Source organism: Bradyrhizobium sp. HKCCYLRH1034 (genome assembly GCF_051168375.1).
Classification (GTDB): Bacteria; Pseudomonadota; Alphaproteobacteria; order Rhizobiales; family Xanthobacteraceae; genus Bradyrhizobium.
On sequence record NZ_JBNPUW010000018.1, the window covers coordinates 111796 to 154961 of the forward strand.

At 65.5% G+C, this 43166-nt stretch carries 28 protein-coding genes (1 of these 28 running past the window's edge); 14 read left to right on the top strand and 14 right to left on the bottom strand.

Features of this window, described 5'->3' with window-relative positions:
• The 9 genes from ACQR0W_RS31015 to ACQR0W_RS31055 all read left to right on the top strand — a co-directional run.
• Positions 1–281, top strand: partial view of a 2Fe-2S iron-sulfur cluster-binding protein gene (locus tag ACQR0W_RS31015; RefSeq protein ID WP_315826581.1) — the 3' portion only. It extends 43 nt beyond the left edge of the window; 281 of the gene's 324 nt are visible here — the last part of the coding sequence; the start codon falls outside the window, past its left edge; its stop codon occupies positions 279–281.
• Positions 282–708: 427 nt separating this feature from the next.
• Complete coding sequence (locus tag ACQR0W_RS31020) at positions 709–2193, top strand: aromatic/alkene/methane monooxygenase hydroxylase/oxygenase subunit alpha (protein WP_315751472.1); 1485 nt, start codon at positions 709–711, stop codon at positions 2191–2193.
• A 90-nt stretch (positions 2194–2283) separates the two neighbouring features.
• Positions 2284–2529, top strand: a complete 246-nt coding sequence (locus ACQR0W_RS31025) for a toluene-4-monooxygenase system B family protein (protein ID WP_315716251.1) — start codon at positions 2284–2286, stop codon at positions 2527–2529.
• Positions 2522–2902: a Rieske 2Fe-2S domain-containing protein gene (locus ACQR0W_RS31030; RefSeq protein ID WP_315826578.1), complete on the top strand. Its 381-nt coding sequence runs from the start codon at positions 2522–2524 to the stop codon at positions 2900–2902. Before ACQR0W_RS31025 ends, ACQR0W_RS31030 begins: the two co-directional genes overlap by 8 nt.
• A 9-nt stretch (positions 2903–2911) precedes the next feature.
• Complete coding sequence (locus ACQR0W_RS31035) at positions 2912–3211, top strand: MmoB/DmpM family protein (RefSeq protein WP_315716254.1); 300 nt, start codon at positions 2912–2914, stop codon at positions 3209–3211.
• Between the two features lie 21 nt (positions 3212–3232).
• Entirely contained in the window at positions 3233–4258 is a 1026-nt protein-coding gene (locus ACQR0W_RS31040) for a toluene hydroxylase (RefSeq protein WP_316175726.1), read from the top strand.
• Positions 4259–4315: 57 nt separating this feature from the next.
• On the top strand, positions 4316–5305 hold the full coding sequence (locus ACQR0W_RS31045) for a 2Fe-2S iron-sulfur cluster binding domain-containing protein (RefSeq protein WP_316187184.1): 990 nt from the start codon (positions 4316–4318) through the stop codon (positions 5303–5305).
• Between the two features lie 7 nt (positions 5306–5312).
• Positions 5313–5843, top strand: coding sequence for a luciferase family protein (locus ACQR0W_RS31050; protein ID WP_316187185.1), 531 nt, complete (start codon positions 5313–5315; stop codon positions 5841–5843).
• Between the two features lie 21 nt (positions 5844–5864).
• Positions 5865–6362 carry a 2Fe-2S iron-sulfur cluster binding domain-containing protein gene (locus tag ACQR0W_RS31055; RefSeq protein ID WP_316187186.1) on the top strand — a complete coding sequence of 166 codons (498 nt, stop codon included), beginning with the start codon at positions 5865–5867 and terminating at the stop codon, positions 6360–6362.
• Positions 6363–6444: 82 nt separating this feature from the next.
• Here ACQR0W_RS31055 and ACQR0W_RS31060 read toward each other — a convergent pair whose 3' ends face one another.
• The 6 genes from ACQR0W_RS31060 to ACQR0W_RS31085 form a co-directional block, all read right to left on the bottom strand.
• Positions 6445–9549 carry a DEAD/DEAH box helicase gene (locus tag ACQR0W_RS31060; protein WP_316187199.1) on the bottom strand — a complete coding sequence of 1035 codons (3105 nt, stop codon included), beginning with the start codon at positions 9547–9549 and terminating at the stop codon, positions 6445–6447.
• 874 nt (positions 9550–10423) lie between these two features.
• The gene (locus tag ACQR0W_RS31065) at positions 10424–12307 is read right to left on the bottom strand and encodes a hypothetical protein (RefSeq protein WP_316187187.1); all 1884 of its coding nucleotides are present in this window, start codon (positions 12305–12307) and stop codon (positions 10424–10426) included.
• Entirely contained in the window at positions 12300–17969 is a 5670-nt protein-coding gene (locus ACQR0W_RS31070; protein WP_316187188.1) for a hypothetical protein, read from the bottom strand. Before ACQR0W_RS31070 ends, ACQR0W_RS31065 begins: the two co-directional genes overlap by 8 nt.
• Before the next feature lie 37 nt (positions 17970–18006).
• On the bottom strand, positions 18007–21303 hold the full coding sequence (locus ACQR0W_RS31075; protein WP_315826572.1) for a hypothetical protein: 3297 nt from the start codon (positions 21301–21303) through the stop codon (positions 18007–18009).
• Between the two features lie 51 nt (positions 21304–21354).
• Complete coding sequence (locus tag ACQR0W_RS31080) at positions 21355–24861, bottom strand: DUF6603 domain-containing protein (RefSeq protein WP_316170793.1); 3507 nt, start codon at positions 24859–24861, stop codon at positions 21355–21357.
• Positions 24854–27370, bottom strand: a complete 2517-nt coding sequence (locus ACQR0W_RS31085) for a M64 family metallopeptidase (RefSeq protein ID WP_316170792.1) — start codon at positions 27368–27370, stop codon at positions 24854–24856. The genes ACQR0W_RS31080 and ACQR0W_RS31085 overlap by 8 nt, the downstream gene beginning before the upstream one ends.
• A gap of 1636 nt (positions 27371–29006) precedes the next feature.
• Between ACQR0W_RS31085 and ACQR0W_RS31090 the strand changes: the two genes are divergently transcribed.
• Positions 29007–30422: a hypothetical protein gene (locus ACQR0W_RS31090; RefSeq protein WP_316170791.1), complete on the top strand. Its 1416-nt coding sequence runs from the start codon at positions 29007–29009 to the stop codon at positions 30420–30422.
• Positions 30423–30705: 283 nt separating this feature from the next.
• A complete protein-coding gene (locus ACQR0W_RS31095) occupies positions 30706–30948 on the top strand; it encodes a hypothetical protein (RefSeq protein WP_315736152.1) in 243 nt (80 codons plus the stop codon).
• Between the two features lie 195 nt (positions 30949–31143).
• Here ACQR0W_RS31095 and ACQR0W_RS31100 read toward each other — a convergent pair whose 3' ends face one another.
• The 4 genes from ACQR0W_RS31100 to ACQR0W_RS31115 form a co-directional block, all read right to left on the bottom strand.
• Complete coding sequence (locus tag ACQR0W_RS31100; RefSeq protein WP_315716269.1) at positions 31144–31365, bottom strand: hypothetical protein; 222 nt, start codon at positions 31363–31365, stop codon at positions 31144–31146.
• 126 nt (positions 31366–31491) lie between these two features.
• On the bottom strand, positions 31492–32724 hold the full coding sequence (locus tag ACQR0W_RS31105) for an MFS transporter (RefSeq protein ID WP_315716270.1): 1233 nt from the start codon (positions 32722–32724) through the stop codon (positions 31492–31494).
• Between the two features lie 100 nt (positions 32725–32824).
• Complete coding sequence (locus tag ACQR0W_RS31110) at positions 32825–33514, bottom strand: substrate-binding domain-containing protein (protein WP_316165525.1); 690 nt, start codon at positions 33512–33514, stop codon at positions 32825–32827.
• 94 nt (positions 33515–33608) lie between these two features.
• Complete coding sequence (locus tag ACQR0W_RS31115) at positions 33609–35648, bottom strand: NAD(+) synthase (protein ID WP_315716272.1); 2040 nt, start codon at positions 35646–35648, stop codon at positions 33609–33611.
• A gap of 189 nt (positions 35649–35837) precedes the next feature.
• Here ACQR0W_RS31115 and ACQR0W_RS31120 point away from each other — a divergent pair, with 189 nt between their 5' ends.
• Positions 35838–36689 carry an NAD-dependent epimerase/dehydratase family protein gene (locus ACQR0W_RS31120; RefSeq protein WP_315716273.1) on the top strand — a complete coding sequence of 284 codons (852 nt, stop codon included), beginning with the start codon at positions 35838–35840 and terminating at the stop codon, positions 36687–36689.
• 126 nt (positions 36690–36815) lie between these two features.
• Positions 36816–37295: a hypothetical protein gene (locus ACQR0W_RS31125; protein WP_316170817.1), complete on the top strand. Its 480-nt coding sequence runs from the start codon at positions 36816–36818 to the stop codon at positions 37293–37295.
• A 95-nt stretch (positions 37296–37390) separates the two neighbouring features.
• On the opposite strand, the gene ACQR0W_RS31130 is transcribed toward ACQR0W_RS31125, so the two are convergent.
• The 4 genes from ACQR0W_RS31130 to ACQR0W_RS31145 form a co-directional block, all read right to left on the bottom strand.
• On the bottom strand, positions 37391–38017 hold the full coding sequence (locus tag ACQR0W_RS31130) for a hypothetical protein (RefSeq protein ID WP_315716458.1): 627 nt from the start codon (positions 38015–38017) through the stop codon (positions 37391–37393).
• 182 nt (positions 38018–38199) lie between these two features.
• Positions 38200–38466: a hypothetical protein gene (locus tag ACQR0W_RS31135; protein ID WP_315716274.1), complete on the bottom strand. Its 267-nt coding sequence runs from the start codon at positions 38464–38466 to the stop codon at positions 38200–38202.
• 82 nt (positions 38467–38548) lie between these two features.
• On the bottom strand, positions 38549–39520 hold the full coding sequence (locus ACQR0W_RS31140; protein WP_315751444.1) for an NAD(P)H-dependent flavin oxidoreductase: 972 nt from the start codon (positions 39518–39520) through the stop codon (positions 38549–38551).
• 56 nt (positions 39521–39576) lie between these two features.
• Complete coding sequence (locus ACQR0W_RS31145) at positions 39577–40194, bottom strand: hypothetical protein (RefSeq protein WP_316170790.1); 618 nt, start codon at positions 40192–40194, stop codon at positions 39577–39579.
• Between the two features lie 154 nt (positions 40195–40348).
• Between ACQR0W_RS31145 and ACQR0W_RS31150 the strand changes: the two genes are divergently transcribed.
• On the top strand, positions 40349–41911 hold the full coding sequence (locus ACQR0W_RS31150) for an AMP-binding protein (RefSeq protein WP_316170789.1): 1563 nt from the start codon (positions 40349–40351) through the stop codon (positions 41909–41911).
• Positions 41912–43166: the final 1255 nt, after the last annotated feature.

A 43166-nucleotide genomic window follows, 5' to 3' on the forward strand; every position in this document is an offset into this window, starting at 1 on the left:
TTGTCGAGGCCGAGCCCGGCGAGAGCGCCATGCAGGCGGCGAAGCGCAATGGTGTCGATGGCATCATCGGCGAATGCGGCGGGTCCTGCATCTGCGCCACGTGCCATTGCCACGTCGACAAGGCATGGCTGGAGCGCGTCGGCCCCGCCGGCGACATCGAGGTCGACCTGCTCGAATTCGAGGCCGCCGACGTGCGCCCGGAGAGCCGCCTCGCGTGCCAGATCTCGATCACCGACGCGCTCGACGGTCTGGTGCTGCAGGTCGTCGGCCTCAGCCGCTGAACGGCCGGAGGGTTGCACCGGTCTTTGATCACGCCGCACGCATCATCGGCGGTGGGACGATGACGGGCATCGAGCTGCTCGCTTGAACAGATCGACCCGCTTGGTCGATACGGCCGCGCCGATCCTCGCCGCCGCTTTCCCTTCGCATCGCATCATCTCGTCGCTTGCGCAGCAGCAGGAATGCGGTCGACTACGCTCACAATCGCGCCCGAATACGCCCGATGTTCATGCGCACCCGCGGCCTAAAGAAAAACCAAAGAATGCGGCCTACACTGGATCCTACAACATCGCGCGACGATCTATCAGGTCTAACCGCCTGACTCGTACGCCATCGCCACGAGCCGCACAACGTTCGCCCGTTCAAGGGCGGCAGCGGACCGCAACGAAGAGCAACGAACGCGATCACAGAGCTCGGGAGGAGCAACGCATGCCGAAGCTGCAGCGGCGGGACTATTACGACACGGCCCGCGACATGAACTGGGCCTTCTCCTACGTCAGCGAGGAGGAGGTCTTTCCCGAGGAGCTGTCCAAGAGCTTCGGCATCCATGGCGAGCAGTGGTGGGGCTGGGACGAGCCGTACAAGCTGACCTATCGCGAGTACGTCCATAACCAGGCCGGCAAGGACGACGGCATCTACTCGATCCGCTCGACGATTGCGCGCTCCAATTTGTATGACAATCTCGATGCCGGCTGGAAGTCGGCGATCAAGGCGCATTACGGCGCCATTCCGGTTCCGGAATATTTCGCCTCGATCGGCGAGGCGCGCATGGCCCGGTTCGGCCGCGCTGCTGCCTGGCGCAACATGGCCACCTTCGGCACCCTCGACGAATGCCGCCACGGCCAGGCGCAGATCTACTTCCCCTATTGCCTGCTCGGAAAGGACCCGCAATTCGACTGGGCCCACAAGGCGATGCACACCAACGAGTGGGGCGTGATCGCGGCGCGCAGCCTGTTCGACGACATGTTCACCGCCAATGATGCGGTGTCGACGGCGATCCAGCTGACCTTCACCTTCGAGACCGGCTTCACCAACCTGCAGTTCCTCGGCATGGCCTCGGATGCGCTGCATGTCGGCGACATCGAGTTCGGTGCGCTGATTTCCTCGATCCAGACCGACGAGGCGCGGCATTCGCAGCAGGGCGAGCCGACCTTGAAGATCATGATCAACAACGGCAAGAAGGCCGAGGCACAGAACATGGTCGACCAGATGTTCTGGCGGTCGTGGAAGCTGTTCGCGCTGCTGACCGGCATCTCCATGGACTACTACACGCCACTGGAAAGCCGGACGATGTCGTTCAAGGAGTTCATGCAGGACTGGATCTGCCGGCAGTTCATGGACCAGTTCAAGGACCTCGGCATGAACGTGCCATGGTACTGGGAAAAGCACTTCCTGCCCGAGCTCGACTGGGTCCATCACGCCTATCACATGGGCGTCTGGTTCTGGCGGCCGACGGTGTGGTGGAATCCCGACGCGGGCGTGTCCGCGGCCGAGCGCGACTGGCTCGAGCAGAAATATCCCGGCTGGAACGATCGCTTCGGCAAGCTGTGGGACGTGATCGGCGACAATGTCCGCACCGGCCAGATCGAGAAGACCTATCCGGCGACGCTGCCCGTCGTCTGCAACTGCTGCCACATTCCGATCTGCAGCCCGAGCATCGGCAAGGCGCCGCGGATCACCACGCACAATGGTCGCAAGCTGAACTTCTGCTGCGAAGTCTGCGAATGGGTGTGGAAGAGCCAGCCCGAGCGCTACGACACCCATCTCTCGATCGTCGACCGATTCCTGGCCGGACACATCCAGCCGCCGACCCTCGAAGGCGCGCTGCAATATATGGGCATCACGCCCGATGTCGCCGGCAATGACGCGCAGAGCTACGCCTGGAATGGCGCGTCTCGCCTCGCGGCCGAATGATCCGCCCAGCATGAATTGACAGGCGCCGCTTACGAGCGACGCCCCCACCCGACACGATCACAGATATAACAACAAATCTGGGAGGTAAGCGTGGCCCTGTTCCCGCTCCAAGCCAACTTCCGCGGCGACTTCGTCGTCCTGCTGATCCCCGTCGACGACGGCGATAGCATGAGCATCGTGGCCGACAAGGTCGCCCAGCACGCGGTCGGACTGCGCGTCGCCGAGAAGAACGCGTCGAAATGCGTCTACTACAACGGCCGCGAGCTGCCGTCCGCGATGACGGTGGCGCAGTCCGGAATCCAGCCGATGGATTGGATCGAGGTGGCCTATGTCTGACGATGCCGACGTGACGTGGAGGCAGGTCGCGACCTTGGACGACCTTTGGGAAGGTGATTTCATCGGCGTCGAGGTCGACGGCGAGGAAGTGATCGTGATGCACCTTCCTGGCGGCGAGTTGCGTTGCTTCCAGGGCATGTGCCCGCACCAGGAGATCCTGCTGGCGGACGGCAAGGTCGATTTCGAAGCCGGCACCATCACCTGCTCGGCCCATGAGTGGGAGTTCAGCATGGATGACGGCCGCGGCCTCAACCCGCGCGACTGCCGCCTCTTCCGCTACGCGGTGAAGAAGGACGGCGAAGCGATTCTGGTCGGCGTGCCCAACGACGGACGGCTGCGCCGCCTCCGCCACAAGACCGAGCAGGACGCATAGGACAAGCCCATGACCACGACAGCAGCACCGAAACTGGTCGGCCCCGTCATCAGGGGCGTCGACGAGGACATCATCGACGCCGTGATCGCGGCGAGCGAGCAGGACAATCCGGACGTCGAGATCGTAATCGAGGACCGCGGCGGCTATGTCCGCGTCCAGGCCGACCGGAATTTCCGCCTGACGCAGAAGAGCATGCAGGCGGCGCTGGGGCGGCCATTCCGGCTCGCCGAGATCGAGCCGAGCCTGGTGTCGTTCGGCGGACGGCTCGAGTCGATGGACGACGAATGGGTCTGGACCATCCACACATAACAAATTCCGGGAGGATACGTCATGACCGCGATGACCGCGAAGTCGGCTGCGCGCAAGCAGAAGAAGACCTGGAGCCTGTGGACCGAGCGCCGGCTGCCGTCGGAATACGAGGCCGTCACCTACAAGTTCCACAGCCACTTCCGCCGCGCGCCGGCACCGTTCGAGCTGTCCGAGAACTGGTCGATCAACCAGTTCTATCTCAGGAATCGCGAAGGCTCGAGGCTCACGCTGGACGATTGGGAGGGCTATCGCGATCCCCTCACCTACACCTATCGCCGCTATGTCACTGACCAGAAGGATCGCGAGGTCTATTGCGACAACCTGATCGACGAGTTCGAGCGCCAGGACAGCTATCGCAAGCTGTCTGCGCCGTGGCTCGACTTCCTCGGCCAGGCCTATCTGCCGGTGCGTTTCCCGGGACACGCGATGCAGATGAGCGCGGCCTATGTCGCGCAGATGGCGCCGTCGGCGTTCGTGACCAACACCCTCTACTTCCAGATGGGCAACGAGATGCGGCGGGTGCAGCGCCAGGCCTATCTGGCCAAGGCGCTCGCGCTCGACACCGGCCGCCCGGAGCTCGCCGACAGCAACATTGCCCGTACCGTCTGGACGCAGGCGCCGCAATGGCAGGGCCTGCGCGAGCTGATCGAGAAGCAGCTGATCGCCTACGATTGGGGCGAAGCGTTCGTCTCCCGCAATCTGGTGCTGCGGCCGATCTTCGATCACGCCTTCAACCGCGAGATCGCCGATCTGGCGCGCACGAACGACGACGACCTGCTGGCGCTGCTGCACGACGACTTCCGCAACTACGACGAAGCCTATGCGGTCGAGACCACCAAGACCCTGGTGCGCTACGCCACCGGCAAGGTCCCGGAGCACGCGGTTCTGCTGCGGGAGTGGGTCGCGAAGTGGATGCCGCTCGGCGAACGCGCCGCGCGCGGCCTCAGCGAGGCACTTTCGACCGCGCCCGGCGCCGACGATGCACGGGCGATCCTGGAGCGGACCATGACGGCCCAGGCGAGGCTGATCGCGGATTGCGGCTTGTAGTCTGGCAGACGCGGTCGGCGTGCTGCGCCGACCGCCCAAGCCGAAAGGATGGCGTGGATGACCCGGCAACTCCGCATCGAGCCCGACGGTGTCGCGATCGACGCGGCCGGCCATGACACCATCCTTCAGGCAGCGCGACGCGGGGGCATCGCGCTGCCTTACGAATGCGGCTGGGGCAGTTGCGGTGCCTGCAAGGTGACGCTCATCGATGGGCAGGTCGATCTGATCTTTCCCGGCGCGCCGGCGGTCAATCCGCGCGACGCACGACGCAACCGCATCCTGGCCTGTCAGTCCCGCGCGATCTCGGACGTCACGATCGCCCGCGGTCCCGGCGACTGGTCCGCGCCGACGCCGCGATGCGTCGAGCAACAGGCGATCCTGCGCGGCATCGACGATCTCGCGCCGGAGATCCGCCAATTCAGCTTCGAGACGGCCGAGCCGATCGACTTCCGGCCGGGGCAGTATGCGATACTGCATCTCGGCAACGGGCTGCGGCGCTGCTACTCGATGTGCAACCTGCCGGGCAGCACCATCCTGCAGTTCATTGCGAAGCGCTACGATGGCGGCACAGGCAGCAACGCGCTCGCGGCGTTGGCTCCGGGGACGCGCATCACCATCGAGGCGCCGTTCGGCGTCTGCACGCTGCGTCGACAGCCGGGCCGCAAGGTGTTCGTGGCAGGGGGCACCGGCATCGCGCCGATCCTGGCGATGCTGCGCGAGGCCGCGGATGCGCGCCTCGATTTCGGATCGCCCGCGGACGTCATCTACGGCGCCCGTACATCGGCGGATCTCGCCGCTGATGACATGCTCGAGACGACGATCGCGCGCATTCCCCAGGGGCGCTACCTGCCCGTGGTCGAGCACGCGCCGTCCGGCTGGCCGCATGCGACCGGCTTCGTCACCGATGTCCTCCAGGGCGCAGTCCTGGATCCCGCGGCGGCCGAGTTCTACGTCGCCGGCCCGCCGGTCATGGTGAACGCGGTCAGATCGCTGCTGCGCGCCGCCGATGTTCCGATCACGCAGGTTCATTATGACAGCTTCGGCTAGAGCAGGCGTGCGCGGTGCTGCACCCATCTGGACGATGGCGCCGGGGCTGCGCCGTCTCGCCACACGTCCCGGCGGTGCGCCGCGGCTCGCACCGACATGGCCTTGCCACCAGCTCGGCGACACCTCGCCCGCCGGATACGCCGCACAGCTCGTGTCCTGCGCCTGCGCGCTGGCTGGCGTCGAAGAGGTGCCGGCGCCGATGAACGCCGCAGGCCGCGCCTTCGCGCTCGATGACATCCATGCCATGGGCCAGCCGGAGGCCTTCGTGTTCGCGCCGGTGTGGCTCATCGTTCGCCCCGACGGGTCGCTGCACCTGACCTTGCGGCCGGAATGGGCGCAGAAGGTGGCGGCCAAGGGCTGGGGCACGGTGCATCCGTTCGCACGCTACATGGCCGGCGCCGTGCCGCCGCAGAGCCTCGTGGTCTACGCGCCGCGCGATCAAAGCGAGCTGGCGGTTGCTGCGCGGATCATCGCGGCCGCGCACTGCTACGCGAGCGGCCGCATCGGCGACGTCGCATTGCCCGACAGCCGGTGGTGAGCGATGACGGAGCTCTCGGCCATGACCAATGAAGGCGACATCAGGCGGTTTCGCATACGGCTGGAACGTCCGGAGGGGACGTTCACATTCGACGCCATATCTGACGAATATCTGCTGTACAGCATGATCGACGCCGGCATCGAGACGCCCTACATCTGCGAGCAGGGCTGGTGCCTCGCATGCGCCGCGCGCTTGGTGTCGGGCAACGTCGACCGCTCCGATGCGCTGACGGTTTACCCTCAGGACGCTGAAGCCGGCTTTCTGCTGCTGTGTTCGACCAAGCCCTGCTCGGATCTGGTCCTGATGCTCGACGAGCGCCAGACCCGACGGGACATGATGCAACACCGGATCGAGCACAATCAGTTGGCGCGAGCCTATCCGCCCGGCGCACGGCTCCGGTTTCGCCGCGGACGCGCTAAGGCGCGAGTCGACGCGTGCACCCGTTCAGCAACAGGGACTCGAACAGATGAGCCGGCGACATCCGCTCAGATGGGGCTGATTGGATCAAAACCCAAATAGCCTCGTTTCAAGCGCCTCGCTTTCATTTCGGGGCCCGAGGAGGTCACACAAGACCGCTTCAAGTTGAGTGGCGCATCCCTCGTCATTCGTCCAGCAGATCCAAGAACTGTTCGACCCGTCGTAAAGCAGGTTCATCGCTGCGCCCGGGATAGACGACGCGATCGCCCTCGCGCTGCAGTGACCGCGAGCGTAATTTACCGATCCTCCCTGCGAGCATCGTTGCAGCAATCGCATCCGGGCCGACATCGAGACGCATGATCCCCCGTTGCCTGCAACTTATCCTGAGCTTGGCGACAGCAAAGAAATTGCTGGCCTCGGATGGCAGCTTGCCGAATCGGCGGTGCGTTTCATCCTCGAGCTCCTCCAGCTCGTCATCACTCCGGCACCGAGCGGCTCGAGCGTAGATCTCCAGCCTGACCGCCTCCGATTGCACATGGCTCGAGGGAAGCAGCTCAGGAATGGGAAGATTCAACTCGGGGATCCAGAGGGCGGACATTCCATCGCGGTCTCCCTCCAGGGCAAGCGTAAGAAGGTGGCCGTAGAGCGTCGGTCCGAACACCTGCATGTGGCCGGATTGTCGATCGGAGCGCAGGTCGCCGCCGCCGCGGAGATCGAGGTCGCGAGCGCTGATCGCGAAGCCAGCGCCCGGACGGCTCAATTCCTCGAGAACGGAAAGCCGCTTTTCCGAGCGTTCGGAGCCACCTTCCGTCAGGAAATGTGCAAACGCCCGGATGCCGCCCCGTCCTACTCGCCCCCTGAGCTGATGCAATTGTGCCAGGCCGAATTTTTCGGGCCAGCACACAACGATGGTGTTCGCACGTGGGATATCGAGGCCACTTTCCACGATGTTGGTCGCAAGTAGTACATCGGCACGGCCTTCGACGAACCCCATCAACCTCTCGTCAATCTCGTCCGTTGGCATCTTGCCGTGAATGGCAATGATACGTAGTTCCGGCGCCAGCGCATGGATCCTGGCGAGCATGGGATCGAGATCCTGGATCCGCGGACAAACGACAAAACTCTGACCGTTACGTCTGTGCTCACGAACCAGCGCAGCGGCGATAGCGATGTCCGAAAGCGGTGCCACCTTGGTGGCAACCGGAACACGATGGACCGGCGGGGTTGCGATCACGCTGAGATCCCTCAAGCCCGTCAAGCCGGCCGCAAGTGTGCGGGGGATCGGCGTCGCACTCATCCAGAGCCGGTGGCCGTTCTTATTGAGGCCCGACAGCATGGCTTTCTCGGCAGCGCCGAAATGCTGCTCCTCGTCAATGATGATCAGGCCAAGTTCGGCAAATCTCACTTCCTTGGATGCGAGCGCGAGGGTCCCGACGACGACCCTGAGTTCTCCGCTCTTGAGGCGCTCCCTTACCTCCCGCGCTTCGGCGGTCGAGGCAACCCGCGACAGGTTTCCAACATCGATGCCAAGAGGCGCAAAGCGCTTGCGGAAGGTTTCGACATGCTGTCGTGCCAGCACTGTCGTCGGCACGACGATAGCGACCTGCTTTCCGGCCAGCACGGCGGCTGCCGCTGCGCGCAGCGCCACCTCGGTTTTGCCAAAGCCGACGTCTCCACAGACGATCCGGTCCATCGGGTGCCCCGATGCAAGATCATCCAGAACGTCGCGGATGGCCTTCGCCTGATCGGAGGTGGTGAAATAGGGAAACCGCGCGACGAACTTCTCATAGACAGCAGGGCGCGGCACGAGCTTCGGAGCCGGGCGCCGCCGGCGCTGACTCATCTGCTTGGCCAGCTCCTTTGCGACCACGTGAATCTCCGTCTCGGCAGCGGCTCGCCGCGGCCGCCACGAGCTGCCGTCGGCCTTGTCCAGCGAGGTGTCTCCGAGCTCAGCGGCGTACGGCCAGATCAGCGCCAATTCTGCGAGAGGAACGAGAACGGCGTCGTTTCCGGCAAATACCAACCTGACCATCTCGCGCGCCGAAAGATCTCCCGTGCCCATGGATCTCAGGCCGCCAAGGCGTGCGAGTCCACGTTGCAGATGAACGACCACGGATCCGAGTTCGGGGAGATCTCCCGAATCGAAGCCGGGCGTCCATGCCCAGTTCATCGGTTGCGGTTGGTGTGCCCTGCTGCCGAGCACGTCGGCAGCAGTGATGACCACGAGCGGCTTCTTTCCAGGAACGACAAAGCCCGCATCGAAGCCTGCCAACAATGCGGCCTGCTGCCTGCCCCTTGCGGTCGCGTGCGTCCAATCGGGCACGCATTCGGCCTTGATAGCGCTCATCCGGGCCATCACACGCAAATCAGCTTCGACCGCAGCGACGAAAAGCACACGTGCGCTTCCGCGCTGGGCTTCCTCGATAAATGCACGGAGCGCCTTCCGCGGAGAGGCTGCCTTGTAGAACTCTGGCGTCGCACGATACGGAGTGGTTGGCGGCAACACAGTGATCTTCCTGGCCGCCAGCTCCCATTCGCGTCGGCTGAGATAGGCACGGTCACGCTCACTGCGGGCGGCCGCATCCTCGATCGTGCTCAACCAGGTGTCGGCGTGCCTGGGCACGGTGCTGTCGGCGATCCATTTGGCGCGCGCACAATAGTCCAATAGGCTGGACCTTCTTCGAGCCCGGCCCGTGAACGCCAGCCGCTCGGACATCGGGTCAATCAGGAGTTCCTTCGTTTCGGAAATCACCTCCTGGTCTATCGGATTGATCGCTGCAATACGCCGGATTCTCCCTCCGGAATGCTCTATCCTAAAAGGTCCGAACGCGCCGGCCGGGAAGATCTCGAAGGTGTTGCCGTGAAACAAAACTCCACCGGGATAATCCGGACTGTCGTCCAGGTCGTACCCGAGAGCTTTCAGACGGGCCTCGAGGTCTTCCTCGGAAAAGACGGTCCCGGTCCGAAGGAGAAATCCGATACGAGACCAGTTCGCAGGCAACGGCAGGAGCTCCATTATGGCCTCCGCCGTCGCGATCAGCAGGATCGGCTTCTTTGCCCTGGCAAGGCGTCTCAAGACGGAGCTCCGCCGGCCCGCGATATCACGTGAAGGCTCAAGCTGATCGAACGGAAGCGTGTTCAAACGGGGATAGACGAGCACATCACAGGCCGGCTCGATAACTGGGATGATCGAACCCAACAGCTCGGCTCGGCTCTCATTTTCGGCGAGAAACACAAGTCCGCCCCGGCCCGAAGCGCGCCATTGCGCCGTAAGATACAGCGCCAACATGCCCAGCGGCGACGAGGAGGAAATGCCAGTCCGGATCGGAGCCTTCGTTGTTGCCGCAACAGATGTCTTCTTCCGCGGGGCGGCCTTTGGTGACGCGGAGCGCTTTGCTGATGTGTTCTTGCGCGGCGTTGAGCCACGGGGCGTACGAAGAGCAGTGGTCACTGAATTCTCGTGCTGAATTGACGAATGCGAGGCAAGCCTGCGAATCTTTGTCGAGCTTTAGCGGATTCGACGGATTCAAGGGATCCAAACTTCGGAGTGTCGATCACCGTTCTCCCCTTAAGTGCGACGGTGTCACCAACCAGCACCATCGTCGCGCTCCACGTGGCAGACTGGGGTGCCATGACAACCATGACGCAGAGATTCGTTCTTGAATGACCATGGTACGAGCGCCGTGATAAGCGTGATTACCGCCTTGGTGACTGGGCTGCACAGAATTCACGAGCCCGGCTGAGACGGCCTGCGGTGGGACTACCCATCACCAGGTTTGAGCAGAGCCTGCGGTTGCCCATGCTATAAGCGATCCCGCGTGATCTCTGCCCTTATGGCTAAGGGCTTCTGCCGAAGCTGCTGAAGCCGCAACGTACAATAACGCAGTAACCCTCGATTCGGCACAATCAAGGCGAACTTCTCCGCGCTCAATCTTGAACGCCGTTCCTCGTGCTCGCTCTCCGTTGCGCCTATGTCATGAAGGAAGCGCTGAGGTTGAGAACGGGTCTTCGGATATTCACACTTGCTGGCCGCTACGTAATCTTGGGGTGCCGGGCGTCTGCCGTCGCGTGAGAAATTGCCGACTTGGGAATGACGCGCGCCCGTTCACCCCTCCACCGCCGGCGGCCGCGCCACGCCATATCGACGGTGACGTTTCATGCGTTCATGCCTTCCGCTTCGGAAGGATCGCGTCGAAAGCAAGCTTGCTCGACCGCTCGCCGCGATCGGTCTCCTTGCGGATGCCGAGCCAGACGAAAGTGCGGCCGTTGTACCAGCGCGTGCGCTGGAAGCTCTGGGTGACACGAATGCCCGCGCGCGGCACCTCCTCCTCATGGAGATTGTAGCCCTGCTGCTGCGGGAGGTCGAGACCGTGGCGCAGCAGATCGGTGCGAGGTTCGACGCGCACCGGCGGATCCGGGTCACGGTCGATGACCCGCAGCATTGCGGCGCGACGCAGCTGGATCTCGCGGCTGTCGTTGTCGATGTGCACCGGGATGAATGGGATCCAGTTCTCCGGCATCTCGCTCATCAGCCGATAGCGGATCGCGGCGTCGTTCTCGATCGGCGGCGCAGGTGGTGGGTCCGGCGGCAGGCTCTCCTCCACCAGGCGACGGAAATAGCGGCGGGTGTCGAGCGCAGCGCTGCGCCCGCTCTTGCTGTCGCCCGAAGCCAACATCACCCGCGACTCGACACCCCACACCATGTTGGCCATCTCGTCGCGGAACAGTTCCACCGACTCCAGCGGCTCGCTCTCCTGGATCTTCGGCACGCTGGGCACGATGAACAGGCTGAGATCGGCGGGAATGTCGTCGCTCCCCTTCGTCGCCAGTGTAAACATCGACCAGCGTTGCCAATCGGCGTCCGTGCCCTTGCCCGCGGCTTCAACCCAGATCCGCTCGCCGAAGACGTTGGTCACGCTCATGCCGGCGACCCGGGTGATCGCCCCGGCCGGCACGGTGAACGGCATCAGGAACCAATCGTTGGCGTAGACGAGGCCGAATTCGATCAGCAGCAGCTTGTTGACGTCCGTCGTCTCCGGATCGATGTCGCCGAAATTCGTTCGTCCCTCCTCAAAGGTCCACCAGCGTGTGTTCGGCATCCCGTCGAACTGGATCGGCGCCGGGATGAACGACGCCGTAAAGGTCGTCTCGACGGCGGCCGGCGGCGGCGCGTCCGCGAGGTCACCGAGTCCTGCGCCGGAGGCGTCGACGTCGAAGTTGTACCAGTCGAGATGCCCCTGGAAGTATTCGTCGGCGACCACGAGCTTCTCGCCGCCCGCCTTGGGCGCCGACGCTGCAAAGGCGTATTCGAGGCGATCGGGCAGCCAGGCATCGGCGGCACCCGCGGCGGGCTGGTAGAACGCCTCCCGGTACCAGCCAAGGAATTCCGCCTCCGCCGTCTCGATCGCAGCGGCGCTGGCCGGATTGCCGAGCACGACGAGGTCGTGCGCGTGATTGCCGGGCGCGGCCGTCAGATGCTCGACGAGGTCGTAGCCGTCCATCGACCGTCCGGCCAGCGCCGCCATCGTCTGCCAGGCTTCGCGATGGGCGGCGACCGGCGCATCGGCCTTGAGCGCCGGATCTGGCATGGCGACCGGCAGCGCCGCGATGAATTGCTGGGCAAGCCCCGGCTCGATGCCGGCGACGAGCTTCAGCCAGCGCCGGCCCAGGGCGATGCGGAGATCGAACGCGATCTTCTGGCCGGCGAGACGGAACGGGATCGGCCGCCGCTCGACCTTGGCTTCGAGCGGCACGTCGTCGGCGAACGCTTCCGGCGGATTGCCGGCCGCGCGGTATTTCGTCAGTTCGGTGGTCTCGATGTGCACCTTGGCGACGACGGGCGAGCCGGCGTCGTCGCCCTGAAACTCGCCCATCTGCCACTGCTTCGTCAGCAGCCACAGCGGATCACGGACCTCGGCCTTGAGCGCGCGGTCGAAATCGTGCGTGCGTGGACGGCCCTCGAGCCTGTTCCACAACGTGATGGTGGGCAGCTTCACCTTGCCGGAGAACACGGCGGAGATGTTCTGAACCGCGACATAGTCAGCCATTGCCCGTCTCCGTCTCGGCGAGCACCGCGGCGAGGTTGTTGTTGAAAGCGAAGTTGAGCGAGGCCGTGATCGGATGGAAGGCCACGGCGGACACCAGCGCCGGCAGGAAGCGGGCATAGGCGGTCGTGTCGACGTGGTCGGGCTCGATCGCGCGCTTCTTGGCGAGGTCCATCGTCTCGCGTACCGTGTCGACGAGATCCTGCCACTGCCACGAGCCGACAAATTTCGGCGGCAGCGCCAGCAGCAGAGTCTGCGGCGGTTCGGCGTTTGGCCGGTCGAAGTGGAACGCCAGACCGGTATCCTCGGTCGGGCGCGGGATCACTTCGGTCCACTCGTCGAGCAACAGCCCGAGTTGCCGCCGCGCCGGATCGAAGCTTTCGGCGAAATGCGCGGTATAGAGCAGCTTGTCTTCGTCGATCACGAACGGCTTTCCGTCGGCATCGGTCTCCGGGAATTCGAGTCCGAGCCACGGCAACTCGGGGCGATGCGGAAATTGCAGCGCCTGCAGCGCGACGCCCGCCCCCGTGAACGCGTCGGCGAGATGCTGCGAAGCTTCCAGATCGTGCAGCTTCGACCGCACCCGCGCGACACCCGTGAACCAGTCGTCGAGCGGAAAGCGGCGTCCGATCGTCGTCTTGAGGAACCCGAGAATGGTCTCGTCCGCCTGCGCGCCCGGGCCCCAGGCGTTGCTCCATTCACCGGCCTGCGCCGCTGGCAGACCGAAATCCGGAACGATCTTGAAATCGTCGCCGAACAGCAGCTTCGCCGCCGCGGTCAACGCCTCGATCTTGTTCTTCGCCTCCGCCGCGGCATCGTATTGATCGAGCCGGGCCTGGATCGCCGGCAGACGCGTCGTCAGTTCGAGCGCGAGCGCGGCGGTGCGCTTCGCCATGTCCTCTGCGAGTGCGACGATCGCCGTGCGCTGTGCCGCGATGTCGATCGCCGCCGCGTCGAACGCGGCGTTCGCAGCCTTCGACGCCTCGATGCCGTCATGCAAGGCGGCGAGATCGGACGCATTGTCGTAGAGCGTGATCAGAACGGCGCGCTGTCCAACGAAGGCGGCGCGCTTGCCGCTCATGAGATCGTCGCGGAAATCGTCCGGCTGCGCCGGCAGAGGGTCGGTCGCCGTGGTCGCGATCAGCTTTTCGGCCACCCGCAGCGCCAGGAACTTCGCCGCGTCCGGCGCGCCGGAATCAGCGTCGTAGGCGAGTATGCGTGCGTCGAACTCGGCGAGTTGCCTGGTCCATCGAGCGATGTAGCCGGCGAGTACGGCGTGCAACTGGGAGAAGATCCACCGCCGGTCGGCGTAGACGGCACCGGTACCGGTCTGCAACGCCGCGAATGGACCGAGACCCTGCATCACCGATACGAAGCCGGTGATCGTCTGCTCGATCTCCGTGGCGATCTGGGCCTCCTGCTTGGCGTCGAGGCGGGCCTGCAGCGCCGTACGGAAGGCGTCGAGATCCGCAAGCCGCGCGGCGAGCAGATCGCGCGGCAGCGTTGCCCGCTCGCGCGCGAGCGCCGCGTCGAGATCGACCGCCTCGTTCGCCTCGCCGGCCATCGCCATGTCGCTCGCCTTGAGCGGACGTGAACGCAGTAGCAGGCTTCTGAGATGCCGCACCAACGCCGACAGTTCGAACAGCGGCACATGCCCGGCGATCGCCGCAATCCTCTCGCGGTAGGCGATCGTCAGCATTGCGTCCGGGCGCGGTGCATGGACGGCGATCACATGCGCTTCGATCAGATCGTCGAGCGCCTTGGCGGCTGGATCGTTGTCCGGATCGAGCAGATACAGCAGGTCGATCGGCAGCAGGCCGAGATCGGCCTGCGTCACGTTGTAGGTGACGGAGGAGAGATCGAGCGGGTCGGTGACCGTCACCGAGCAGGCGACCGCTGCCGGCGGCGGCAGAATGCCCGCGAGCCAGGCGTTGAGCGCGGGCTCCGCCTTCGCCCGCGGCGATGTCAGCGCGCCGTCGTTCGGGTCGAGCCCGGCCTTGAGATGCAGCGTCACCCGATGGGTCAGCGTCACCCCCGACCGCGGCGTGCGCACCACGTCGGGGGTCGCCGGGAATTTTCCCTTGGAGTAGGTGTCGAGCACGGCGCCGGCGCGGTCGTAATTGCCCTGCACCACCTGATGCACGCTCTCTGCCATCGCGAGGTCGGCGACCGCGTCGGCGATGTCGGCAATCCGCGCGGCCTCGGCGGTGATCGCCGCGGCCTGCTGCGGGCTCGCCGCCGGCAGGTCGGCATCGTGGCCGAACGGGTAGCTGCTCACGCCGCTGGTCTTGATGTGCTCGACCAAAGCAAGGCCGTCGATGACGTTGCGCGCCTCCACCCGGTTGATCCGCAGTCGCCGACCGAACGCGTCGAGCCGGCCGGTACGCGTCGGAGTCAGCCGGTCGCCGACCAGCGGGAACACCTTGCGGAGGTCGTAGATGAACCCGTCCACTTCGACGTCGTGGCGGTCGTGCAGGCCGCGCTCGAACTGGTAGCCGAGCAGCGCGCCGAGGCTCTGCTCGCCCTTCATTCCCTCGATGATCGACAGCGCGATGCGGACTCGTTCCGAGCTGAGATTGACGGCGAGGCTGCCGGGATTGTCGGGCGTGGCGTTGGACAGATAGCCGTTGCGCAGCACCGCGGCGGTCACCGCTTGGTTCAGCGACGGCGCGTGGATGTAGCCCTGGTTGCTGCGGTCGCGCATCAGCGGCGGCGCATCCGGATCGGCGAAGATCGCCGCGAGGTTTGCCGGCAGTTCGACCGCCGTCAGCTTCTTGAACTCCGGCTTGACGTTCTCGAGCCAGCCATAGGCGCCGAGATAGATCCCGGTCTTCGCCTCGCCGGCCGGTGCGCCCGGCTGGGCGGTCCCCCGGCCGGCACCGTGCGGATAGCGCATCCGTTCCAATTGGCGGCTCATGATGCCGCCGTACCAGGCGTCGAACCGGTAGGTGCAGAGGTCGAGATGCTCGGCGAACACCCGTTCCAGAACCGCTGTCGGGGACCTCTTCAGCCGTTCGAGCGCATCGAGCTGGCGCTTGAGATACGCGGTGGCGACCATCGAGGTCAGCACCGTCGGGATGAACTCGCCGACCGTCCTCAGTCCCGTTCCGGTGACCGCGGCGTCGCTGCGGTGGAGGTAGCGCCAGCGGCTGCCGCCGGCCGCAGCCGGCACGGCGAGGCTCGCCTCCTCGACCTGAAAGAACTTCGGCTCGCGCCGCGCCGCCTTCAACTCGGTCTCGCCGATCAGCCCGGCATTGAAGAACAGGCGGATGCTGGTCTCGACGAAGCTCAGGTCGAGCGCGTGATGCAGCATGAGATACAGCAGCGCGTTCGGGCGCTGGGTGAAGCCCTGCTGCAGCCGCAGCGCATCGTGGGAGGTCGCCGCAGCCTTGATCAGCCAGCCGATGTAGTTGTCGCCGCCGGCGGTGTAGGCGCGGATCTGCTCGGTCTCCGACAACGGACGGTCGTCGATCAGCGGGCCCTTGAGCTGGTTGGGCGCATTGAGAAAGAGTTTCTCGAGGATGTCCGGCACCTCGATCCCCTCGGGCGGCGTGTAGCCGAGCTGCTTCAGCAGATCGAGCCCGCTTCCGACATAGCCCGCGGCGAGCAGGAGCGCGACCAAGGCGCCGCCCGCCCCCTGCATCGCGAGGCGGTTGTACAGTTCCTTGAAGCTTTCGGCGAAGCGTTGCTGGAATTCCACCGATCCGGCGTGCAGGCCGAGGACATCGAGCAGTATCTGATGACGGTCGCCGCCCGGCTTGCCGATGTAGGACACCCGCGACATCAGCGGCTCGAGATCGGCCTCGACCTTGCGCAGCAACTGATACAACCGCGTCAGGAACCGCAATTCCGGATCGTCCGGCGCGTGCGCGGCCCCGACTGCGACGTTCGACCCCGCGAAGATCCACTGGATGCGCGAGCGCGGCGTCGCCGGCAGGATGCCGTAGGGCTGACGACCGACGCGGATCGTGGGCATCGGCCCGCGTGCCGACACGTGCCGGACGAAGAAGTCGCGGGTCCGCTCCACCGTCGAATCGTCGAAGACCGGATGGAGCATGCTCTCCATGAAGTAACCGAGCGTGGCCGGCCACAGTGCCGTGTTCATGGCGCGGGCGTCGTTGACGTCGTGGCGATGGTAGAAGGGGATCGCCGCCAGCGCGGCCGGATCGAGACCGAGCGTCGCGGCGAGGCAGCGTCCGTCTGTCCGCTCGAACCATCCGTCGGGGTCCAGGGGCGGAGTGCCGAAGTAGTGATCGAAGCTGACGTCGGACTCCTCGCGCCAGCTGTAGGCGGCGCCCTCGCCCTCGACGTTGTTGGTCGGCTGGCCCTGCGGCAGGATCGAGAACCCCGCCTTCGACTGATGATGATGGGCGAACAACTGCTCCAGCGCGACCCGGCCGGCGTCTGCATCGGCCCCGAGCCGCACACCGAGCACCATCAACTGATCGAAGCCACGGCGGAAGGCGGGCGGCGTTAGCGGCACCCGGAATCCCATGCCGATCTCGACGGCGCGGTCGAAGTTGCGCACCCATTCGAGCTCCGGACCGAACGTGATGTCGTCGCCGTCGTGCGCGACCGACGCGTCGTCCGTTCCGGTCGGCGACGGCGTGACCGGTAGCGGCGACGGAATCGGTTTTCCGAGTTGCTCGAGTTCGAGCGTTCCGCCGTTGTAACCGAGCAGGACGAGGCGATCAGGCACGATCCGGGCGGTCGCCGGCTGCGACCAGCCGGTCTCCCGCATCGGCGTGGCGTCCGCGGCGGGAAACTCCAGATACGCGGCGATGACCGTGGTGGTCGCGCGGTCCGCGCCCTCGGGCGGCGCGTCGGCGAGATTCCGCGGCCGGTACGCCTCACGGACCGCCGCGGCGCGCTCGGCGCCGAGCGCGTTGTCGAGCGCGGCGATCGCGTCCGTCTGCGCGGCCACGTCCGTGCCGGCGAGCCACAGCGCGATCCAGAATGCGCTGACCGCACCTCGCTCGGAATCGGCCAGCGGCGCGCTGGTCACCACCGTCAGGATCACGGTCGGCACGCCTTCCACCCTGGCCGGTCGCGCCGCCTCGTTGAGCGGACGATGAGTCTGGGTCACGTAGTAGGACCGCCCCGAGCCCTGTCCGCTCACGAGCGTTCGCCAGGCGGCCCGCTCCCCGGCGGGGTCGTGGTTCGCCCGCCAGACGTCGGCCCAATAGGCCTGGGCGCGCTTCACCTCGTCTTCCGACAACGCCTCCTCGAAGCTGTCGACGGCGATGTCGTCCGGATAAACCCGGACCCACAGCTCGTCGCGGTCGCCGCCGAATTCCGCCGCCTGCTTGAAGCGCGTTTCGATCCGCAGCGGCATCAGCAGGATCGGCGTCTGATCGGACAGCAGGCCGATGTTGCGGCGTGGGTCGCTGAAGTTCGCGAACAGCCCGCTATTGCGGACCACTTCGTCCTTCGCCGCCTTCAGCGCGCCGCCCAGCCGCTCGATCTCGGAGGCCGCCGCCTTGGTCTCCTTGTCGATCGCCGCCAGCGCCGGATCATCGGCGCCCTTGCTGACGCGCGCGGCCCGTGCGCGGTCGCGGATCAGCCGCGCGCGGGTGTGGCGAAGCCGGCCGATCTCGCGCGACGTCGCATCGGCCGCGGCGCGCGACGCTTCCAGCTCCTTGCGGATATCATCGAACTCGGACATTTCGCCTCCGCCGCCCCCTGTCGTGTCCGCTGCGCGATCAGTTCGGCAGCATCTCGCTGCCGTGCACCGCGACCAGCACGGGAACCTGGTAGAGGATGTAGGCGAGCTCCGCGGAGTTGCTGTCCGGATGCCAGCGTAGCGCCTTGTCCTCGTCGTACTGTTGTTTCTTCTCCTGCAGCTCCGGCGCCACCGGATCGTCCAGGGTGAGGGTCGGCCCGCCCGGCCTGATCTGCAGAAAGCCCTTGTCGGCGTCGGACAGCACGTCAGGCCAGGCGAGGTCGTTCCAGACGTTGAGCGGCCCGTCGCGAGAAATATCGAGGCCGAAGCGCGGCTCGCCGGGCCGCTCCTTGATGACGAAGAACCAGCCCGGCGCCGTCGAATTGCCGCGGCCGGTGCCTCCCTTTGCCTCCTTCGAGGTCAGGTCGAAGCCAATGAAGGTGATGTCGGGATCGACCTTGGCTTCGTAGAGCGGTGTGCGCAGGCGGTCTTCCACCGGACCGTCGGTCTCCAGCACCCGCTCGACGCGGGGATTGATCGCGCCGCCGTCGTCGCGCTGCCAGCGCGCCTTCTGGGCGTAGATCACCGCGGTGGGATATTTCTTCAGCAGCTCGCCGCGGATGACGAGGACGACTTCCTCCTCGTTCTCGCCCGGCTTCTCGCGATGGTCGTGATCGCCGAGCTTGGAGAACAGCGACCAGGTGTGGAGCGGCGGAATATCGCGGAGCTTTTCGCGCAGTTCGTCCTTCGACAGGCCCTCCCGGTCGATCACGCCGCTCGGGTCCCAGAACTGGCGGAAGCAGCTGCCGCGCTGGTCGGTGGGATATTCGCGCCACAGCAGCTCGCGGGCGAATTCATGGTTGAGGCCGACCATGTAGGCCTCGATGAAACGCTGATTGGTCTCGAGCAGCGTGATCGTGTTCTGCGGAATCTTGTCGATGTTCGGCAGGAAGTGCTCGTCGGACAGACCGAGAAGCGGCTTGTACATCGGCAGGTCGATTTCCGGATATGCCATCACAGGCTTGAACACTTCCGGCTGCAGCAGCGTCGCGATCCCGTTGATGGCCAGCACTCGCGGCGGAATGGTGATCGAGGAGAAGGTGAAGGCGGGCACCGTCTTGTCGGGATCAATCGCAGCGAAGGTCGACGCTCCGAGCGCGGCGATGTCGATCGGCTTGCGCAACGGCGGCTTGCCGAGATCGGCGCTGACCGTGAGCAGCCGGTTGAGATCCTTGAGGGCCAGTTTGAAGCGCGCCGCCTCCGGGCTGTCGGCGGACGAAGCGCCGCCGACAGGCTCAGGCGCGGCGGGATCGGGATCGCGGATGGTGAACGACGGAAAGCCCGGCAGCGCGTCGATGATCTCGGGCGAAGCCCCTTGCGGCAACACGCCGGTCGCGATGCCGGCCTGCTTCTCCAGCCGCACCAGCCATCGGAACAGCGCCAGCGCCGCTGCCGCGACCACGATCGCGAGCGGGACGGCGACGGCCAGCAGCAGCACGGCGAGCAGCAGCAGAACGACCAGTAGGACCCACTTCGCCCAGCGGTGCTTGGTGAGCCAGTTGGTCAGCTCCGCGGGCAGCGACTTCGGCTGAAGCTGCGCGGCGACATCCTCCACCACCGGCAAGGCTTCCGGGGTGACCCGCGGCGGCGCCGCGCTGACCTCGCCGCGATTGATCTTCTCCAGCAGCTCTTCGGCGCCTTTCGGCGAGTCGAAGCCGAGCGTCGCCGCGAGCTGGTCGCGCGGCCGGACCGCGCGCCGGAACGGCGCGGACAGCGCCGCGCGGGGCACCGTGCTTTCCTTGAGCCGATGGCGCAGCGTGAAGCCGTCGGCGATCACCCGGCGCTGCACCGGCGCCATCATTGTCAGCCCGCGTTCCGCACTGAGATCCTTCAGCGGCCCGAGATGGCGCGCATGCCAGATCGCGGCCGCGGCCTTGGCGAATTGCGCCAGCCTGATCCGCCGGTTCGCCGCAAGGATGTCGCCGACCTGGTCCCAGGCGGCGTCCATATAGGCCTCCTGATTCTTCTGCACGACCGCCGTGCCGAACGCGGCGGGAACGCGAAACCGCGGGTCCAGATTGAGCTCGTGCACCCAGTTGCGCGGCTGCGGCGCGTCGCTGCCGTCCGCCTCCTCAAGCAGCCGTTCGGTGAGCGCGTGCCAGCGGCCGTACAGCGGCGGCGTGATCACCGGGTCGGGCGCGCCTTCGCGGGCATAGTCGTCGGTCAGGTTGACGAAGCCCGCCAGCGCCTTCTCGAATTCGTGCGCGTAGGGTTCGTCCCAGCCCTCGTAGGCCGCGGCTTCCGCCTCCTGCGCGCCGGTCAGCGCCTCGTCCGGCACCTTGAGCGCGCCGCCGAGCCGCAGCACCCCGTGGAGCCCGGCGACCGCGATGGGCGGCATCCCGGAGCCGGGCGTCTGCGTGTCCATGTCGCGGCGGCCGAGCCGCGAGTCCGGCGGACGCGGCTTCAACAGGCGGACGAGGTACTCGAAATCGCCCACCGTCCCAGTCTTGAAGTACCACCGCTTGTACACCGGATGCAGCGTCGGGAACGGCCGGTCGGTATAGTCCGCCCAGGCCGACAGGGTGGCGAAGAGTGCGGGATTCGCCGCCGGCGCGATTCCGAGGCCGGCGAGACGGCCGCTCTCGAAGGTCGGCACCACGAACGCATGGTAGGACGTATTCGGCTTCAACTGACGTGGCGACAGGACGCGCGAATAGGCGTAGTCCGGATTGCTGGCCAGCAGGCTCTCCAGTCGCGCCCTCGCCTGGTCCGCATTGGTCGATTCCACCACGCCGTCCTGCTGGATCAGGTCGCGGTTGACGTGGACGTGCGCCCAGGCCCAAAGCTGGTCGGCGGGCGGAAATACCGAGGCCGGATCGCCCGTCACCTCGATCGCCGGCAGCGGCCGCGCCGACGACACCGCGACTTCCTTGAACTCCTCCACCTCGAGCACCAGGAGTGCGAGCCACGGGCGCAGCCGGTGGCGCGACTCGTCCGGCGCCGCTGGCGTGTAGCGCCACGGAAAATCCTCGTCGTAGAACTCAACGAAGGGCAGGTAGTTCGGCTCGAAATTGGTGATCCAGTCGCGCGGCTCCACCTTCACCACCGCCATCGGATCGATGCCGACGATGTCCCCGGGACCATAGAGCGCGACATCGCGCGAAATCGTCGCCGTCAGATCCGTGTCGCCCTGGACCGGCCGCCCGGCCAGCGACAAGTCGACCCTGATCGTCGCGCGCAGCGCCACCGAGTTGTCGTTGTCGGACGCCGTGATGCTGTTCGCCACGCCGAGCCGCAGCCAGGGCAGGAAGGAATAGGTGCCGATCGTGTCGCTCATCCCGCTCCTCCCCGCCGCCTCGCCGGATCGCCCGCCATCATCGTGCCTCCGCTACGCCGCGCGCTTCATCTCGTGCGGGCGCACGATATGGGCCTCGCTGGTGAAGTTCGGATTGCGTCGCGCCTCCGCCGCCATGAATTCACCGGCGCTGGCGCGCGATTGGAACGACGCAGGCGCGCCGGCGATCGGCGAATTGTCGGCCAGGCTCACCACCACATAGGACGTCTGATCGACCGCGATCTTGTCGTCGAATACGTGCTTCAGATCGCGCGACTTCGCCGAGATCTCGGACCGCGCCACGGCGTTGTTGGCCAGGAAGTGCGTGAACAGCCCGGAGATGAGCGTGACGAAGCGCCGGCGTGCCCGCTTGAAATTGTTGTCGACGATGATCTCTTCGTAGCGGGCGATGCGCTTGGTGACATAGCTGGTCTTTGCCTGGTTGCCAGTGACCGACAGCTCCAGCCCCGCCTCCTCGGCCTCGTAGTCGGACGCGCTGAGCTTCTCGCCGTCCTTGAGGTCCTTGAACTGGGCGATCGCGAACGACTCCCGGATGGTGGCGCGCTTCTCGATGCCCGACGTCGCGGTCGCAACCGAGAAGTAATTGGCGTCGTCCGGGCGCTGCGCGCCGATCTTGTCGAGGGTGATGCCGAGCGGGATCGCACGCTGGGTGATCTTGAGCGAACCGACCGGATGCAGGACAAGATCGGAGCCCGCGTCCACGGTCTTGAGCGTCACCAACAGCCTGCTGCTGTTCTGCAGCGCGGCAGTCCAATTCTCCGCCTTCGAGTATTCCGCCACCAGCAGGGGCAGCACGGAGACCGGCGGCAGGCTGGTGTCCTCCTTGTCGCCCCAGGTGTGGGAGAAGTCGACGTCGACGTCCCAGAACAGCAGCGAGATGCTCCCGGTGCCCTCGACGTGCCAGGGCGATGTGCCTTCGAGCGAGCCGCGGAAGCGGATACTGAACAGCCCCGCGCCGAACAGCTTCACCGACAGCGAGGCAGAGATCGTGATGATGAAATAGAACGGCGAGAACTGGAACAGCGCGTCGAAGGCGAGATGGCCCTCGATGTTGGCGATCGAGACGCCGAAATACAGCTCCGCATGTGCGCCGAACTGCACGGTGTTCGACGTCACCGCGAAATAGGCGTCGACCCGGATGCGGGCCACCGGCGTGTTGAGAATGTTGATCGCGATCCGGGGGATCGGCGGGAACGGCAGCGCCGGTGGATTGTAGGCCGGGTGGAAGCCGCCGACGGAGACGATGAAAGTGGCGTCGCCGCCGAACGACGCGAGCACGCCCATGCCGCCGTCGAGCGGCATGAAGATCACGCGGGATTCGTACAGGATGGCGAAGAACCAGCCGCGCTTCTTGTCGAACTCGATCGCGCCCATGAAGGCGACCTGGATGATGATGAGCGGCAGCCGCTCGTCCGGGATCGCCACCGTCAACTTGCCGATGATGGCTATGTTGCCGGGAATCTCGATGATGATCCCGAGCGACAGGCTGATCAGCGTCGGCGTGCCCCAGCCCAACTTCGCCATCGGGCCGATTAGGAAGGCCCCCTGCTCTGGCGGGAAGAATGTACGGAGGTCGGAGATGATCCGGTGCGCGTTGGCGACGACGTCGTGCGGGAACAGCACCGAGTCCAGCGAGCCGGCGCGCACGCCGTTGACTAGCGCGTCGAGGTCCATCGAGCGGTTGAGCCCGACCAGTCCGCCGACTCCCAGCAGGGTGAAGCCGAAACCGAGCTGCAATCCGGGATTGAACTCGACCGCGATGATGGCGATGAAGGAAAAGCCCTTTGACCCGTCCGGCATCTTGGTGGTGATGACGCCGATTGCCGTCACCGAGAGGAAGTCGAGGATCTTCAGTTCCAGCGCGCCGGCATATTCGCCGCGGTCCGGATCGATGAAGAGATAGCCGCCGCCCTTCACCGCCCCGGCATCGATCGACAGCCCGACGCCGTTCGGTGGCTTGAAGCCGAAGGATAGATCGATCGGGCCGAGGTTGCCGCCGCTCCCCGGAAAAGCGAGATCGGTCCGCAGCCCGATGTTTTCCACCACCGCGACCAGCGGACCGAGCGCCGCCTTCAGCGTCGCGCCGATATCGATCGGGAGGCCGTCAGCCGACGGTGTCACCGCGAGCGTCAGTCCCTGCACCTGGATCGGACCGAGGTCGATATGCGCTGGGATCTGGATCTCGAGATGCGAGGTGCCGCGGAAATACACGCCGCGCGGATAGGCGACGCCGAGGCCGAGATCGAACTCGAACCGCGTCGAGATGCCCGACAGGATGGTCGAGATGAAGCCGTCCGAGCCGGACGCGTCGAGGACGAAAGCGAGGCCCTTGAGGTCCGCCTCGGCGAACACCTCGACGTCCTTGCCCGCCACCAGTGTGAAACCGCCGGCACCGCTCACCGATTGGTATTCGATCCGCGTGCCCTCGCCGGTGCCAAGAACGATGGTCGGGCTGCCGGAGATGGCGGAGTATTCCACTTCGACGCGCGCGGTGCCCTTGGCCGACGTCGGCGCGCCGCTGCCTGCGAAGCCGATCACCATGTCGATGCCGCTGCCCGGCCGCACCATCAGGCCGACACCGCCGGTGAGATCGAGGTCGCTCGAGATCGTCACCGCGATCGTCGGACCGAGCTGCATCCGCACCGACAGCAGCCCGCTGAACGACGGCAGCAGCGCGAAGCCCGGCTTCTTGCTCCCGGACTTTGGCAGCGGGAACAGTCCGAGCTCGGCCGATAGCCGTCCCGCGTCGCGCGCCCGCTCGAAGAACACCAAGCGGAGCCGCTTGCGCACGGCGGCACGCCCGATCGGAGGGCCGCCTTCGAGCGCGCGCGCGACCCGATCCGGCACCTCCACCATCCGGACGTCGAGCCCGAGCCCGGCCGCGAGGCTGTCGATCTGCCGCGCGAAGCTGGAGAAGTCGAAGCTGTCGGTGCCCCAGCCGAAGGCGTTCTCGAACAGTGTCACCGGGTCGGAGACGATCTTCGGCAGGTCCGGGAAGCTGAACCTGTAGTCGATGTAGTCCGGGCGGTTACCGGCGGGCGCGGTATAGCGGGTGCGGATGACGCCGAGCGCCTGCAGCGCGAAACCGATGCCCGGATGATGGTTGCGCAGATAGGTGATGAAGAGATAGCCGACGAGCTGCCCCGGAAACTCGCCCTTGAAATTATCGGCGTTCAGCGTCGCCGAAAATGCACCGCCGGGCGCCGAGACGAGGTCGTCGATCGCCTGCACGACGCCGGCGATCGCCTCGATGGTCTTGAAGGCGTCTTCGAGCGAGCCGGACACGACCGTCGCCTCGCCGTCGGACGCCACTTCGCCGTCGAGCGACAGCCCGCCGCCGACCAGCGCCTGGAGCCGATCGAACAGCAGCTGCAAGTCGACCGCGAGATCGGCGATCGGCTTCGGAATTACGTCGGAATCCCAGCCCAGCTTGAGCAGCAGGCCCTGGAACGCGGCCGGCGACTCCACCGCCGCCCGCAGCGGCAGCAGCAGCTTGCCGATCTCGGCGACGATCGTTTCGAGGGCGCCCGGTTCAGCCATTCTTCTTGGCCTCCGGATAGAATTCGCGGTCGACGACGTCGTGCAGTGCGGGATCGATGCGGTTGGTGATCAGCCATTTGCAGACATGGCAAAAGGTGCCGCTGCTGTTCCGCATCTTGCAGTCGCCGGCCGGACGATAGACCAGCCCGGTGAAGTTGTTTGCGCCTTCGTACAGGCCGACCAGCCGCTGCGCCTTGCATGGCGGCTTGAAATTCGGGATGTCCTTCGGGTCGTCGGCCTCGTCGTTCACATGAGCGGTGTCGGTATCCTTGTTGAGCGGCAGATGGTTGCCTGTGATGAAGTCGCGCACCTTCTTTTCCACCACATAGACCAGCGCGTCCGCATCGTCGCGGCGCGGCACGAACAGCAGCGAGCCTTTCGGAAACACGGGAAACGGCGCCGGCGGCAATTCCAGCCCGCCGAGCCGGATCGAGCCGAGGTTCTGGTCGATGTCGCCGATGTCGAGTCTGATGAGGTAATCGGAATCGGTGAACGTGAGCGGCAGTTGCTGGCCGATCGCCGTGATCTGGATGCGGCGGAGAAACGCCTGGCGGCCGGCCGCCTTCGCCTGCACCCAGCGCGGGATCTGGCGCGGGTCGATCCTGACCTCGATCGAGCCACCCTGCTGGGTCGAAGCCTGGGTCAGCTTGGCCGAAAGCTGGACCCTGAGAAGTTCGAACCATTTCACCTTGGACGGATCGACCAGACGGGAGTGGTTGGCGGCGTAGCTCGGATCCTGAAAGATGTCGGCGAGCGCGACGATGTTATCGTACTCGCTCGAAGCGGTCGCATTGTCTTCGGCGCTGGTTTCGTATTCGTCGCCGAGATTGAAGGAATGGCCGAATTCGTGCGCAACCGTGTCGATGATATCGGTGAGGTCGGCGTCGATGTCGCTGGCAGGCTTGCGCCGCATCACCTTCTTCGTCGCCGTGTTGGTCGCAGGATATTCGAAGTCGAGCGTCTTCAGGCTCTGCAACGAATTGGCGGTCACGGTCGACTGGTTGAAATTGGTGCCGCCGATCATGTCCTCGTTGGTGATCATGGCGATCAGGCCGCGGCTGCGCTTGAAGGTGCCGTCCGGTATCCACTCGGCGCCGAGCGCGGTATGCGGCGACGACCCGAGCCGCAGTCCGGACAGGTAGGCCATGATCGGCGCCGCAACGTTCGCGCGGCCGTTCCGAGCGAGCTCCGGCGGATGCCGGCGCGGATCCGGGGCAAGGTGCCGGGTGGCGCTGGCCGGCTTGAAGAACTGATAGGCGCGGGCGATCAGTGGCGCGAGGTTGGCATCGCCCGCCGCATCCGCCGCCGGCATCGTCAAAGCGGCCCCGGACTTCGCCGACCGGTCGCCCCAGCGGGAGCCGAGCATCAGGCCGTAGAAAGTGTCACGTGCCTCCAGGATGCCGAGCGATTTCTGCTTCCTCCACGCTTCGATCAGGGTGTCGTTGACCTTCGCCGCATCGTAGTTGGGCAGCGACTGGCCCGCCCAGCGCGCCTTCAATTGCGCCGGCGTCGCAGTCTCGTTGCGGAGCGGCAGGCCGACGCGGGCCACGAGCTCGTCGACCTCGTAGATGCTCTTGTCGTCCGAAACGCTGTAATTCCACGGAATCGGTCCGCCCCTGCTAAGCTCCGAGGTCTCCTCGTCGTTGACGCGCCAGCCGCAGGTCACCGCCTGCTCTTCCGACGCCTGGAACGCCTTGAATACGTTGAAACTGCCGGCGAGCGTGCCGTAGGGCTCGTGGCGCTTCTGCGAGAACAGACCGTCCGCCGCTTCCTGCACGATCTTGTCGAACTTGTCCTTCTCGGACGCGCGAAAGCCTTCGGCGAGGAACAGGATGTTGTGCATCTCGGCGGCATTGGCGAGGTCGCCGGCGCGCACCGTTGAGATGTTGTCGCGGATCTTGGCGTAGTCGACCACCTTCACCGGCAGGCTCTGGTTGACACCGAGGAAGCTGCCGTCGAGCTGGGCTGCCCCCTCGCTCACGCCCCTCAACCGTCCCTCATTGTTCGTATTTGCCACCACGAAGGTGCCGGGACTTGCCGAGTTGAGCGTGACGAAGCCGTGCCCGGTGATGTCGCCGACGAGATCGGTCCCGGTCGGATCGTCGCTGAACAGCGCGCACAGCGTCGGCTGGCTGTGGGCGACCGTCGGATGCAGCGCCGTGGTGATCGAGGAGTTGCCGAACCACCAGCCGAGCACATCGTCGTGCACCTGGATACGCGCGACGATGTAGCCGGGGCCGTATTCGATCACCACGAGGTTGGTGCCGACGTCGTCGCCGGTGATGGTGCGCGCCGCAGGATCGATCGTCACGAAGCTGGTCAGCCGGGACCCGACCGGGTTGTACGGCGCCAGGATTCGAAAATTGCAGTCCGCGGTGACGTCGGTCAGCGTGTAGGTCGTCGAGCCGTTCGGCAGATCCTGGTCGAACACGCGGAACGGCAGCACCTTGGTCGCGGGCTTCTTCAGCGCGACGTGCATGTCGCAATGCGGATAGACGATGAGAGGCATGCCGGCACAACCCTCTCTCAGCCAGCAGAACTATTGGGAAGCCCGTCGTTCCCATCGGAAATCTGGCATCACGAGATTGTACACCCAAGCCTTCTCAATACAACCTCAACGTGATACTCTTTCGATATCCTTCTGCAATCGTCGTTTGCCGAGTGGAGCTCTCCATCACTGGGGCCAATTCTGCTGCATATGCCGGCGGCGTAGAGCATCTCGTTGTCATCGTTCACAGATGAACACGAACGCTCCGTGGTTTCCGATGAGAAGCGATTGGAAGGCGCTGGGTTCGTCGCTGTCCCCGCGGGGTACGAGACCGATGCGTGACCCGGTTTCTGACCGCGTCACGCCTCTTGAGACGCACTGCGACTGACCGCGTCTCCTATCCATGGGTTCGGCCCGACGCTGCTCGGCGTTGTCACGGGCGCCGACAGGCATCGTCACGTCACTCAGATGTCAAACAGCCACTTGCGGTCGGTTCAGGCGTGCGCGCGCGGTCTCGCGGCTCGATGAGTCCGAGGAATGCGTTGGTCGCGCGCGTCTCGAAACACGAGAGGCGCAGGGAGAGCCGGACCTCGACTGAGGCCCGTGGCCCGCCTGCGAAAAAAATGCAGGCGGCAGGTACCACAGGTCCAGCCGGACGACCCGGCCCTCCCTGCGCGATCAGTTTTAACGGTGTCCTTCGTGCTCTCCTTGGGGACCGGGCTTTCTTGCCCCCATCGCCCGCGTGACGCTTGCGCATCAACAGCAGGCCTGACCTCAGCATCGGGAGGCCGGGACCACACGACTTCGCCGTCCGCGACGCAAGCGCTCGTCTGGCGCAGCATCCACGTCCATCGCAGCCCACCTCCACGTATCGTGACGATGCGTACGCCCTCTGCATGAGGCGGGATGAACGGAGTAAAGCATGATTTTCGGAAAAATGGAATACGGATATTTCGACACAGTATCTTAAACGACAGGAAGCGACTGAAAAACCAGCTGAAATATCGGCTTCGGCGCAAGATCTCTTCCGCGAGAATAGCCCGGCAGGACCGAGTGTCGAGACCTTTTCCTCGACGCCCACGCCCGTCATTCGGCCGACCTAGCTCCCGGACGATGGATGTAAGGCGCGTTAGTTGGTGACCGAATGCCTAGATGATGCGGCACGGCACTTCAAACAATGAATAGACGGAAGCCGGCCTGATCTTACATCATTGGAGAGAACGATAAGCGACGAATGGGCCTCTTTGCGATCGCTGGAGCTTCGCTTGCTGACGTCATGCACGGCAGCCAGAGGCTGGTAGCCATCCATATAGTCAGGATAACGAGAAATTCGATCCAGTACAGTAACTTGCCTCTTCACTGCCCTTGAAGCAAGCGAGGCTGCATTCCATCGATGGACTTTGTGCACCGCCACCGCATTACTGGAGGGGCATTTGTTGCAATGTCACCATAACTCGGCACAATCGGCCTCTGGCGCGCAGCAAGTTGTCAGTGGGTAATCGATGACGTTGTCTGGCCGATTCAAGCTTGTAGTGCTAACTTCGATGCCAACTATCTTCGGTCCGATTATAAGAGGCTGGGGGGGGGCTACCCATACTGTGTTTCGCTCATTCTGCAGACCGCCGCAGCCTCCAGCGACAGATCCGAGGAACGCTAGATGACTCCAACGTTAAGGCTGGTTACCTTTCTTATAATCGCCGCGTCCACTTCGGCGCCGCTGCGGATGGCTCACAGCCAAGAGCCCGTTACTACGGCCGTAATCACTGGAGGCCTAAGCGTTGCCGCCGGAGCGATCGGCAATATCACCATCGGTAAAATCTTTGATCGTATCGCACAGTCTATCGATCAAGCGTCCAAAGCGGCTACGGCCGCCGGCAACGAGCTCCTTGGAAACGCAGCCATCCAGGCGCATGAGCTAATGCAGCAACAGAAGGCACTTCTGGACGATGAACGAGAGAAGACGTTCCAACAACTCTCCGACCAACGCAAGCTGATGATCTGGGACTTATATCAACTAGCAGATAAGCTCCAGACTGGCAGCGGGGACGAATTAGCCAAAGGAATTGTCGACGCTCACAAGCTCATTGCCCAAATTGCATTCATTGGGAAAGACGTCGAGTTCTTAATAGTACGCGTGGGCCCGACCGTTGTGGAAAAGAAGAGCCTCTCAGCCGCTCCGATTCAAATTTTCGGAATCGGCTTTGGGACTGACTATTCCGGAAAGCATTTCGATACGCAAGTGACGATCGGGGGCCACCCTATTCCTAGGGATCGAATTTTGCTGAAAGACTGGGGAATATCCCTAAACTTGAGATCTGATGACTTTGGAAACGCTTGGGCGCCGAACGAATATTCTCACGTTCCCCTGTTGATAACCTCCACGATCGAAGATGCTGGAGCTTGGTGGTGTCGGTGGGCCGGCTGCAAGAATAGTAAATCGTTTTCCGCGCGCTACGACTTCACATTGTTTCCATCTGGACCTACTAAACTGAAGGTGATTCAGCAAGGCGAAGAGTTGCAGGCCACGGATCAAGAGCAGTGGGTTCAGTTTCTGCTGCAACTCCCGGATATGAACAACGCGAAGCATAAAGCCACGACTCCAAGCGGACCGCAGTTGGCCGGCGATGGTTGGCGCTGGGCGAGTGATGACCCGCACGACCCGAGCACGCTTCACGATCACTGCGAAAAGGCAGGCGACAAAGATGCATGCCCCTTTGTCACCGGCCAGCATTGTCAATCCACGGGCGACCACACGATCGTTCAGTGCTATGCTGATAACGATGGCCCTCCAGCTCATTATCTGATTGCAGCAAAGAAGATTAAGGTCTCGAAGCAAAAGGTCGAATTGGCGACGATTCAGCTCGAAGGTCTACCAAGCGAGGTAAAGCGGATCGAAATTGAACGTTCAGCCGTCGCTGCGTGGATTGAGGGTATCAATCCGCTGGGAAAGAGCATAGGCCCAATAAGTTTGCGGCCGGCCGGCGGAGCTGGCTCTGATCCAGTGATCTGCACCTACTCTGGAGATGTTGCAGACAAATCCATCTTCGACTGCCGGATCAGTCCGGCTTGGTGAGAACAAATTTGCGCTTTAAGAGAGCCGTTTAGCTTCCCTGACGCCGCATCAAGCAGAATTCCTACTTCCATATCCTCCCTGCTTAGTTCGTGCCCAGGCCAACATTGCCCCGGCTTGACCAGATGGAGCCGCGGCCGGGATTACGGCGACAGTGCTGGCATCATATTCCATACATTACTGGGGTGCTGCTGACTTGTCCGTTTCGCGCCGCAGCGTTGCCAATCGGGCGAATTGAGCGCAGGCTCCTCCCCAACCGCGCAAGTCGCATCATGGGGAGAGACGCATGAAGGAACCGGGACTCGACGGCCGCCATCGGGACAAGGATGGCGAGATCAGCAGGAAGCACGGCAATACGTTGGTCGCCACGTTGCGCAAGATCTACGGGAAGTCGTTTGCGGCCGGCTATCCGGATTCGACGAAGCTCAGTGACGTGCTGCTGCAGCTCAACGAGACGTCGCTGAGCCAGTTGCGCCGGGACCACGGCACCGGGCATTTGGATCACAAGATCAAGGAAGCCTCGAAGTGATCGGGTTTTGCTGATCGGGATCCATCGCCCGATTGGCGAGGCCGATTGGTGGTCGCAAGGCTTGTTCGCTCCCGTGGTTTCGTGCGTCCCGCCACGTGGAGCGCGTCGTCTTGCATCGCTGCGCGGAGCGCCATCGCGCGTCGGAAAGCCCGGGCACCGGGCACTCCGACGCTGAATCCGACGGACGAATCCGTCCTACTTCCCCATGCTTCCCGCCTGGTTCGTGCCCGGGCCGACATTGCCCTGGCTCGACGAGGTGGAATCGCGGCCGGACTTCATGTTGCTGCCGGTGGTCTGCGACGAGGTGGTCGACGTCGCGGCGTTGTGCTTCTTGTGGTGCTTCGCTTGCGCGGCGAGCGGGACGGCGGCGAGGGTGGCGGCGACGAGGGTGGCAATGGCAAGCTGGGTCTTCTTCATGGATCCGATCTCCATCCGGTTGAACTCCACGCCGCCCAACCCGGCTGCGACATCACAGTTCCTGCCGGGGGATCAAGCGTTGTTGTTCGATTCCGACGGCGCGCGTGAAGGTGCGATGCAGCAGCGTCAGGCCGGCGCTTGCATGGGCACGGCGCCAGGCTGCGACACAGGCTTGGGAAACGGCCGGAAGGTCATCATCATCATGACAGCGCCGAGGCCCATCACCCACGAGCCGACATAGAGCCAAGTGTAGCTCGCAAAGCTGTCGTAGATCAGGCCGCCGGCCAGCGGGCCGGTCGCCATGCCGAGGCTGCCGGCCATCGCCGTGCCGCCGATCACCGTGCCCATGATGCCTTGCGGAAAATTGTCACGCGCGATCGCGGCGTAGAGCGGCATGGTGCCGGCATAGAGGAAGCCGAAGGTGGCCGCAACCGCATAGAACGCGGCGAGGTCGCGCACGACCACGTAGGAGAGCGCGCCGAACGCCTGCGCGAGCAGGCCGAGAACGAGCACGCGCTTGGCGCCGAAGCGGTCGCCGAGCAGGCCGAAGGCGATGCGGCCGCCGAGCCCGGCGAGCCCCTCGATGCTGTAGATCGTCACCGCCGCCATCAGCGGGATGCCGCAGGTGACGGCATAGCTCACGGTGTGGATGATGGGGCCGGAATGCGTGGCGCAGCAGAAGAAGTTGGTGGCGAGCAGGATCAGGAACTGCGGCGAGCGCAGCGCCGCCGATCGCGTCATCTCGGCCGGCCCGGCGGCGGGACCCGACGCGACGGCGTCGCCGGGCGCGGACGATGGCGGACGGCCCACGAGCAGCGACGTGGGAATCATGATGGCGGCCACGATCGCGGCGATGCACTGCATCGCGGTCCGCCAGTCGTAGCTGGAGACGAGCCAGGCCGCGAGCGGCGACATCGTCATCGGCGCCACGCCCATGCCGGCCGAGACCAGCGACACCGCGAGGCTGCGATGGGTGTCGAACCAGCCGGTGACGGTCGCCATGACCGGCGGGAAGATCGCCGCCGTCGCGATGCCTGCGATCAGGCCGAACAGCAGTTGGAACGCCAACAGCGAGGATGTCAGGCTTGCCAGCAGCAGGCTGACGGCGAGCAGGATCGATCCGATCAGCAGCACGGGACGCGGGCCGATGCGGTCGGACAGCGTGCCCCAGCCCATGCTGGTGACGGCCATCGCCAGGAAGCCGATCGTCATCGCGGTGGAGATCCCCGCGACCGACCATCCGGTCTCGGCGGCCATCGGCTTGAGGAACACCGGCAGCGAGAACAGGCCGCCGACGGCGACGCAGCCGAGCACGCCCCCGGCCGCCACGATCACCCAGCGATAGTACGATGTGCTCATCCGCCGTCTCCTTCCCGATTGTTCGGTTGGAAGACGATCGGGACAAGGCCGAGACGACACGCGGCGATCGGATTTTTTCGCGGGCTGTGGGGCCGGCGCCTCACACCGGCGTCATGCCGTGCTGGCGCTTGGTTTCGGCGGTCTCCTCCGAGACCAGATATTCGATGAAGGCGCGCGCGGCCTCGGCGTGCGCGCCGGCCTTGCACAAGGCGGCAGCGAACACCGTGCCCGGCTGCAGCGCGTCCGGCAGCAGGCCGACGATGTCGATGCCGGGCGCGCCGAGCATTTCGCTGAGCTGCTGGAAGCCGACCTCGACCTCGCCGTCGGCGAGCAGCCTGGCGACGGGAATGCCGGGCTTGGCCTGGACCAGGCGCGAAGTGCCCTCGCTCTCCAGGCCCCAGTCGCGGGCGAGCTTCTGCACATACGTGCCGCTCGGGCCGGTGGAGATGCCGATCGCCCTGGCGTTCTCCATCGCCCTGCGCACGGCGGCCTCGTCGAGCGGATCGGGCTTGGGGCTGCCGGCGCGCACCGCCATCGCCATCGGCGATTCCGCGATTTCGATGATGCTGCCGGGAACGAGATGACCGTCGCTTTCAAGCTTCTGCAGCGCATCGGAGGCGAGCACGGCGAAGTCGAACGCTTCGCCGGCGCGGATGCGCTTGGCGGCATCGACGCCGCCGACGGATTCGATCGTGATCACCTCGCCGGTCGCCTCCTCATAGGCGGCGGCGAGCTCAGCGAGGATCTGCCTCGTCGCCATCGAGGAAATGCCGGCGGCGGTCACGCTCATGATTTGCTCCGTTCAACGATGTCGATGACGGCGCCGCAAAGGCGGACGCGCACGTCTCGGATATGGCAAGCGCGGCGGCGGAGCAAGATGGTCGTCACTTCGGCACGTTGCGCTCCAGGTCCTCCAGCCACGCGGTGGCGTTGCCGTCGGACGGGGCGCGCCAGTCGCCGCGCGGCGACAGGGCGCCGCCGGCCACCACCTTCGGGCCGTTCGGCATCGCCGAGCGCTTGAACTGGCTGAAGGCGAAGAAGCGCTTGAGGAACACCTCCAGCCACTTCCTGATCTCGGGAAGCGTATAGGCGTGGCGCTTGTCGGCAGGGAAATGCGGCGGCCAGGCGCCGTCGCCGACATTCTTCCAGGCGTGATGCGCCATGAAGGCGATCTTCGACGGGCGCATGCCGTAGCGCAGCGTGTAGAACAAATTGAAGTCCTGCAGCTCATAGGGGCCGATCGTGGCCTGGGTGCTCTGCGGCGTCTCGCCCTCCTTCACCGGGACCAGCTCCGGCGAGATCTCGGCCGACAGCACTGCCTCGAGCGTGCGGTCGACATCGGCCGAGAACTGATGCGAGGCGATGACCCAGCGGATGAGATGCTGGATCAGGGTCTTCGGCACGCCGGCATTGACGTTGTAGTGCGCCATCTGATCGCCGACGCCATAGGTGCACCAGCCCAGCGCCAGCTCGGAGAGATCGCCGGTGCCGAGCACGAGGCCGCCGCGGTCGTTGGCGAGGCGGAACAGATAGTCGGTGCGCAGCCCGGCCTGCACGTTCTCGAAGGTGACGTCGTAGACCTGTTCGCCGCGGCCGAAGGGATGGCCGATGTCCTTCAGCATCTGCGTCGCCGCGGGGCGGATGTCGAGTTCGGCGGCGCTGACTTGAAGCGACGACATCAGCGCATGCGCGTAGGACTTGCTCTGCGCGCCCGTGGCGAAGCCGGGCATCGTATAGGCCAGGATGTTGGTGCGGGGAAGGCCGAGCAGGTCGATCGCCTTCGCCGCGACGATCAGCGCATGCGTGGAATCGAGCCCGCCGGAGACGCCGATCACGATGCGCTTGGTGCCGGTGGCGCGCAGCCGCTGCGTCAGGCCGGCGACCTGGATGTTGTAGGCCTCGTAGCAGTCCTGATCGAGCCGCGCGGCATCGCTCGGCACGAACGGAAAGCGCTCGATGCTGCGCATGAAGCCGATGTCGCCCTCGGCCGGCTGCAGCTCGAAGCCGATGCGGCGCCAGTGCATGCCGGCGCCTTGCGCGCGCGCATTGTCGTCGAACGTGCCCATCAGCGCCCGCTCCTGGCGCAGCAGATCGAGATCGACGTCGGCGAAGATGGTCTGTCCGGTCTGGCGGAAGCGCTCGCTCTCGGCGAGCAGCACGCCATTCTCGAAGATCGAGGTCTGGCCGTCCCAGGCGAGATCCGTGGTGGATTCGCCGACGCCCGCCGCCGCATAGACATAGGCCGCGAGGCAGCGCGCCGAGGTCGAGCGGCACAACAGTGAGCGGGACTCGGCGCGGCCGACCGTGATCGGGCTGCCCGAGAGATTGGCGAGCACGGTGGCGCCGGCGAGCGCGAGCTCGGACGCCGGCGTCACCGGGATCCACATGTCCTCGCAGATCTCGACGCCGATGACGAGGCCGGCGACATCCGCGGCGGCGAACAGAAGGTCGGTGCCGAACGGCGCCATGGTCTCGGCGACCTCGATCATCTCGCCGCGGATGCCGGCGCCGGAGGCGAAGTGGCGGCCTTCGTAGAATTCGCGATAGGTCGGCAGGTAGCTCTTGGGAATAACGCCGAGCACCTCGCCGCGGTGGATCACGACGGCGCAATTGTAGACACGATGCGCAAAGCGCAACGGCGCACCGACGATCAGGACGGGCATCAGGTCGTGCGAGGCTTCGACGAGGGTGAGCAGCCCGCGCTGGACGGCGTCGAGCAGCGGGTCCTGCTTGACGAGGTCCTCGATCGCGTAGCCGGACAGACAGAGCTCTGGAAACACCGCGACCGCCGCGCCCTGGTCATGGCAGGCGCGCGCCGCGGCCAGGATCGCCGCCGCATTGGCGGTCGGGTTGGCGACGCTCGAGGCGGTGACGCAGGCAGCGACGCGGGCAAAGCCGTGGCGGTAGATCGAATGGAAATTCATCGTGGCAGTCCATCTCCTGTCGCCTGATCATACGACATGGACCATGACGGGAGCCATAACAAGCGCGGCAGGTCAGCACCGCCCAGTCCGCAGGGTGACTCCGCGCGCGTCATTTGAATTGCGCGGGCCACCCGGTGCCGGGTAACTCGAAGGCTCGCTCCTTCGCGCAAGTCCAGGTGAACGGCATCCATGAACCTCTTCATCATCGGCTTCGGCTACACCGCCCAGCGCTTCGTCGAGCTGCACCGTGGCGCGTTCGCCCGCATCGGCGGCACGGTCCGCAGCGCCGACAAGCGCGCGCGACTGGCGCATGATGACATCGACCTGTTCGACGGCACGGCCCCCGCGGCCGCGACGCTGGCGAAGGCGGCGCAGGCCGACGTCGTGCTGATCTCGGTGCCGCCTGGAGGAGGCGGCGACCCGGCGCTGGCCGCATTCGGCGACGCCATCACGGCGGGGCGCGCGCGGCACGTGGTCTACCTCTCGACCGTCGGCGTCTATGGCGACCATCAGGGCGGCTGGATCGATGAGGACACGCCGCTGGCGCCCGAGCACGACCGGGTGCAGGCCCGGGTCCGCGTCGAGCAGGACTGGCGCGCGCGGATCGGTGACCGGCTCGCGGTGCTCCGGCTCGGCGGCATCTACGGGCCGGGCCGCAACGCGCTGGTCGAGCTGCGGGCCGGGCGGGCGCGGCGCATCGTCAAGCCGGGACAGGTGTTCAACCGTATCCATGTCGATGACGCGGCCAGCGCGATCATGGGCGCGATCCAGCGCGGGTCAGGCGGCGCCTGGAACATCGTCGACGACGAGCCTGCGCCGCCGCAGGACGTCATCGCCTATGCCGCTGCGTTGATGGGCATCGCCCCGCCGCCGGAACTGCCGTTCGACCGCGCCGAGCTGTCGCCGATGGCGCGCAGCTTCTATGCCAGCAACCGGCGCATCCGGAATATCCGCGCCAGGCAGGAGCTCGGCGTCGGCTTCGCCTACCCGACCTATCGCGCCGGGCTCGAGGCGCTATGGGCCGCCGGCGAAGGGCGCTGACGCGAGATTTCCGCCGCCGGGCGGGAAACCTTTCACGCCACTGACGATTGCAACGAACAGAGATTGTCATGCGGGTTTGACGCGACTGTACGTCGCGCAGCCCTCACGGATCAAAGGATGTTCGACATGCAAGGCGATCAACCCATCAGCTGGCTGATGTTCTTCACGCTCGCGGCCGCGATCATCATCGCCGCCGGCGCGTTCCTGGCCTTCCTGCGCTCGCGGCACAACCGAGAGATCGCGGCGGTGGCGCTCGAGGGAGACGGCCGGGGCCGCGGCGTGGTCCCGTCAGGTGCCCTGCCCGAGCTCGGCGGCCTGTTCGTGCTCGCGCTGGTGGTCGCCGGCCTGCTGGTTGCCGGCTATCAGAGCGGCGGCGCGACGCGCTTCGCCGGCGGCGACAAGCCGACGCCAGTGCCGTCAGCGCCGACCAACACCGACCGCGGCACCACGGTCGGCGCCGGCGCCGCGATCACCCCGCCGGAAGCCCCGACCATGACCCAGCCGGCACGGCCCGGCCCGGACCTGCGTACCGCGCCCGCGTCGTCGTCGACGGGAGCCGGCCCCGAGAGCGGCGGGCATCCGGAGGCCAATCCCCCGGCGAGGTGAAAAAGCGCCTCTCGAAAGCAAGAAGGCCGCGCAATGCGCGGCCTTCTTGATGTTCACTCCAAGTTTGATGTTCACGCCGGGAGGATCCCCCCCGATCAGATCGCGGCTGCGACCTTGTCGAGGCCGATGGTGCGCGCAAGCCGCCGCACTTCGTCCTTCTGATCCTCGCGCAACTGCCACAGCAGCGGCATCGCGGCCGACTTCAGCTGTTGCACCTCATCCGAATCCGGATCGAGCGCCACCGCGCCCGGCTTCGCCGCGCCCTGGCGTCCGGCGTGGATCTTGCGGGCGACGGCGCGCAGCGCCGTCTCGACCGCCGGCCAATAATATTCCTGGCTCGACGAGAGCCGCAGCCGTTCCTTGATGCCTGCGATCTGGCCGTCCGACAGCAACGAATAGGCCTTTTGCACCTCCGGCTTCAGCGGCGCCGGGGCCGGCTCGCTCCTGGCGAGAATCTTGGACTTCGGCACCATCGGCTCGGCAGCGACGACCGCGGCAGCCGACGCCTTTGCCATCTCCGGCTCGGACGGCGCATAGGCATAGGCCTGACGCAGCGTCGCCTTCGACGGGGCACTCGGCTGCTGCACCTCGGGGGTCGCAAGTGTGACCATCGCCAGACGGTCGCCCTTGGCTTCACGATTGGAGAGCGGGCTCTTCGCCACCACCGGCGGCATCATCGCACCGGCCGAAGGCACGCTGTCCTGCATCAGGACGCTCGTCACGGCCGCGCCTGCAATCAGCACGCCCAGCAAAGCGACAAAAGCGATCGACTTCGTCACGCAATTCTCCGTATCCCGGCGGAAAGCCGCACTTTGCCGAAAAGTGGGAGTTAATTAAGGCTTTACGATGCCACAGAAACACAGAGGCCACCATTCTGCCCTGTGAACATGACGGACATTTTTTTTCACGCCGCCGAAGACAGCTCGGCCGGCATCAGCAGATCGTACGCGGCCTGGATGTCGGCAACGATGTCGGAGGCTTCCCAAAGCGCGGCCGGTTCCACCGAATGCAAGCTGATGGTCCAGTTCCCGCCGCGGGCGGTGCGGGGAACGCTCATGATGTCGAACTGGACGTTGCGGCATAGCGGATGCCGCTGCAGAGCATGCCCGACGCGGATCCGGATCTCCTCGAGCGTCACCCGCTCTTTGTCCTGCCGTAGCCCGATGCCCATCGCACGATTCCGCCAAGTTCAAGCTCCGCGGATTGTGGGACCCGATGGTTAATGGTGCCTTAAGGACACACATCACGTTTTCTCATGGCCGGAGGCCACCCGCGCCGCCGTACTCATCAGCCGTGCGCGCCACCAGCACGGCGACCGACGGGATGTCGGTGACCCCCGAGGTCGCGTGCCCGGCGCTCCAGATGTCGCGCCAGCGTTTCGGCCGCGCCTCGCGCGCAGCGATGTCGATGTCACTGCCGATCTCGATCGCGCCACGCGCCGGCAAGGCTTCGGGATCGAGCCCGGCCGCGACGATCGACGGCCGGAGCATGCTGGTCGGCAGGCCGGTGAAGGCCGAGGTGAGCAGCACGTCGTCGGCCGAACTCGCGACCAGCATCGACTTGTACCGGTCATCGGCCAGGCTTTCGCGCGTGGCGATGAACTTCGTGCCCATGTAAGCGAGATCGCAGCCGAGCACCTCGGCCGCCCGCAACGCCACGCCGTCGCTGATGCCGCCGGCGAGCACGATCGGCCCGGCGAAGAACGCCCTGACCGCGCGCACGAAGGCGAATGGATTGAGCCAGCCGGTCTGGCCGCCCGCCCCGGCCGTGAGCAGCACCAGGCCATCTGCGCCGGCCTCGACCGCGCGCTCTGCATGACGGATCGAGGCGACGTCAGCGAACACCAGCGCACCCGCATCATGCAAGGGCGCAACAACCTTTGCCGGCGAGCCGACCGAGGTAATCACGATCTCCGGGCGGCGCCGCAACAGCACCGCGAGATCGTCCTGCAGCCGCGCGTTTGATTGATGCACGATCAGATTCGGGCAGACCGGCGCAGCCGCAGCGCCGCTCGCATCGCTGCTGCGCGCAAGCCGATCGGCAATCTGGAGCAGCCAGGCGTCGAGCTCGTCGGGGGTTCGACAATTGACCGTCGGGAACGCGCCGATCACGCCGTTGGTGCAGGCCGTGCTCACCAGCTCGATTCCCGACACCAGGAACATCGGCGCTGCGATCAGCGGCAGGCGCAGCCGCGCCCGCAGCCCGTCCCATCGAGTGTCCTGCACGGCGCGTTCCTCCCCGATCCTTGTTGGCTCAGGGATAACGGCGCCGCCGCGTGCGATCAATCGTCGCCGAAGAAGCTGAAGCGCGGCCCCTCCATGCCGACCGGCTGCGCCGCATAGGCGCGCGGCGTCGTATCCTCACGCACGGCCTGCTCGACCGCGCGCAGATCCTGCTCGCGGCGCTGGCGCCGGCGCTCGACATATTGCCGGTGCCGCTCGGCGCGGCGCTGCTCCGCGACGCGCTTGCGCTCCGCCCCGCGCGCCTTGAGATCCGCGTCCTCGGCCTTGTCCTGTCCCTTCTCCTGAACGTCCTCGGCGGTACCGGCCTGCGTGCTGGCCGGCGCCGAAGAGGCGGCGGGCACAGCCGTCGCGTCCGGCACAGCAGCCTGCGGCGGGGGCGAGGGATTGGGCGATACCGGCGTCGCCGGCCCCGTCTCCGCTGCTGCGGGCGCCACCTTGATCGGCGTGGTCGCGGCCGCCTGCGTTGCCGCAAGATACGAGGTGGTCGTCGGACTTGGCGACGGCGTCTCCGGCACGGAACGCGCGAGCTTGGCCTGCTCGAACGCCTGCGAACTCGGATGCATGCCCTCCGCGATCATGAGCCCGCCGCCGAGACCGGCCGCGACGGCGATGGCGACCGTTCCGGCTCCCGCAAAAAAAGCTGTCGAGGTGCGCATGGCCTTGCTCCGCTATTGTTCGGCCGGGCAACGCGGCGCGCGCAGCGATGTTCCGAGGACGACAAGCGCGCCTTGAGCGCGATGGGCTTTCTGATAGCGTCGGCAACAAGCCCCGCGACGCCATAACGATCGCGGCATCTCGGGAGGATCGTCCATGAGCCTACAGCTTCATTCGTTTCCGGTCGTCTGCGAGCAGACCCTGCTCACGCTGTCGCGTCATCCGTCGCGCACCGCCTTCAGCTGGCCGGACGGATCGCTGACCTATCAGGGCGCGATCGACCTGATCGGCCGCATGCAGAACGTGTTCATGCGGCTCGGCCTGCCGCCGGGAACACGCGTCGCGTTCCTCAGCGCGAACCGCGCCGATGCCTGGTGCGCCGGCACGGCGGCGCAGCTGTCGCGGCTCGCCATCACCTGGCTGCATCCGCTGGGCTCGCTCGACGATCAGCTGTTCCAGCTCGCCGATTCCGAATCGCAGGTGCTGGTGATCGATGCCGCCGCGTTCCACGACCGCGGCGGCGAACTGGCCGCGCGCTCGGGCGGCCTGCGCCACGTGTTGACGCTGGGCGCAGCCGGCTATGGCGTCGACCTCCTCGCCGCGATCGAGCAGTCAGGCCACGCCAGCGCGCGCAACTTCGCCACGCCCGAGGACATCGCGACCTTGAACTACACCGGCGGCACCACCGGAAAGTCGAAGGGCGCGCTGCGCCATCACCGGGAATATGGCGGCTTCGCCACCGCGATCCTCGCCGATTTCGAGATCCCGGAGCGCGCCCGCTATCTGACGGTCGCCCCGATCAGCCATGTCGCCGGCACCAAGGTGCTGCCGACCCTGATGCGGGGCGGCACCGTGCACATGCTGAAGGGATTTGATCCTGAGGCCGTGCTCGCGACCATCGCGCGCGAGCGCATCAACTTCACGCTGTTCGTGCCGACGATGATCTACGTGCTGCTCGATCATCCCGCGTTAGCTAAGACAGATCTCTCCTCGCTCGAGCTCGTGCTGTACGGCGCCTCGGCGATGTCGCCGACGCGGCTGGTCGAAGGCATCGAGCGCATCGGCCCGGTGTTCTCGCAGCTCTATGGCCAGACCGAATGCTATCCCGTCTCGGTGCTGCGGAAGGCCGATCATGATCCGAAGCAGCCGGAGCTGTTCCTGTCCTGCGGCTTCCCGATCGCGGCCTGCGAGGTCAAGATTCTCGATGACCATGATCAGGAGGTCGCGCTGGGCGAGGCCGGCGAGATCTGCGTGCGCGCGCCGCATCTGATGGCGGAGTATTGGCAGCGGCCGGACATCACCGCCGAGACCTTGAAGAACGGCTGGCTGCACACCGGCGACATCGCCCGCCGCGACGAGCGCGGCTACATGTACATCCTCGACCGCAAGAAGGACATGATCGTCTCCGGCGGCTTCAACATCTTCCCGCGCGAGATCGAGGACGTGCTGACGCAACATGCCGACGTGGCGATGTGCGCGGTGGTCGGCGTGCCCGACGACAAATGGGGCGAGGCGGTCACCGCGATCGTGGTGCCGCGCGCCGGCGCGCAGATCGACGCTGCCGAGCTGATCGAGCTCGTGAAGGCGCGCAAGGGCTCGGCCCATGCGCCCAAGAGCATCTCGTTCGTCAAGGAGCTGCCGATGACCGGCGTCGGCAAGGTCGACAAGAAGGTGCTGCGCGCACGGTTCTGGGAGGGCCGCGGGCGGATGGTGGGGTAGCGGCATCATCAGCTCCCTCGATCGCCACCGTCATTGCGAGGCGCTCTTGCGCCGAAGCAATCCAGGGCCGCGGATGAGGCCCTGGATTGCTTCGCTCCGCTCGCAACGACGGCAATCCAGACTCGCGGCTTTGCAATGCCGATGGAAGCTCTCGCCCGTAGCCGCCGCGCTCCGCTGTCGTCCCGGGCAAGTGAAGCGCGACCCGGGATCCATAACCACAGGGCAGCGTCGTAAGCGCTGACGTAGCGACCCGCGTGCCTCGACCGTCGTCTTATGATCATGGGTCCCGGCGTTCGCCGGGACGACAGCCTTTGTGTGGCGCGATACTCGCCACGCGATCCGCTGTATCCAAACAACACTGGATGCGTTGCCCCCATTGCAGACATGACATTGCTGCCTCGCGGCGCATCTGCGTCCGAGTCTTGCTGGTGTCGTTCCCCTCCAACTCACGGAGGGTGCAGGGAAGGCCAGGCCTCGACCGAGGCCTGCGGTCCGCGTGCAGCAAAAAAGCACGCGGCAGAACCACAGGTTCGGCCGGATAGACCCGGCCTTCCCTGCGCGATGGCTTTACGATTTATACGCAGTCTCCTCGGTGACCGGCTTGTTTGCCACCGTGGCGACAACGCGTTTCACGCGTTGCGCGGACCTCAGCGTCGGGAGGCCAGGACCCTGCGACTTCACCGTCCGCGACGTGGCGTACGTCGGCATGCCCAAAGCATGCTGCGCCCCATCGCGGCCACCGCATCCCACCCCAACGCATCGTGACGTTCGCGAAGCGCCCCTCGTCAGTGAAGCGGGATGCGGAGAAGAGACCATGGATTTCTGAAAATGCAAAGTCGAATATTTTTCGCTCCGCATCTGGACAGCCCAAATCAGCTTGATCGCGCGAGCGAATTTCGTCTTTGCGCGCGCCGCTGCGGACGCCCGACCTGCGCCGGAAGGTATCGATGGGGAAGCAAGCCTGCTCGTCGGCCAAATCAACCTCGCTGCGGCACAACGAATCCCAGGCGACGCGCGACAGAGGGCCCAACGAAAAGCCGGTCTGCACTCCGACCCGCTGTCGTGCCGAACAAGCGAAGCCGGACGATGTGCAGGCATCGTCGCGTTCGCGCGACCCAGGACCGAGACCACAGGACGTGGCGAGCCCGGATGCATCAATGCGCGTGCCTCGAATATGGCCTGGGGTTATGGGTCCCTGTGTCTGGAAAGTCTGCCATGATGATGGTGGGCGGGAAGCCGTTGGGTCCTTGGCGCT

Bases quoted from the DNA above. Each gene is read 5' to 3' on its own strand.
- ACQR0W_RS31020 (WP_315751472.1), top strand. From the start codon at position 709: ATGCCGAAGCTGCAGCGGCGGGACTATTACGACACGGCCCGCGACATG.
- ACQR0W_RS31030 (WP_315826578.1), top strand. From the start codon at position 2,522: ATGTCTGACGATGCCGACGTGACGTGGAGGCAGGTCGCGACCTTGGAC.
- ACQR0W_RS31035 (WP_315716254.1), top strand. From the start codon at position 2,912: ATGACCACGACAGCAGCACCGAAACTGGTCGGCCCCGTCATCAGGGGC.
- ACQR0W_RS31040 (WP_316175726.1), top strand. From the start codon at position 3,233: ATGACCGCGATGACCGCGAAGTCGGCTGCGCGCAAGCAGAAGAAGACC.
- ACQR0W_RS31045 (WP_316187184.1), top strand. From the start codon at position 4,316: ATGACCCGGCAACTCCGCATCGAGCCCGACGGTGTCGCGATCGACGCG.
- ACQR0W_RS31055 (WP_316187186.1), top strand. From the start codon at position 5,865: ATGACCAATGAAGGCGACATCAGGCGGTTTCGCATACGGCTGGAACGT.
- ACQR0W_RS31060 (WP_316187199.1), bottom strand. From the start codon at position 9,549: ATGTTGGCGCTGTATCTTACGGCGCAATGGCGCGCTTCGGGCCGGGGC.
- ACQR0W_RS31065 (WP_316187187.1), bottom strand. From the start codon at position 12,307: ATGGCTGACTATGTCGCGGTTCAGAACATCTCCGCCGTGTTCTCCGGC.
- ACQR0W_RS31070 (WP_316187188.1), bottom strand. From the start codon at position 17,969: ATGTCCGAGTTCGATGATATCCGCAAGGAGCTGGAAGCGTCGCGCGCC.
- ACQR0W_RS31075 (WP_315826572.1), bottom strand. From the start codon at position 21,303: ATGAGCGACACGATCGGCACCTATTCCTTCCTGCCCTGGCTGCGGCTC.
- ACQR0W_RS31080 (WP_316170793.1), bottom strand. From the start codon at position 24,861: ATGGCTGAACCGGGCGCCCTCGAAACGATCGTCGCCGAGATCGGCAAG.
- ACQR0W_RS31085 (WP_316170792.1), bottom strand. From the start codon at position 27,370: ATGCCTCTCATCGTCTATCCGCATTGCGACATGCACGTCGCGCTGAAG.
- ACQR0W_RS31090 (WP_316170791.1), top strand. From the start codon at position 29,007: ATGACTCCAACGTTAAGGCTGGTTACCTTTCTTATAATCGCCGCGTCC.
- ACQR0W_RS31095 (WP_315736152.1), top strand. From the start codon at position 30,706: ATGAAGGAACCGGGACTCGACGGCCGCCATCGGGACAAGGATGGCGAG.
- ACQR0W_RS31100 (WP_315716269.1), bottom strand. From the start codon at position 31,365: ATGAAGAAGACCCAGCTTGCCATTGCCACCCTCGTCGCCGCCACCCTC.
- ACQR0W_RS31105 (WP_315716270.1), bottom strand. From the start codon at position 32,724: ATGAGCACATCGTACTATCGCTGGGTGATCGTGGCGGCCGGGGGCGTG.
- ACQR0W_RS31110 (WP_316165525.1), bottom strand. From the start codon at position 33,514: ATGAGCGTGACCGCCGCCGGCATTTCCTCGATGGCGACGAGGCAGATC.
- ACQR0W_RS31115 (WP_315716272.1), bottom strand. From the start codon at position 35,648: ATGAATTTCCATTCGATCTACCGCCACGGCTTTGCCCGCGTCGCTGCC.
- ACQR0W_RS31120 (WP_315716273.1), top strand. From the start codon at position 35,838: ATGAACCTCTTCATCATCGGCTTCGGCTACACCGCCCAGCGCTTCGTC.
- ACQR0W_RS31125 (WP_316170817.1), top strand. From the start codon at position 36,816: ATGCAAGGCGATCAACCCATCAGCTGGCTGATGTTCTTCACGCTCGCG.
- ACQR0W_RS31135 (WP_315716274.1), bottom strand. From the start codon at position 38,466: ATGGGCATCGGGCTACGGCAGGACAAAGAGCGGGTGACGCTCGAGGAG.
- ACQR0W_RS31145 (WP_316170790.1), bottom strand. From the start codon at position 40,194: ATGCGCACCTCGACAGCTTTTTTTGCGGGAGCCGGAACGGTCGCCATC.
- ACQR0W_RS31150 (WP_316170789.1), top strand. From the start codon at position 40,349: ATGAGCCTACAGCTTCATTCGTTTCCGGTCGTCTGCGAGCAGACCCTG.